This is a genomic window from Nonomuraea turkmeniaca, assembly GCF_005889735.1.
Classification (GTDB): Bacteria; Actinomycetota; Actinomycetes; order Streptosporangiales; family Streptosporangiaceae; genus Nonomuraea; species Nonomuraea turkmeniaca.
In genome coordinates this window covers 1-48,114 of sequence record NZ_VCKY01000057.1, presented here as the reverse complement: position 1 = coordinate 48,114, position 48,114 = coordinate 1, and the positions used below count along the sequence as shown (strand labels likewise).

The window sequence follows — 48,114 nt, the reverse complement described above, 5'->3', positions numbered from 1 at the left end:
GCATCCGGCCCACCTCCCAGGTCGTGGGCTACGGCTACCCCGAATACAAGGCCTGACCACAAGCCAGGCCAGTCAAGCGAACACGGGTGGTGCAGGGATCTGTCCCTGCACCACCCGTTGCCTTTTGGGCACGGCGCGAGTCGCTCGATGTGGAGCGCCGACCAGGTGATACCGCATGTTTCGGCCGTGGTGAGCGGGAACGGGAACGGCAGGCCGCCGGCGCCTTGGAAGCGACCACCTGCGCGCGGCGCCGGCGAGCCGGTTACCGCTGTCACGTGGAGGAGCCCGCCGATGACCGAACAACAGGATGTGATCGCGGTGCTGGTCACCGACCACCGCGAGGTCGAGGAGATGTTCACCCAGCTGGAGCACATGGTCGGCCGGATCGATGAGAAGGCCAAGACCCTGTCCGAGCAGGTCGTCATCGAACTGGTACGCCACTCGGTGGCCGAGGAGGCGTACCTGTACCCGGCGGTCCGCGAGCACGTACCCGGCGGTGACGCGCTGGCCGATGAGGAGATCGCCGAGCACGCCGAGGCCGAGGAGACGATGAAGCGGCTGGAAGGGCTGGAGTCGTCCGACGCGGAGTTCTGGCCCACGCTGGAGCAGCTGATGGGCCAGATCCGCCACCACCTGCGGGACGAGGAGAACGACCTGTTCCCGCGGCTGCGGCAGGCCTGTTCCGAGGCCGAGCTCCTCGAACTGGGCGGCAAGGTGACGCGGGCCAAGAAGATGGCGCCGACCCGGCCGCACCCGGCCGCGCCCGACACCCCGCCGGCCAACAAACTGCTGGCTCCCGGGACCGGGCTGGTCGACCGCGTCCGCGACGCCCTCACCGGCCGGGGACGTTCCTGATCGTTCAGCGATCTCCCGCGACCGCGGCCACTTTGTGGCGCATGTGAGACGAGACGTTCCGTCTTGACACGGGAGCGATTTGCCTCCACACTCAGACAAGACGAGACGGACCGTATCGTCTCACATGAGCGAGGAGATCGTATGACGACTGCCCGCGTTTGGTTCATCACCGGCGCGTCGAGGGGCTTGGGCAGGGCCTTCGCCGAGGCGGCGCTCGCCGCCGGAGACCGCGTCGTGGCCGCCGCGCGCGACCTCAGCCCCATCGCCGACCTGGCCGCCGCCCACCCGGACACCCTCGTACGGCTGACGCTGGACGTCTCCGACCGCGCGACCGTGCGGAACGTGGTGGACCGGGCGGTGGCGGCGTTCGGCCGGCTCGACGTCGTGGTCAACAACGCCGGCGGGCTGCTGCTCGGCATGGTGGAGGAGGCCACCGAGGAGCAGATCCGCGCCCACTTCGACGTCAACTTCTTCGGCGCGGTCTGGGTGGCCCAAGCTGTGGTGCCGTACCTGCGGGCGCAGGGGTCCGGCCACATCCTGCAGGTCACCTCGATGGGCTCCGGCGGAGGGTTCGCGTCCGTCGGGTTCTACTCGGCGGGCAAGGCCGCGCTCGACTCGGTGAGCGAGGCGCTGGCGATGGAGGTGGCGCCGTTCGGGATCAAGGTGACGATCCTGCAGATGGGCGGGTACGGCACGGACCTGTTCACACGGGGCACCACGATGACGGAGCCCCGCCCGGAGTACGAACCGCTGCGTGCCCGGCTGGCCGAGATGTGGGGCGAGGACGCGGGCCCCGACCCGAGCTTCGCGGCGCCGGTGATCATGGAGCTGGCCGGTCTGGCGGAGCCGCCGCGGCGGCTCATCGTCGGCAGCGCCTCGTACGACATCGTCCAGCAGATGGACCAGGCACGCACAGAGGAGTACCGGGCCTGGGAGCACCTCAGCCGGCAGGCGCCGGGCTGATCTGACCGCTCCGACGCGAAGAGGAAGTGGGCCCTTAATGCGCACTGCTGCCCAACTGGCACTCGCCGAGATCACCAAGCGTTACGGCACCCGCGTCGTCCTGGACCGAGTGTCACTCACCGTCAAGCCGGGCGAGCGGATCGGGGTGATCGGCGACAACGGGTCGGGCAAGTCCACACTGCTCAGGCTCATGGCGGGCGCCGAGCAGCCGGACAACGGCGAGCTCGTGGCCGTTGCGCCCGGCGGCGTCGGATACCTGCCGCAGTCGCTCGCGCTGCCGCCGCACGCGACCGTGGCCGACGCCGTCGACCTGGCGCTGGCCGACCTGCGAGAGCTCGAAGCCCGGATGCGGGCGGCCGAACGGTCGCTCGACGAGCCGGGCACGGAGGCTCGTACCGGCACGGAGGCTCGTACCGGCACGGAGGCTCGTACCGGCACGGAGGCTCGTACCGGCACGGAGGGTCGTACGGGCACGGAGGCTCGTACGAGGCTGGATGTCTACGCGGGGCTGGTGGCGGAGTTCGACGTGCGGGGCGGTTATGAGGCCGAGGCTCGTGTGGAGGTCGCGCTGCACGAGCTCGGGTTGCCCGGGCTGGATTGGAGCCGCCCGCTGGGCACGCTGTCCGGTGGCGAACGCTCCAGGCTCGCCCTCGCCGCCACGCTGGCGTCCGCTCCTGAGCTGCTGCTGCTCGACGAGCCGACCAACGACCTGGACGACCAGGCCGTGGCCTGGCTCGAACACCGCCTGCGCGCCCACCGGGGCACGGTCGTGGCGATCACGCACGATCGGGTGTTCCTGGAACGGGTGACCACCGCCATCCTGGAGGTCTCCGACGGGCAGGTGCGCCGCTACGGCGACGGGTACGCCGGATATCTCGCGGCCAAGGCCGCCGAACGCGCCGCGCAGGCGCGGGCCCACGAGGAGTGGAAGGCGGAGCTGGACCGGCATGCCACCCTGGTGGCGGCCAACGCGGGCCGGCTGGCCGGCATCCCGCGCAAGGCGGCCAAGGCGGGCATGGGCACCGGGGCGTGGCGGGCGCGCTCGCGTACGCATGGGGCCGCCGGGCGCATCCGCCAGTCCCAGCAGCGGCTGCGGTGGCTCACCGACCACCCGGCGCCGCCGCCGCCCGAGCCGCTGCGTTTCAGTGCCGCCCTCGCCGGCACGGGAGCCACCGCCGGGGCCGAGGTGGCCGCGCTCGACGGCGTGGTGGTGACGGGCCGGCTCCGTCTTGACTCCCTGGCCGTCCGCGCCGGTGAGCGGCTGCTCGTCACCGGCCCGAACGGAGCCGGCAAGTCCACGCTGATGCGGGTGCTCGCCGGGGAGCTGCGGCCGGACACCGGCGAGGTACGGCGGGCCGGCCGGGTCGGGTTCTTCCGGCAGGACGACCTGGACACGGGCGAGGCACGGCGGGCGGGCCGGGTCTTCCGGCAGGACGACCTGGACACCGGCGACGTACGCCGGGCCGGGATCCCTCAGCGGGACGGGCCGCGGGACCGGACCGTGCTGCGGGCCTACGCGCACGGACGTCCCGGCAGCCTGGACGAGCACGCGGACGCGCTGCTCGCCCTTGGCCTGTTCCGGCCCTCCGACCTGGGGCTGCGCCTGGGAGAGCTCTCCTATGGGCAGCGCCGCCGGATCGAGCTGGCGCGGCTGGTGAGCGAGCCCGTGGACCTGCTCCTGCTCGACGAGCCGACGAACCACCTGTCGCCGGTGCTCGTGGAGCAACTGGAGGAGGCGCTGGCCTGCTATGGGGGCGCGCTGGTGGTCGTGACGCACGATCGCCGCCTGCGGGCCGCGTTCACCGGCTCCCACCTGGAGCTGGACGGGGGCATGGCGGCGTAGCGGGTCGCGGTCATCGGGTGAGCCACCGGCAGCACGCGCAGCAAGCCGTCATGCCGCACACGAAGACCCCGGCAACCGTAGGCACGTTGCCGGGGTCTTCTCGCTTTCACACGTGTTCATCCTGAATGACGCCTTCATCACCCTCTTGGATGTCCGCGCACAGCGGCCGACTTGTGAGCATGAACATGCCGCACGCTGCGATGGGGTGAACTGATCTTCAACTGTCCACGTGATAGTGTGTTCGCCACTGCTCAAGCCTTCTCGACGCGGATCCACCTCCGCCGGGAAGGCTTTTTTCATGCCCGGATTCGACCAGGCAGTACTCCTGGATCTCCGTTGGGCACCCATGCGAGAACGTGAGGCTGATCATGACCATCGAGACGAACACCGCCGCGGCCGCGGGCACCTGGAACCTCGGCGACCTGACTGTCAACCGCATCGGATTCGGCGCGATGCGCCTGACGGGCAGCGCCGCCTTCGACCTCGGTACGCCGAGCGACCGCGATCGTGCGATCAGCGTGCTGCGGCGCGCGATCGAGCTCGGTGTCAACCACATCGACACCGCTGCGTTCTACTTCTCCCGCCTGCGGTCCGCCAACGAGCTGATCAACCGGGCACTCGCTCCCTACCCGGACGACCTGGTGATCGCCACCAAGGTCTGGCCGGGCAGGAACCCGTCGGGCGAATGGGTGTGGGCCACACCAGAACAGCTGCGCGGCCAGGTGGAGGAGAACCTGCGCCAGCTGGGTCGTGACCACCTGGACGTGGTGAACCTCCGCGTCCCCCCGAGCCGCAAGGCCGGCTCGATCGCCGAGCATTTCGGCGCGCTGGCCGGCCTGCGTGACGCCGGGCTCGTACGTCATCTGGGGATTTCCAACGCCACGCCCGAGCATCTGGAAGAGGCCCAGGCCATCGCGCCGGTGGTCTGCGTGCAGAACGCCTACACCATCGGCGCGCCGGCCGGGGAGCGGGCGTTCCTGCGGGCCTGCGGCGACCAGGGCATCGCCTTTGTGCCGTTCTTCGCGATCGCCGGCGCCGGGCGGGAGGGGGGAGCGAACGCGACGGAGCACGAATCCGTGCTCGCCGTGGCACGTGCTCATGGTGTGACGCCTGCGCAGGTCCGGCTGGCCTGGACGCTGCAGCAAGGACCGCATGTGCTGGCCATCCCCGGGACCGGTAATCCGGACCACCTCGTTCAGAACGTGACCGCCGGAACGCTGCGCCTGTCCGACGAGGAAATGGCACGCCTTCAGTCCCTGGACCACGCCGTTGAGTAGTCGGGCCGCCGGGGCCCCCGCATTTGGACGCAATCTGGTGTCACCGCAGGTGGCGGCGTACATCTCTGGACGGCCGTTGCCGCTCGGAGATCGCCGGGTTACGTTGACCCGGCTTCGCCGCGTGGGCATATGGGCCCGCGGCAAAACCCGCGAAAGGTGCGAAAGGTGCCTGCGATCAAGGTCAAGCGATTAATACGGAGTAAGACCCGGATGTGGGGGTGGACGTTCCGATGACCATCAGCATTGAACGGCCGGAGATCTCGGCGGCACGAGCACCACTTGCGCCGCTTGCCCGCGGTCGCCGCCGCGCGGCCGCGACTCCTCGGATCACGGGCGTCGGCACCGCCGTCACGCCCACCTCTTACACGCAGCGCGAGCTGCTCGACATCCTGAAGATCACCGATCCGAAGATTCGGTCGGTCTTCCTCAACAGCGCGATCGGCCGCCGCCACCTCACTTTGCCACCGGCCGACGACGCCGGCGTACGTACGCCGGAATTGCAGGGCGATCTCCTCGACAAGCACAAGAAGCTGGCCATCGAGATGGGGGCCGAGGCGCTGATGAGCTGCCTCGAGCGGGCCGGCGCCGACCTTTCCGACCTCAGCCACCTGTGCTGCGTGACCTCGACCGGATTCCTGACACCCGGCCTGAGCGCCCTGTTGATCCGTGAGCTGGGCATCGACCGGCACTGCAGCCGGGCCGACATCGTGGGCATGGGCTGCAACGCGGGACTCAACGCGCTGAACGTCGTCGCCGGCTGGGCCACGGCGCACCCCGGCGAACTCGCCGTCGTGTTGTGCGCCGAGGCGTGCTCGGCCGCGTACGCGCTCGACTCCACGATGCGGACCGCCGTCGTGAACAGCCTGTTCGGCGACGGAGCCGCGGCCGTCGCCCTCGTCGCCGACGACGGCGACGCGGGAGGCGGGCTGTCCCCGCAGTCGCGGCCCGCGCCGCGCGGGCCGCGCATCCTCGACTTCGCCAGCTGCATCATCACCGACGCGGCCGACGCCATGCGCTACGACTGGGACCGCGACCAGAGCAGGTTCAGCTTCTTCCTCGACCCCCAGATCCCCTATGTGGTCGGCGCGCACGCCGAACTCGTCGTCGACCGGCTCCTCGGGCGGAACGGCCTGCGCCGCAGCAGCATCGATCACTGGCTGGTGCACTCCGGTGGCAAGAAGGTCATCGACGCCGTCGTGGTCAACCTGGGACTGAGCCGTCACGACGTCCGGCACACCACGGGGGTTCTGCACGACTACGGGAACGTCTCCAGTGCCTCGTTCCTCTTCTCCTACGAGCGCCTCCTGCTGGAGAACGTCGCCAGGCCGGGCGACTACGGGGTGCTCATGACGATGGGTCCGGGGTCCACGATCGAGACGGCGCTGGTCCAGTGGTGAGCGCGGTGGGCACGGGCAACCGTTTCGTCCTGCGGGTCGACGGCGCGCGGCCCCTCTCGGCGAGCTCCGTGGAGGCGGTGGCCGCGATCTGCGACCAGGCGGAGGATCACGACGGTCCCGGCGTCGTCGAGATGCACCTCTCCGGCGCGCCCGAAGGTCGCTGGACCGGCGAGCTCACCGTCGGGCTGGTGACCAAGTGGGAACGTGTGGTGCGCCGGCTCGAGCGGCTGCCCCTGATGACGGTCGCGGTGGTCTCCGGCGACTGCGGTGGGACGGCCTTGGACGTCCTGCTGGTCGCCGACCTCCGGATCGCCGCACCCGGAACCCGCCTTCTCGTCCCGAGTGACGGGACGGCCACGTGGCCGGGCATGGCCCTCTACCGGCTCGTCCAGCAGACCGGCCCGGCCGCGGCCCGCCGGGCGGTGCTGCTCGGCGCCCCGATCGAGGCGGACCAGGCCGTGGCGCTGCACCTCCTCGACGAGATCGTCCACGATCCGGCCGGCCATGCCGCGGCCCTGGCCGGTCCGGCGGGCCCGAACGCCGACAGGGAGCTGGCGATCAGGCGGCAACTGATGTTCGAGGCGGCCTCGACGAGCTTCGAGGACGCCCTGGGCGCGCATCTGGCGGCCTGCGACCGGGCCCTGCGCGGGGGAGCGGGAGCGGTGTCGTGACGATCGCGGTCGCCGTCCCGATCGGGGAGGATCTTCATCAGGCCGCTGCGGCGGTGGCGGAAGCGGCCGAACGCGTCGAGGCGAAACTGGCCTCGTTGCCGGCTCCGGCGGCGCGCTCCACAGCGGAGCGCGCCGCCGCCGCGGCCGCGCACGACGGCGTACGAGTGCTGCGCCGCCGGTTCATGGAGGCCCACGGAACGGCGGTCTACGACCGGCTCACGGATGGCCGCACCCGCCGGCCGCGGCTCGCGGAGCTCGTGGAGGCCGCCGGGGCGGCCTTCCCCGGGCTGGTCCCCGCCGCCGATCGGCTCGCCGCCGAGCGGAGCCGGACGCAGGCCGACAAGGAAGGGCTCGAGATCGATCAGGGCATCTTCCTGCACGCCGTCCTGCGGTCGCCGGTGGCCGGCCCGCATCTGATGGACTCCATGCTCCGCCCGACCGAACGTGCCTTGGCGCTGCTGCCGGAGTTCACCCGTACGGGCGTGGTGGAGATGGAGTCGGTACGGCTCGAACGCCGCGACGGGGTGGCCCGGCTGACCATGTGCCGGGACGACTGCCTGAACGCCGAGGACGAGCGCCAGGTCGACGACATGGAGACAGCCGTCGACCTGGCGCTGCTCGATCCGGGTGTGCGGGTGGGGCTGCTGCGCGGCGGGGAGATGAGCCATCCCCGCTACCGGGGGCGGCGGGTGTTCAGCGCGGGCATCAACCTCAAGAGCCTGCACGCGGGCGAGATCTCGCTGGTCGGCTTCCTGCTGCGGCGCGAGCTCGGCTACATCAGCAAGCTCGTCAGGGGAGTGCTCGTCGACGACGGACACTGGCACTCGCCCGCGATCGAGAAACCCTGGACGGCCGCCGTCGACACCTTCGCGATCGGCGGCGGGGCCCAGCTGTTGCTGGTGTTCGACCAGGTCCTCGCCGCCTCCGACGCCTACCTCAGCCTCCCGGCGGCGCGCGAGGGCATCATCCCGGGGGCCGGCAACTTCCGGCTGGGCCGGGCCGCCGGCCCGCGGATCGCCCGTCAGGTCATCCTGCAGGGCCGCCGCATCTGGGCAAAGGAGCCCGATGCGCGGTTCCTGATCGACGAGGTCGTCGAGCCCGATCAGCTCGACGACGCCGTCGAGGCGGCCGTGCGCCGGCTCGACGGTGAGGCGGTCATCGCCAACCGGCGCATGCTGAACCTCGTGGAGGAGCCACCGGAGGAGTTCCGCCGCTACATGGCCGAGTTCGCCCTCCAGCAGTCGCTCCGGTTGTACGGCGCGGACGTCCTGGACAAGGTGGGACGCTTCGGAAGGCGACACCAGTGACGGGAAACGGCGTCCGGGTGCGCTACGAGAAGAAGGATCACGTCGGCTTCGTCACCCTGAACAGGCCCGAGGTCCTGAACGCGATGGACCTGCGGACGCACGAGGAGCTCGCCGCGGTCTGGGACGATGTCGAGGCCGACGACGAGGTGCGGGTCGCGGTCCTCACCGGGGCGGGCGACCGGGCGTTCTCGGTGGGGCAGGATCTCAAGGAGCGGGCCCGGCTGACCGAGCTGGGCGTGCCTCCGACGTCGTTCGGCAGCCGGGGCCAGCCTGGCTGGCCCCGGCTGACCGAGCGCTTCACCCTCTCCAAACCGGTGATCGCGCGGGTCCACGGGTACGCGCTCGGCGGCGGTTTCGAGCTGGCGCTGGCCTGCGACCTCATCATCGCCTCAGAACAGGCGGTCTTCGCGCTGCCGGAGGCGAGGCTCGGCCTGGTGCCGGGGGCCGGCGGGGCGTTCCGGCTGGCGCGGCAGATGCCGTTGAAGATCGCGATGGGTCACCTGCTCACGGGGCGGCGCATGGACGCGGCCACCGCGCTCCGGTTCGGCCTGGTCAACGAGGTGGTCCCGGAGGAAGGGCTGGACCGGTGCGTCGCGGAATGGACCGCCGATCTGATCAGGAGCGCGCCGTTGTCGGTGCGGGCGCTCAAGGAGAGCGTCCTGCGATCCGTTGACATGCCGCTTCCTGAGGCGTTCTCGGCCACGTATTCCTGGGAGGAACGTCGTAGGGCCAGCCACGACGCGGTGGAAGGTGTGCGGGCGTTCGCGGACAAGCGCGATCCCGTGTGGACCGGCCGCTGACCCGGCGCATAACCGTGGCCCGGTACCCGTACGGGTACCGGGCCGAGGCCGGACGGGCGGCCGCCAGGACGCCCCTCAGGGGCGGCCGGCAGGACCGAAGTCGGGGTCCATCGCGTTCCGCTCGACGAGTGAGGCGAACTCCAGCCACTTCTTCGAGCAGTCGCGGGCGAGATGAGCGACGATCTCGATGCAATGCGGAGGGACGCTGTCGATGATCTTGCTCCAGTCCTCCGTCCGCAGGGCGTGAATGTTCAGCAGACGTAAGAGGTCACGCCCGTTCTCGTTGAAGCGCAGAGCGGGATCGGCTTTCAGCCGTTCCACCACCACGGCGGGCGGAGGCGGCGAGCCGGACCCGGGGGTCGGCTGCTCGGCGATGCCGGTCCGTCGCGCAGGCCGGCCGTCGGCGTCCTGGCCGCCGGCGGCCCCCTTCGCCCGCCCCTGAGGCAGCGGATCCTCGCCGCGCCGCAGCCGCTTCCTGACATCCCGCACCGTTTCCGGCGAGATCCCCGCCGCGCGGGCGACCTGCCGCAGCGAAAGGCCGGGATCTTTGATGATGAGTTCCTGGGCCACCCGTCGTCTCTCGGTCACGTCGGCGGCGCGCACCCGCCCGTCCTTGCCGATCCGGCCGCCCCCGTCCGGGGGCTCGGCGTTGGCGCTCTTGCGAATCTCGGCGACCGTCTTGGCCGAGATTCCGGTGACCGAGGCGATCATCCGATCGGACCACTCGGGGTGGGAGGCGACCACCCGTGCGGCCGCGTGCTTGCGATCGGCCAGCGACAACGGGAGGCCATGCGCGATGTTCGACTTCACGGCCAGGACGAAGGCCTCGTCTTCCGAGCCTTCGAAGAACCTTACGGCGATCTTCCGATGGCCCAGGCGTTTCATGGCCAGGAGCCGGTGCATGCCGTCGATGACCCGCATGGTGGGACGGTGCACGATGATCGGCGGAAGCTCTGTCTCGGAGGCGATCAGGGTTTCCACGTGTTCGAGGCTCTCACCGGCGAGTCGCGGGGAGCCGCCGACCGACAGCGAGCTGATTTCCACTTCTTCTACTGCGTATAGATCGGCTCGACTCTGGGTGGACCGCAAGTCAACTCCTCAGCATCTGACTCGCATCACTCGTGGACAGGTGAGAACAGACAGCGGGGATCGGTTATGGAATGGTCACCGAGAGCGACTGAGCGCAGCGTCAAATCGCGGCCACGCAAAGTCAACCGAAATTTCATTCGGATCCGGTCGGCTCTGTTCGGAGCAGGATCCTGTCCCCCTTGGTTAGGGCCGCAATTTGACAATCGCAGATAGTCCCCGTACGTGCAGTTTTGCCGCCATGTGCCGTCGCCGGAAACCGATGCTATTAGTTTCCGGTCAGGCGTCATAGGCATAGATCCAGAATGGTCGTTTCAGGCCTAACTGCGTCGTTTCGTCCCCAGTGGTGCGTGCTGCACCCTCCGGCGGCATACTTGCCGGAGCTCGCGAGAAACGCCCGGGACATGTCCAAGTGGGGCAAACACTCAGTTGGACGGTTGCGCACCGAACGCCAGTCCGAGTCATGGCTCAGTTCATTGACCGTGCCGCAAAGGTGACGATGAAATTGTCGGGGGCTGCCAGACGGAGATGGGGGAACATGGAGATTCGGTCGGTCGATCACGTCGAGATGTTCGTCGAGGACGCGGAGCGGTCGGCGGCCTGCCTGCGCGACTGTTTCGGCTTCGCCCTCGCCGGCCGCGGCGGCCCGCGCACCGGATTACGCGGCTGCGAGTCCGTGCTGCTGCGCCAGCGCGACATCACCATCCTGGTGACCGCGGCGACCAGCGGCGATCACCGTGCCGCCGAGTTCGTGCGACTGCACGGCGACGGCGTGGCGGTGATCGGCTTCGGCGTCGACGACGCGCGGGCCTCGTTCGCCGAAGCCGTGGAGCGAGGCGCCGTCCCGGCCGCCCCGCCTGAGACGTCAGGGCCCGGGAGCGGCGGAGTCACCTTCGCTTCGGTGATCGGTTTCGGGGACGTGGAACATCGCTTCGTCTCCCGCGACAGACCGGATGCCCCCTTCGCCCCGGTGATCAACGAGGTCGGCTGCGGCCGGTCCGGCAGCGGCCTGCTTCGGGCCATCGGCCATTGCGCGGTGTGCGTCCCGGCGGGGGAGGGGGATGCGACAGTGCGGCGTTACCAGGAGACGTTCGGCTTCCGCCAGATCTTCGGCGAGCCTGTCCCCGCACCCTCCCGGGTCGTCCGGAGCGGGTCCGGGATGGTGACCTTCACCATCCGGGAGCCGGACACCGCCGGAGATCAGGGCGAGGCCGACGCGTTCGTGGACTCCTACGGCGGGGCGGGGATCCAGCAGATCATGTTCATCGGCGACGACGTCACCGCAGGTGTGCGGACGAGGACCGAGCACGGAGGGCGTGTCCTCACCTTCGGCGGCGATGACCACCATGCCCACCGTGCAACCGGGGGACGCCGGGTGGGGATGGGTCTCCGCGCGTAGCCGCGGCGTGGTCCGTCCTGGTCGCCGATCGGCACCCGCGATCGGATTCGAACCGACAATCAGCCTGGTTCAGGAGGCCGCTCCCTTTATTGCAGGTGCGAGATCGGCCGGCCTGGTCCAACGACGCCATTCCGGCTTATCGGCAGAGAAATATTCGCTGGCATAAAAGGTTATCTCGGTTTACCTCAGGGAATGGCTTCCGGTCGTTTCAGTGAATTCTTGTCGGCCTGTTTCGAGGTCTGCACCGACTCGCCGGGGCGGTTGTGAGGCAGGCTCACGATTGGCGCCTTCGCTGCGCGGAAGGCGCCAGGGCCCGGGCTGCCAGCGTCGAGTCGCGACTGTCCAGATGGTGAGACGGGTGTTGAAAATTGCAGGCCAGCGAAGAATGTCCAAGTGCCTAATTCCACGCTTGGACGCGATGGTGATTTCCGGTCCAGCGTTCGCCTGACAGGCCGCTCGGCGGTCCCATTTCGGGTCAACCATCGCTGTCAACCCCTTGATATCGCCCAATTGCTCACCTAAGTTACAGCGGTGGATCGAAGTTGGTCTGCCGGGCCACGCGATGACGGGGCGAGGTCTGCGGACAAGAAGGGGCGCTCTCTACGGTACGGGGGTAGGCTTTTGGAGACGTTAGTCCAGAAACAGTCAAACCTTAAATTAGCCGATGAAGCAGTAACGGTCCCTATCGACTTGCTTCAACATGCGGACTCCCCTCGCCTCGAGGGGGAGGATGTCGGGCACGTCCGCATGCTCGCCGATGTCGACGCCGACCTCCCGCCGATCCTCGTGCATCGCAAGACGATGCGGGTGGTCGACGGCATGCATCGTCTTCGCGCGACCATTCTGAACGGCCGCCGCGAGATCAAGGTGCGGTACATCGACGGGTCCGAGGCCGATGTGTTCGTCGCCGCGGTCCAGGCCAACATCGCACACGGGCTGCCGCTGTCCCTGTCCGACCGTGAGGCCGCGGCGGCGCGCATCCTGGCCACGCATCCGCAGTGGTCTGATCGGGCCATCGCGGAGGTCGCCGGTCTCGCCTCCACGACGGTCGCCCGGATCAGAATCCGCACGGTCGACAAGGACTCGCAGCCCGACGCCCGGATCGGCAAGGACGGCCGGGTCCGCCCGATCAACGGCGCCGCCGGACGTCGCCTCGCCAGCAGGCTGTTCACCGAGCACCCCGACGCCTCACTCCGTGAGATCGCCGAGATGGCCGGCATCTCCCCTGCGACGGCCAAGGACGTGCGTGAACGGATGCGCCGCGGAGATGATCCCGTCCCCGAGAAGCTGATGCTGGCGGAGCGTAAAAGTGAGGGGGCGGCGCGCGGCGACAAGACCGAGCTCCCTCCGGTCAGCCGGTTGCAGCGGAAGGGGCGGATGCCTGACGCGGAGCAGATCCTGCAGAAGTTGGTTCGAGATCCCTCCCTTCGGCTGAACGACAACGGACGCGGCCTGCTGCGCTGGCTCAGCACACGTTCCGTGAACACGCAGGAGTGGGAGGGCATTGAAGACGACATCCCGCCGCATTGCATACCGTTGGTCGCGGATTTGGCCATCGGCATGGCCTACGAATGGGAGCGGTTCGCGGAGGTTTTGAAGAGGAAGGCCCGCACTGAGCTTGCGTAGCGGGTCGTTGTGGCGGATCAGGTGGCGGCGAGGCACCGAGGGGCGTGGCACCGTGTTCGATGACCGTATCGCGGTCGGTGCCGCCGGCCCGCACGGGCGCCGAGCCGCCGCTGTCTATGAGTGATGTGTTGTCTGAGTGGAGAGGTGGTCGTGGTGAAGACCGGCAAGGTTCTGCGGTTCGATGACTTTCGTGGCTATGGGTTCATCGTCCCCGACGGCGGTGGCGAGGACGTCTTCGTCCACGCCAACGACCTGATCGACGAGAAGAGCGCGTTCTCGCCCGGGACGCCCGTCCAGTTCGAGGTCACCCAGGGCGATCGCGGCCTGAAGGCCTTCGCGGTGCGCGTCAGGGAGGAAGAACACCCGCTGCCCGTGGCGAAGGCCGCGGAGAACGGGCACGTGACGGCCGCGCCGGTGGAGAGCGGCGCGCCCGCGCACAAGCCGGACGAGGACGACGGCCTCTGCGACGTCCTGTCCGCGAACGAGTTCATTGAGGAGCTGACCGAGCTGCTCCTCGTGGAAGCCCCCGAGCTGACCGGTGGGCAGATCGTCCACCTGCGGCAGAGTCTTCTGGCTTTCGCGCGGAAGTACGGCTGGGCGGAAGGCTGACCGAGTGCCGGTGCCGCTCGGGGGAGTCGCCGCGGAGCCTGTCACGTCACGCACGCTTGGCGGGACAGGCCGCGGCGGCATCGGCGCCGTTCACCGTCTGATTGGCGAACTGCGTGCGGTAGAGCTCCGCGTAGAGTCCGTCGGCGGCGACGAGCTCGCCGTGCGTCCCACGTTCCAGGATCCGGCCTTTGTCGAGGACGAGGATCTGGTCGGCCTCGAGGATGGTGGACAGGCGATGGGCGATCACCAGTGAGGTACGACCGGCCAGCGCGGATTTGAGCGCGCGCTGGATCGCCGCCTCGGACTCCGAGTCCAGATGCGCCGTGGCTTCGTCGAGGACGACGATCGGTGGTGACTTGAGCAGGAGCCGGGCCAGGGCGATGCGTTGTTTCTCGCCGCCGGACAGGCGGTAGCCGTGATCGCCCACGAGGGTGTCGAGCCCGTCGGGAAGCGACGAGATCGTGTCCCAGATGCGCGCCGCCTCGCATGCTTCGATCAGCTCCGGTTCGGCGGCGTCCGGACGGGCGTACAACAGGTTGGCCCGGATCGTGTCGTGGAACAGGTGGGCGTCCTGCGTGACGACGCCGACGGCGTCGTTGAGCGAGCCCAGGGTCAGCTCCCGGACGTCGTGACCGCCGATCCGGACGGTGCCTGAGATGGGGTCGTAGAGGCGCGGGACCAAGTGGGTGATGGTGGTCTTTCCCGCGCCCGAGGGGCCGACCAGCGCGGTCAGCGTGCCGGCGGGCGCGCGGAAGCTCACCTCGCTGAGGACCGGCTGGTCATCGCCGCGCTCCGGGGTGCCGGACGTGATCGATTCCAGGGAGGCCAGCGACACCTCGTCGGCGGTGGGGTAGTGGAAGGAGACGTCGCCGAACTCGATGTCCGGCGCGGTGCCGCCGGCGGGCAGCGCGCGGGCACCGGGGCGTTCGCCGACGAGAGGCTTGAGATCCAGCACCTCGAAGACGCGGTCGAAACTGACCAGCGCGACCATGACGTTGAGCTGCATGTTCGACAGCTGGTTGATCGGGCCGTACAGCCGCATCAGCAAGGTCACCATGGCCACGAGGGTGCCGATCTGAAACGTGCCGCCGATGGTCAGAATGCCGCCCAGACCGTAGACCAGGGCGGTCGTCAGCGCGGTGAGCAGGGTGACGATGATGAAGAGCAGTCGTGCGTAGACGTTCGTCAGGATGGATACGTCGCGAACCCGGCCCGCCTTGTGCGCGAACGAACCGGCCTCCTGGTCGGCCCGGCCGTAGAGCTTGGCCAGCATGGCTCCGGACACGTTGAACCGCTCGTTCATCATCGAGCCCATGTCGGCGTTGAGCCCCATGCCTTCCCTGGTGAGCCGCTGCAGCCTCGCGCCGACCAGCTTGGCGGGAAGGAGGAAGAACGGGATCATCACCAGCGCCGCGACGGTGATCTGCCACGACAGATAGAACATCGTGCCGAGCACCAGGATCAGGGTCAGCAGAGTGGACACGGTCTGGGAGAGCAGTGTGGTGATCGCCTGCTGTGCCCCGATCACGTCCGTGTTGAGCCTGCTGACCAGCGATCCGGTCTGCGTGCGCATGAAGAACGCCAGCGACTGCCGCTGGACGTGGCCGAACACCTTGCAGCGCAGGTCGTAGACGATCCCCTGGCCGACCCGGCCGGAGAACCAGGTCTGCGTGAAGATGGCCAGCGCGTCCACCAGCGCCAGGCCGGCGATGACCGACGCGAGACCCACCACGACTCCCAGCCGTCCGGGCAGGATGCCGTTGTCGATGATCCCCTTGAGAAGGAGCGGGCCCGCCGCGGCGACGACCGCACTTGTGGCCGTGGCCAGCGTGATCGCCAGCAACGACCAGCGATAGTGCAGGGCATAGGGGATGATGCGCCGCACCGTGCCCGGCTTGACCTTCTGGCGGCTGATCGACTCGTCGATGCCGAGCCGCATCGGCCCCATGCGAGGGCCGCCCATCGTGGCCACGGATTACTCAACTCCGCTCGGTCTGGACCATCTGGCCGACCACCATTTCGGCGAAGGCCGCCACGGTGGGGAACTCCCAGAGGGCATTGGGGTCGATCTCGAAGCCCACGTGGTCCTCGACCTCGGTGAGGAGGGTGATGGCACGGACCGAGTCCAGACCGTAGGTGGCCATGGGCTCCGCCGGGTCGATCGATCCGGCGGGGAGCTCCAGTTCCTTGGCCAGCTGGGCACAGAGCCATTCTTGGAGGGCGTCCGTCGTGAGGGTGCTCATGAGACTCCTTGTCGCGGAAGAGGCTGCGGGTCCTGGTAGAGAGGGGTCAGGCTGCCCGCGCGGAACAGGTCCCGCGTCGTCGATCGGCGGACCTTGCCGCTCGTGGTCCGCGGCACGGCGCCGGGCTTGACCAGGAGCACGGTGCCGACGCGGATACCGAACTCGCGTCCCACCGTGTGCCTGATCTCGGCCGCGAGCGCGGGTAGCCGGTCCGCGGGCACACCGGCCACTTCGTGCGTGACCACGACCGTGGACTCGTCGTCGCCAGGAACGGTGCCAGGACCGCTGAACACGACGCCGGCCTTGCCCAGCTCCGGATGCTGGGCGCGCAGCTCCTGTTCGATGTCCTGGGGGTAGACGTTCCGTCCGTACACGATGATCATGTCTTTGAGCCGGCCGTGCACGTAGAGCTCGCCGTCGTCCAGCACCCCGAGATCTCCGGTGCGGAGGTAGCCGCCGTCGCCGTCCGCGGTGACCGCGGCGAAGTGCTCCGCGTTGTCGTCCCGCTGCCAGTAGCCCGGGGAGATGCTGGGGCCGCGCAGCCAGATCTCGCCCAGCCTGCCCTCGGGAAGCACCTCCCGTGACTCCGGGTCGACCACGCGGATCTCGCACGCGCTGGTGGGAGTGCCGCAGCTGACGATCTCTCGGGCCGGCCGGTCCTCGCCGGCGGGCGCCAGCCTGCCCTGCGCCAGCACGTCGAGGTCCACCCGGCGAATCACGGGTGATCTGCCCGGACGTCCTGTGACGTACACGGTCGCCTCTGCCATGCCGTACGCGGGGATCAGGGTCTCGGGGGGAAACCCGGAGACGGCGAACTTGGCGGCGAACGCGGTGAGGACCCTCGGGTCGACGGGCTCGGAGCCGCATGGGGCCACGCGCCAGCGCGACAGGTCCAGCGCGGCGGCGTCCTCGTCGCGGACCTTCCGTACGCACAGCTCGAAGGCGAAGTTGGGGGCGCAGGAGGCGTTGATCCCGTGGACGTCGATCATCCGCAGCCACTGCACCGGTCGTCTGACGAACGTGGTCGGCGTCATCAGCACGGAGCTCTCGCCGCGCAGCAGCGGCCAGAGGATCTGGGTGTTGATCCCCATGTCGTGATAGAGCGGCAGCCAGCCACCCGCACGCCCGCCCCAGCGCAAGTCCTCGCTGCCCGCGGCGGTGTTGTAGAGGATCTGGTCGTGCTGGAGGACCACCCCCTTGGGATCGCCGGTCGATCCGGAGGTGTACTGCAGCAGGGCGATCGTCGAACGGTTCAGCGGCACCGGCCGCCAGTCCTCCGGGTTGAAGAGCCCGGGCTCGTCGCCGGCCACGATGGGGATCGCGGCGCCGCCCAGGTCCGCCATCCACTCCCGCACCTCCACCAGGTCCGATGACGCGGTCATGACGAGGGCGGCGCCGGAGTCGCCCGCGATCGCGGCCAGCCGTTTGCGGTGGTGCTGATAGCTGCCGGGAAGCGGCGCGGGGATCGCGATCATTCCGGCGTACAGGCAGCCGAACAGGGCCGCGGCGAACTCCAGCCCGGTCGGGTGAAGCAGGAGCACACGCGAGCCCTGGGGGAACCGCTCGCGCAGCCACGCCGCTCGGCCGCGGGCCTCTTCGTCGAGCTGGGAGTACGACCAGCGCACCAGTCCGCCGGTGAGGTCGGAGGGATCGGCGAGGAATGCGACGGCTTCGGCTTCCGGCTGGGCCTCCACATGCTCGCGGAAAAGTGTCACCAGGTCCGGGGCGTCGATCAGGGCATGGGTCATGTGATCGTCCTTCGGCGACGAGGAGAGGTGATCGGGCACTCAACCGGAGCGGACGCCGTCGACGTCGATCAGGAGACGTTCCGGTCCGCGCAGGTTCAGGTTGCGCTTGTAGGTGAGACCGCCCGGTCGTAGCCGGGGCTGGACCAGGAGGGTGCTGAAGAGCTCGAGCGCGATGGCCACCTCGAGCCGTGCCAGGCCCGCGCCGAGGCAGAAGTGTGTGCCCGCCGAGAAGGACAGATGAGAGGCGGCGGGGGAACGGCCGATGTCGAACCTGCCTGGGTCGGGATACACCTCGGGGTCTCGGTTGGCGGCTCCCAGCAGGAACAGCACGGTGTCGCCGGGGTGCACCTCGGTGTCGCCGACGCGACCGTGCTCGCGGGCGACCCGAGTGGTCATCTGCACGGGTGCGTCGTAGCGCAGGACCTCCTCGACCACCGCCGGGGCCAGCGCAGGGTCGGCACGCAGCCGGTCGAACTGCTCAGGGTGCCGGAGCAACGCGAGGACCGCGTTGCCGATCAGGTTGACCGTGGTCTCGTGGCCCGCGTTGAGCAGGAGCACACAGGTCACCACGATGTCGTTGTCGTCGAGTCGCTGCCCGTTCTCCTCGACCTGGGTGAGGTGCGAAATGAGGTCGTCGCGCGGCGCGTTCCGGCGTTCCTTGATCAGTTTCTGGAAGTAGCCGACGAATCGGGCGCGCGCCCGCGCCGCCTCCGTCGTCACCCGCGCGGCCGTCTGGCCGAGCGGCGGATCCAGCGTCTCGGACAGCGCGGCCGACCAGTCCTGCAGGAGCCGCCGGTCCTCGAAGGGGACGCCGAGCAGTTCGCAGATGACCCGCAGGGGCAGCGGGTAGGCGAGGTCGTCGACGACTTCGAGAGTGCCGGAGTCCGCGGCGCTCTGGAAGAGGTCCGTCGCGATCTCGTGAATCCGCGGCGCCAGGCTGTCCACCTTGCGGCGCGCGAACGCGCCGACCACCAGACGCCGGTAGCGGGTGTGCTCCGGAGGGTCGAGATGGAGGAAGTTCCGCGTCCGCGGTCCGCGCGGGGTGGGGGAGAGGTTCGCCCTGTCCCGGGCCGCGCTCATGGCCGGATCACGCAGTGCCGCCGAGCACTGGGCGTGCCGTCCCAGCACGACGAGACCGGGGAGGGGCCGGTAGGGTGAGCGTTCGCGCAGCTTGTCCAGGCACGGGTAGGGATCTTCCCGGTTGCCGGGGTCGGTCAGCTCGGCGATCTCCTCGGGCACCGGAGGGCGGTCCGCCTGCACCGGTCCTCCGCCGGCGGGTTCGCGTCGCACCAGCATTCCCTCCCCTTGAGGTTGACGGTTGCCGACCGTACCTGTGGCGGCGAAGGTTTTTAAAGATGCGCGCGAAACCCGGCTTTTTCGCCGGGCAAAGAGGCGGCTGCCATTCAACTACAGCGCTGCCGCAGTTGAACACCCGGGCGTTATCCGCGTGGACGGGACGGATGCCTGGTTGACGCCCTGTGCGGCTACTGGTGAGGATGGCGCACGGACATGATTTAACGCACCCCCTGAGCGAGCCGTATTATTAATTTTTCCTGGGCGAGGAACGGCCCGTGCCAATTTTGTCGGCGTTTTCCAAGAAGAGGGCTGAGGGCCGATGACCGTCGCAAATGCCGTGCCATGGGAATTGACGTCCGCTCAGCTGGGTGTCTGGTACGCCCAGCATGTCGCACCCGACGACAGGGTCTACAACATCGCCGAATACCTGGAGATCGACGGTGATGTGGATCTGCCCCTGTTCGTGCGCGCCCTTCGGCACGCGCTGTCGGGCGTCGATGCCTATCGACTCCGGTTCTGCCTGATGGATGGGGAGCCGCGGCAGTATGTCGACGCCACCGCCGACGTTCCCGTGCAGGTCATCGACGTCAGCGACCAGGCCGACCCGCGGGCGGCGGCGGAGCGATGGATGCGCGCCGAAACGGGCCGCCCCGTCGATCTGACGGGCGGCCCTTTGTTCGCGTGCGCGGTGATCACTCTGAGCGAGGGCCGGGTGTTGTGGTATCACCGCGCGCATCACCTGATCATTGACGGTCACGGTGGTGCGCTGGTCGCCTCCCGCGTGGCCGACACGTATGCCGCGCTGCTGGCGGGCCGCGAGCCCGAAGCGGATGAGCCGGAGCCGTCCTCGGTGCTCGTCGAGGCGGAACGCGCCTACCGCGACTCGCCGGACTTCACGCGGGACCGGGAGTTCTGGTTCGGGGCGCTGGCCGGCTTGGAGGAGCGGCCCGAGCGCGGCAGGTGGCCCGCCGGGACGCCGACCCGTGACACCGGTCATCTGGACCTCGACGGCGCCGCCCGGCTCAGGGCCGCGGCGCGGCGCCTGAAGACCAGCTTCGCCGGACTCGTCATCGCGGCCGCCGCCGTCTATCAGCACCGGATGACTGGAGCACGGGAGGTCGTCCTGGGCGTCCCCGTCCTCGGCCGGCACGGGCGCCGGGAATTACGCATCCCCGGTATGACGGCGAATGTCATGCCGATACGGGTGGAGATCGCGCCCGGGATGTCGATCGCGGAGGTCGTCCAGCGGACCGCCAGGGCCATCGGGCACGGCCTGCGGCACCAGCGTTACCGCTACGAGCGGCTGGGGCGGGAGCTGGGGCCCGTCGGTGACACCGCGCTGTGCGACCTGAACGTCAACGTCCTGGGCTACCGCTACCCGGTGCGGTTCGGCACGGCCACCGCGACAGTGCACAACCTTTCCCACGGGCCGACGGAGAACCAGCAGATCAATGTCTACGATCGGTCGGCCGATGCCGGGGTCCAGATAGACGTCGACGTCAACCGCGACCGGCACGAGCCGCGCACGTCGGGCGACATCCTGCGGCGCTTCCTGCGGGTTCTGGACTGGATGGCGGCAGCGGGGCCGGAGGACCAGATCGGCCGGGTCCGCCTCTTCGGCGAGGAGGAGCGGCCGGCTCTCCGCGGTCCGGAGCGGCAGCTGCCGGCCCTGACGGCTGCCGATCTGTTCCACGCCCAGGCCGACCGGACGCCGGACGCGCCGGCCCTGATCTCTGACGAGGAACTGGTCACGTACGCGGAACTGGACGCGCGGGCCAACCGGCTGGCGCGTTACCTGACCGGGCTGGGCGTGGATCGTGAGTCCGTGGTCGCGGTCGTCATGAACCGCGGTGTGGAGCTCGCCACGACCCTGCTGGCCGTCGTGAAGGCCGGGGCCGCGTACCTGCCGATCGACCCCAGGCAGCCGCTGGAGCGGATCTCGTACATGCTGGCCGACAGCGGCGCGGTGGCGCTGCTCAGCGTCGACGACGTCCTTGACGACCTGCCCCTGCGGGGTGTGCTCCCGATCGCGCTCGACTCCCCCGTGGTCCGGGCCACGATCGAGGCGCAGCCCGCGGAACGGCCGTCGCGGCCGCCCGAGCTCACGGGACTGGCATATGTGATCTTCACTTCCGGGTCGAGCGGCCGGCCGAAGGGCGTGGCCCTCACACATTCCTGGGTGGCCGGGCTGGTCGCCACGCAGGCCGAGCGGCTCGGGGCCGGTCCGGGCAGCCGGGTGCTGCAGTTCGCCTCGATCGGGTTCGACGCGGCGACCTGGGAGATGTTGATGGCGCTGGGCACCGGGGCGGCGCTCGTCGTTGCCCCGGCTGATGAGCTGCTGCCCGGACGCGGCCTGGCCGGTGTCGTGGCGCGGCACGACGTGACGCACGCGACCCTCCCTCCCGCCGTCCTGGCCGCCCTCGATCCCGCGGACGTCGCGTCGGTGCGGACCGTGGTCTCGGCGGGGGAGGCGCTGACGCCGGACCTGGTGGACCGGTGGGCGCGGGAGCGCGACTTGATCAACGCCTATGGCCCGACCGAGACGACCGTCTGCGCCACCATGTCCGGCCCGCTGCGCCCCGGTGACACGCCCGGCATCGGGACGGCCAACATCAACACCCGCGTCTTCGTCCTCGACGACTGCCTCGAGCCGGTGCCCGCCGGAGTGCCGGGCGAGCTGTACGTCGCCGGCCCGAGCCTGGCACGGGGGTACATCGGCAACCCCGCGCTGACCGGCGAACGGTTCGTCGCGAGTCCCCACGGCACCGGCGAGCGGATGTACCGGACGGGCGATCGGGTCCGGTGGACGCCGGAGGCCGGGCTGGTCTACGTGGGGCGGGCGGACGGGCAGCTGAAGATCCGTGGCTTCCGGATCGAGCCCGGCGAGATCGAGGCGGCGCTGAGTGCCCATACCGGCGTCGCGCAAGCCGTCGTCGTCGCCCGTGAAGCCGAATCGGGAGATCGGCAACTCGTGGCGTACGTGGTCGCGGCCGGCGAGGTCGCGCCCGACCGTGACCTGTCCGGCCGGCTGCGTACCTTTCTGGCCGAGCGTCTGCCTGAGCACATGGTGCCGGCGGCGATCGTGGTGCTGCCGGAGTTCCCGCTGACGCACAGCGGCAAGATCGATCGGCGGGCGCTGCCGGCTCCCGAGCGGACCGCCGGGACGGGCCGGACGGCGACGCCGGGAGAGGAGATCCTCTGCGGGATCTTCGCCGACGTGCTGGGCATCGACGCGGTCGGACCCGATGACGGCTTCTTCGAGCTCGGCGGCCACTCGCTCCTGGCCACACGGTTGATCGCGCGGATCCGCGCGGTGCTCGGCGCCCACCTGGAGATGCGGGACCTGTTCAACGCCCCTACTCCTGCCGGGCTGGCGGCGCACCTGCTGTCGCCCGGGACCGCGACCGCCCGCGTCCGGCCCGCGCTCGTGGCGGGGGAACGCCCGGAGCGGGTGCCCCTGTCCTTCGCGCAACAGCGACTCTGGTTCCTGGAACGGCTCGAGGGCCGTGGCACGACCTACAACGCGCCCATCGTGCTGCGCCTCACCGGGAGACTCGACCGCGGGGCGCTGGCCCTCGCGTTCCGGGACGTGCTCGACCGGCATGAGGCGCTGAGGACCATGTTCCCGTTCGAGGACGGGCAGCCGTACCAACACGTCCGCGACGTCGCGGAGATGGACTGGGAACCACGGCTGGAGCCGCTCGAACCAGAGAAACTGGACGAAGCCGTGGCGGCGGCCGGCGCGTACGCGTTCGACCTCCAGGCCGAGCCGCCCATCCGATCCTGGCTGTTCGCGCTCAGCGCCGACGAGCACGTGCTGGTCGTGGTGCTCCATCACATCACCGGAGACGGGTGGTCGATGGGCCCGCTGGCGCGGGACCTCTCGGAGGCGTACGCGGCCCGGGCCCGGGGAGGCACACCTGCTTGGGAGCCGCTCGCCGTCCAGTACGCCGACTACACCTTGTGGCAGCGCGAACTGCTCGGCGCCGCGGACGATCCGACGGGCCTGATGGCCACCCAGGTCGCCTACTGGCGGGATGCGCTGGCCGGTGCTCCCGAGGAGCTCAGTCTCCCCTTCGACCGTCCGCGCCGCGCGGTCGCCGGCCATCGGGGCCACGAGGTCGCCTTCGACGTGCCCGCCGGTCTGCACGAGCGGATCATCCGGCTGGCGCGGGCCGAGGGCGCGACCCCGTTCATGGTGCTGCAGGCCGCGCTCGCCGTGACCCTGTCCAGGCTCGGCGCCGGCACCGACATCCCCATCGGCTCCACCGTTGCCGGCCGCACCGACGAGGCGCTGGACGACCTGGTGGGGTGCTTCATCAACACCCTGGTGATCCGCACCGACCTGACCGGCGACCCCCGGTTCGCGGACCTCCTCGCCCGGGTCAGGGACGTCACGCTGGGCGCCGTCGCCAACCAGGATGTCCCGTTCGAGCGCCTGGTGGAGGAGCTCGCTCCGACCCGGTCGATGTCCCGCAACCCGCTGTTCCAGGTCCTGCTCAGCATGCCGAACGCCGACGCGCGGCTCGAACTGCCCGGGCTCGCCGTCGAACTGGTGCCGATGCCGCGGCCGGGGGCGAAGTTCGACCTCGACGTCATCGTGAGCGAGACCTTCGACGAGGAGGCCTGTCCGGCGGGGCTGACCGGCTCGGTCACCGCCTCCGCGGACCTGTTCGATCCAGGCTCGGTCCGCAGGCTCACCGATCGCTGGTTGCGGGTGCTGCGGGCGGTGACCGAGTCGGCGGAGATCCGGCTGAGCGAAGTGGATCTCATGGACGGCGGCGAGCGCGCCCGGGTCCTGGTCGAGTGGAACGACACCGCGACGCAGCCGCCGGGCGCGACGGTGGCCGAACTGTTCTGGGCGCAGGCAGGCCGGACGCCGGACGCCGTGGCGGTGGTCAGCGGAGGAACGCCCGTATCGTACGCGGAGCTGCGGACGAGGGCCGACGGGGTGGCGCGGCACCTGCTGGCATCGGGGATCGGGCCGGAGTCTGTGGTGGGGCTCTGCCTGCCGTCCGGCCCCGAGATGATCGCGGCCATCCTGGGCGTCTGGCGCGCCGGTGCGGCCTACCTGCCGATCGACGCCAAGCAGCCGGTAGAGCGGACGGCGTACATGCTGGCCGACAGCCGGGTGGCGCTGCTCATCGCCTCAGGCGACCTCGTGGACGGCCTCTCGGCCGCACGGGTGCCGATCGTCTCGGTGGACGACCTGTCCGCACCGGTCGCCTCAGGTGCGGGGACCGCGCCACATCTCGCCGGGCTGGCGTACGTCATCTACACCTCCGGCTCGACGGGGCGGCCCAAGGGCGTCGCCGTGACACATGGCGGCCTGGCCAATTACGTGGCGTCGGTGCCGGATCGCCTCGGCTTCGGCGGGGCGGGGGCCCGATACGCGCTGCTTCAGCCGCAGGTGACCGACCTGGGGAACACGATGGTGTTCGGCTCGCTGGCCACCGGCGGGGAGCTGCACATCCTGGACTCCGACACCGTGCTCGACCCGGTGGCGGTCTCCGCCTACCTCGCCGAACACCGGATCGATCACCTCAAGGCCGTCCCCTCGCACCTGGCGGCGCTCTCGGCCGAGGCCGGGCCCGACGGCGTGCTGCCGGCCCGCTCGCTGGTGCTGGGCGGTGAGGCGGCCGCGCCGGACTGGGTCCGTGAGCTGCTGGAGTCGGCCGGGGACCGGGAGGTGCACAACCACTACGGTCCCACCGAGACCACCATCGGAGTGACGACCACCCGGCTGGTCGCCGCCGACGCCGAGGCCGGGCGGGTCCCGATCGGCACGCCCATCGGCGGCGCGCGGGTCTACGTCCTCGACGAATACCTGCAGCCGGTGCCCGCGGGGGTGACCGGTGAGCTCTACGTGGCGGGCGCCCCCTTGGCCCGCGGGTACGTGAACCGGCCCGCCCTCACCGGCGAGCGATTCGTGGCGTGCCCGTTCGGCTCCGGCGAGCGCATGTACCGGACCGGAGACCGGGCCAGGTGGGGCGCCGACGGACGGCTGCTGTTCGCGGGCAGGGCGGACGACCAGGTGAAGATCCGGGGGTTCCGGATCGAGCCCGCCGAGGTCGACGCCGCCCTCGCCGCGCATCCCGAAGTGGGCCGGTCAGCCGTCGTCGTCCGGCGGGACGCGCCTGGCGGCCGGCCGGACGAGCCCGGGGAGCCGCGGCTGGTCGCGTACGTCGTCCCCGGCACGCCGGCCGGCGCGGACGGGCTCGCCGAACGCGTGCGGGAGGACCTGGCGCGCCGGCTCCCCGACCACATGATCCCCTCCGCGATCGTCGTTCTCGCCGAACTGCCGCTGACCGGGAACGGAAAGCTCGACCGCAAGGCCCTGCCGGCGCCCGACCACGCCGCCGGCGCGGGCCGGGGCAGCCGCGGACCGGCGAGCGCGCAGGAGGAGATCATCTGCGCGGCGTTCGCCCGGGTGCTCGGGCTGGACGCCGTCGGGCCGGAGGAGAACTTCTTCGCGCTCGGCGGGAACTCGCTGATGGCGGTGAGCCTGGTGGCGGATCTGCGGGCGCGCGGGGTGCCGGTCCCGGTGCGCGCGCTGTTCATGACCCCGACGCCGGCGGGACTGGCCGCGGTCACCGGGCCGGAGCAGGTGGCGGTGCCGGAGAACCGGATCCCCGAGGGCGCGACCGAGATCACCCCCGACATGCTGCCGCTCGTGGAACTCGACGAGGCCGAGATCGCGCGGGTCGTGGCCCACGTCCCCGGTGGCGCCGCCAACGTCGCGGACGTGTACCCGCTGTCGCCCCTGCAGGAGGGCATGCTCTTCCATTCCCTGACACGGGCCGAGGGCGGCACCGATGTCTATCAGAGGTTCACGGTGCTGGAGTTCGACTCGCAGGAGCGGTTGGACGGGTTCCTCGGCGCGTTGCAGTGGGTGGTGGACCGTCACGACATCTACCGCACCGCGTTCGTCTCGGATGGGCTGCGCGAGCCGGTCCAAGTGGTCTGGCGCCGGGCCGAGGTGCCGATCGAGCAGGTCGTCCACGACCCGGGCCTGGACGCGGTGGAGCAGTTGGCGGCCTCGGGCGGATCGTGGCTGGCCCTGGACCGCGCGCCGCTGCTGAGCATCCACGTCCTCGCCGAGCCGGGCCGCGAGCGGCGGCTCGCCCTGCTGCGCTTCCACCACATGGTGTGGGATCACACGACGGTCGGGGTGCTGCTGGAGGAGGTTCGCGCATTCCTGTCGGGGCAGGGCCACCGGCTTCCTGAGCCGCGGCCGTTCCGGAACATGGTGGCGCAGGCCCGTCTGGGCACGGCTCGCGAAGAGCACGAGCGATACTTCGCCGACCTGCTGGGCGACGTCACGGAGCCGACCGCCCCGTTCGGACTGCTGGACGTGCACGGCGACGGCAGCGCGGTGGCACGCGTGGAAGAGCCGGTCGACGGCCCGCTGGCCGGGCGGATCCGCGACGTGGCCCGGACGCTCGGAGTGAGTCCGGCCGAGGTCTTTCATCTCGCGTGGGCAAGGGTGCTCGCGGCGGTGTCGGGGCGCGACGACGTCGTGTTCGGCACGGTGCTGATCGGCCGGATGAACGCCGGCGCCGGCGCGGACCGGGTGCCTGGCCTGTTCCTCAACACCCTGCCCATGCGGGTACGCGTCGGCGCGGACAGCGTGGCCGAAGCGCTGGCGGGCCTGCGCAGTCAGCTGGCCGAGCTGCTCGAGCACGAGCACGCGCCCCTGACGCTGGCCCAGAAGGCGAGCGCCGTGCCCGCGGGCGGCCCGCTGTTCACCTCGATCATCAACTACCTGCAGGGCCTGCCCGCCCAGAAGACCAACGTCATTCTCGACGGTGTCAAGGTGCTCTCCACCATGGAGCGCACGAACTATCCGGTGACGCTGATCATCCAGGACACCGGGTCCGAGTTCGTGGTGATCGTCAACGCGCTGACCCAGGCCGACCCCGCCAGGGTGTACACGCTGCTGCGCACCTGCCTGGACAACCTGACCGCCGCCTTGGCCGACACCCCGGACAGCCCGTTCACCACCGTGGACGTGCTCGACGCGGCCGGGCGCCGCCGGATCCTCGAGGAGTGGAACCGTACGGACCTGGCGCCGGAAGCTCCGACGGTGCCTGAGCTGTTCGCCGCACAGGCGGCGCGCACACCCACCGCCGTCGCCCTGGTCTGCGGAGACGTCGAGATCAGCTACCAGGAGCTGGAAGAACGCGCCAATCGTCTGGCCCACTATCTGCGCGGGATCGGCGTCGGACCCGAATCCGTGGTGGCGTTGTGCCTGCCGCGTGGCAGGGAGATGGTGACCGCGATCCTCGGCGTGTGGAAGGCCGGCGCGGCCTACCTCCCGCTGGATCCCGCCTATCCCGCGGCCCGAATCTCCTACATGCTCGCCGACAGCCGCGCCATGGTGCTGGTCGGCGCCGCCGACGTGCTGCACGACCTCCCGGAGACGGAGCTGGTCCGCACGGTCACGATGGACGCGGCGATGTCGGAGACGCAGCCCGCGACGGCTCCGGAGATCGCGGCGGAGCCCGGCCGGCTGGCATACGTGATCTACACGTCCGGGTCCACCGGGCGGCCGAAGGGCGTCGCCATCACGCACGCGAACCTGGCCAGCTACGTGGCCCACGTGCCGCGGCGGGTGGGCTTCGGCGGCGGTGGCGGACGCTACGCGTTGTTGCAGCCGGTCGTGACCGACCTCGGGAACACCGTGGTGTTCGCCAGCCTGGCCACCGGCGGCGAGTTGCACGTGCTGGACGCCGGGGATGTGGTCGACCCCATCGCGGTCGCCGGATACCTGGCCCGGCATCGGATCGACTACGTGAAGATGGTCCCCGCCCATCTGGCGGCGCTGGGCGCCGCGGGCGACCTGAAGTGGCTGCTCCCGGGGAGCGCCCTGGTGCTGGGCGGCGAGGCGGCCGCGCCCGGCTGGGTCGGGCGGCTGCTCGGGGCGGCCGGAGACCTGCCGGTGTTCAATCACTACGGTCCGACGGAGACCACCATCGGGGTCGTGACGGGACGGCTCGACGCCGAGGCCGTCGCCGGCGGGACGGTGCCGATCGGCACGCCCGTGGGCAACACGGCGGTGTACGTGCTCGACGACGCGCTGCGGCCGGTGCCGGCCGGCGCGCCGGGTGAGCTGTACGTGGCCGGGGCACAGGTGGCCCGCGGCTACGTGGGGCGTCCCGGCCTGACGGCGGAGCGTTTCCTGGCCTGCCCGTTCGAGCGCGGGGTGCGGATGTATCGCACCGGGGACCGCGCGCGCTGGGACGGCGGCGGACGCCTGGAGTTTCTCGGGCGGGCCGACGAGCAGGTCAAGATCCGCGGGTTCCGGGTGGAGCCCGGAGAGGTCCAGGCGGTGCTCGCGGGCCATCCCGCCGTGGCGCAGGCCGCGGTGATCGTCAGGGAGGACACGCCGGGCGACAAGCGCCTGGTCGCCTATCTCGTCCCAGCCGATCAGGGCGCTGACGGGGCCGCGCTGACCGAGGTGATCCGGCGGTTCGCCGGGGGGAACCTGCCGCCGCACCTGGTGCCGGCCGCGTTCGTGACCCTCGACGCCTTGCCGTTGACCGGGAACGGGAAACTCGACCGCGGCGCCTTGCCGGAGCCGGACCGCGCCGCGGCCGCCGGCACCGGTCCCCGACCGGCCGACAAGCGGGAGGAGGCGCTGTGCGGCGCGTTCGCCGAGATCCTCGGTCTGCCCGCGGTCGGCGTCGAGGACAACTTCTTCGACCTCGGCGGGCATTCACTGCTCGCGATCCGTCTGGCCAGCCGGGTGCGGGTCATGCTGGGCGTGGAGCTGCCGATCCAGGAACTGTTCGACAGGCCCACGCCCGCCGCCCTCGCGGCCTGGCTCGCCGACCGCGCCGAGCGGGAGAGCGTGGCCAGACCCCGGTTGCGGCCGATGCGGTCACCCCAGGCATCCCGCTGACTCCGGGGCGGTGCCCGCGGCGGACGGCTATCCGAACTTCGGCGCGGGGAACTGCTCGTTGCACTTCTGGAAGGCCGTCGCCAGCTGCTCCTGAGTGACCCCCGGATCCTGGTCGAGGACGACGTCGATGCTCCCCGGCGCCGGGTCCTTGGCCTTGACCCCCTGCTTGCGCAGGCACTCCGCCGTGTTCAGGGCCCACGTCTCCTGTTCGGGGGACAGCTTTCCCTCCACGTGGGTGGCCGGCGCGAACCGCGCGCAAACCGCCTCGGCCGCCCGATACTTCACGTCGGTGGGGTTGAAAGTGCGGTTGATCTCGGGAGCCGGCTCGTTGGGGTCGGGGACGGGGATGTCGAAGTTATATTTCTTCATGCACGCGGAATATTGCTGGATCTTTTTGAGGTCCTCCTGCGACATCGCCGGCGGACCCTCTTCGCTGGCTCCGCCGCCGCATCCGGTCAGTGTGATCGTCGCAGCGGCGAATACCGCGGCCACCAGTCCGAATTTCTTCATGTCATCAGCATGACCGCCCCGGGGTTTCCGCACGGTGAGCGCTGATGTTAACCAACCCCTTATGCGCGCGATATCGCCGGACGGGCATTCCCTCGCACGCACGACAAAAGGCCCTCGGCCGCGACACCGTGTCGCGGCCGAGGGCCTCCTTCTCGAGTGCGCTGGAACCGCGTCAATCGCCCTGCGGGGCCGTCCACAGCAGGCCGTCCTCGGACGGCACGAGCCCGCCGGTGAAGATCGGCGCGTCGGCGCCGGCGTCCCCGCCGAGCAGTGCCCGGGTCTGTTCCTGCGACCCCTGCTGCATCGCCTGGCTGACGACCGACGACTTGAACAGCGGCGTCATGCTGCGCTCGTTGTCGCGGACGAGTTCGTCGACCGCGTCGGCGAACTCCGCGGATCGTTTCTTCAGCCGCAGGGCGGCCGACTCGGCGTCGCGCAGGTCGAACTCCGCGGACGATATTCCGGCGACCAGCTCGACGAACGACTCCAGCTCGTCATGGGTGCTCTTGGTGACCTTCTTCGCCGACCAGAAGTAGGAGCTCTCGTCGACGTGCATGTCGTAGAAGGACATCAGGAACTCGTAGAAGACGCTGTACTCGCGGCGGTACCGGGTCTCGAACTCGGTGAACGCCGCCTCCTCCGCCACCGTGCCGGCCAGCACGCTGTTGATGGACCGGGCGGCGAGCAGGGCGCTGTAGGTGGCCAGGTGCACGCCCGAGGAGAAGACCGGGTCGACGAAGCACGCGGCGTCGCCGATGAGCACCATCCCCGGCTTCCAGAACCTGGTGTTGTTGTACGAGTAGTCCTTGCGTACCCGCAGCTTGCCGTACTCGCCGGTGGTGACCCGGGTCGCGTTCGACAGGTAGTCCTTGATCAGCGGGCACTCGTCGATGAGCTTCATCAGGGCGGTCTCGGGATCGCCCTGGACCTTCTCGGCGTCCTCCCGCCGCACGACCGCGCCCACGCTGGTGAGCGTGTCGCTCAGCGGGATGTACCAGAACCATCCGCTCCCGAACGCGGCCGACAGGATGTTGCCCGAGTTGGGGGCCGGGAGCCGCTTGCCGCCCTCGAAGTAGCCGAACAGCGCGAGGCTGCGGAAGAACTCGGAGTATTCGCGGGTGCCGCCGACCTGCTTGTACAGGCGGCTGGTGTTGCCCGAGGCGTCGACGACATACCGGGCGAGCACCTGGCGCTCGTTTCCCGCGGCGTCGGCATGGGTGACGCCGCGTACTGCGCCGCCGTCCTCGACGACCCCGGTGACCGTGCACTGCTCGCGAACTTCCACACCCTTGCGGCGGGCGTTGTCGAGCAGAATCTTGTCGAACTTCATCCGCTCGACCTGATAGGCGTACGACGTGCTGCCGGCCGTTTTCTGGGAGATCGAGAACGAGAACGTCCAAGGCTCGGGCTTGACCCCCCACCGGAACGACCCGCCGCGCTTCACCGTGAATCCGGCCTTGGCCAGCTCCTCGTCCGCGCCGGTGAGATGGCAGATGCCGTGCACCGTCGACGGTAACAGCGACTCGCCGATCTGGTAGCGCGGGAACGACTCCTTCTCCAGGATCAGGACGCGATGGCCCCGCATCGCCACGAGCGTCGCCAGGGTCGAGCCGCCGGGCCCGCCTCCCACGACGACGACGTCGAATTCCTCGTGATTGCCGGTACTCATTCCCAGCCGCCTTTCGAATCACTCGCAGACGAAAAACAATGCACTGCGGCTCCCGCTGTCCGCCGCCTTGTGGCTCAATATTCGCGGAGGTTTCGCAGATGCCAGTCGTTGCGCCCGTGCCGCCCATTCCCGCCCATCAATTATTGGTCTTTCTGCTGCAAATCGCGACGCTGCTCATGCTCGCGTTCCTGCTCGGCCGGCTCGCCAAACGCCTCGGGATGCCCGTCATCGTCGGCGAGTTGTGCGCGGGCGTGTTGCTCGGGCCTTCGATCCTGCAGCAGATCGCGCCCGGAGTCAGCGATTGGCTCCTGCCCCGGGACGCCGGGCAGTTCCACCTGCTCGACGCGGTGGGGCAGGTGGGCGTGCTGCTGCTGGTCGCGCTCACCGGCGCGCACATGGACCTGTCCCTGGTGCGGCGGCGTGGCTCGGCGGCGGTCCGGATCAGCGTCGCCGGGATCGCCGTCCCGCTGGCCCTGGGCGTGGGCCTCGGCCTGCTGCTGCCCGGCTCGCTGCTCCCCGGCACGGCCGACCGGGGCACCTTCGCCCTGTTCATGGGCGTCGCCATGGGGGTCAGTGCCATTCCGGTCATCGCCAAGACCCTGATGGACCTGCGGCTCCTGCACCGCAACATCGGGCAGCTCATCCTGTGCGCGGTCGTGGTCGACGACATCATCGGCTGGATGCTGCTCTCGGTGGTCGCGGCGATGGCGACGAGCGGGGTCCACGCCGGCGACATCGCGTTGTCGATCGGCAGGCTGGCGGTCGTTCTCGCCGCGACGGCGCTGCTGCGACCCGTCGTCGCGGTCCTGCTGCGGGCCGCCGCGCGGGCCGAGGGCGGCGGGCCGACCGTCGCCGTCGTCGTGCTGCTGGCCCTGCTGGCCTCGGCCGCCACCCATGCGCTCGGCCTGGAGGCGGTGTTCGGCGCCTTCATGGCCGGAATCGTGATCAGCCGTAGCGGCGCGCTGGACCGCGTGGCGCTCGCCCCGCTCCAGACCTTCGTGGCCGCGGTGCTCGCCCCCGTCTACTTCGCCACGGCCGGACTCCGGATGGACCTGACCGCGCTCGCCGATCCGGTCGTGCTGCTCACCGGGCTCGGCGTGCTCGCCATCGCCATCCTCGGCAAGTTCGCCGGGGCGTACGCGGGGGCGCGGCTCAGCAGGCTCAGCCACTGGGAGGGGCTCGCGCTCGGCGCGGGGATGAACGCCCGCGGCGTCATCGAGGTGATCATCGCGATGGTGGGACTGCGGCTCGGCGTGCTCGGGCCCGAGATGTTCACGATCATCATCCTGGTGGCGATCGTCACCTCGCTGATGGCGCCCCCGATCCTGCGGTTCGCGATGTCCAAGGTCGAGCACACCGCCGAGGAGCGGTTACGGGGACAGACCTTCGGGCTGGCCGGCGACGCCCCCCGGCCGCTCCAGGAGTGACGACGGCATGCCGAAGCGGTGTTCAAGTGCGGAACCGCCGCACTCGAACACCGCTGAGCGGCGCGCCTCAGCCGTGGGACATCGCCACCAGGACCCGGCGGGTCCCCTCGAACGGGCGCCGGCCGTGTGCGACCAGCACGTTGTCGATGAGCAGCACGTCGCCGGTCCGCCAGTCGACGTCGACGGCGCACTCCAGCCCCCGGTTGAGGATCTGCTCGACGTAGGCGTCCGGGATCGCGGTGCCGTCGGCGAACGTCACGTACTGCGGGAACTCCTCCGGGGAGAGGATTTCGTACAGGTCGGCCGAGGTCTGGTCGCCGAGCCCGGCCGGATGCCACTGGTCCGCCTGGTTGAACCAGACCTCGGTCCCGGTGACCGGATGCCTGACGGTCGCGGCGCGCAGCTGGATGACCCGCAGGCCGTCCGGACCCCACTCCCACTCGGCCTGCGAATCCTTGAGAAACTCCTCGACCGCCGCACGGTCGCCGGTCTCGAAGGTGTCCTGCCAGCTCTTTCCGAAGCCGTAGCCGTCGTGAAGGTTCTGCACGTAGCGGATGCCGCCGGAGAACGCCTCGCGGACCTCCGCGTCGAGCGAGCTGAGCCACAGCTCACCGTCCAGCACCGGGGTCGCGCCGCCCTGCTCCGCCGCCTTCTCGCAGTAGAAGGCGAGCCGTGCCGGCCAGCGGTGCGCGTAGCTGAGCTCGTTGTGCATGGAGATGGTGTACTGCTGCGGGTATTCGGTCGACGTGTAGAGGTTGCCGCGCACCTTGGTCCGCGGCGAGTTGCCGTGCACGTACGGCAGCCGGCTCGGCACCAGCCGGTCGAGCACCGGCTCGATGGCCTCGGGACTGACGCGGAAGTCCCGGAAGACGAGCGCCATGCGTTCGGTGAGCAGGTCGGTCAGCTTGTCGGGGCCGAGCTCGTCGAGCCAGCCCACGAGGTCTGGCGTGCCGGCCGTGTCACTGGTGATCTCGTAGGGCCGCCAGGTGTCCCGGCCTGCCTCGACGGTTTCCATCGCGTCCTCCATTGGTTAGGCCGACGGCCCGGAAGGGGCCGCCGGCCTAGAAGAATGTCGCGGGTGCAGTCGCTGTCACTTTTCTTTCATGGCTTCGATCAGGCTCTTGGGCCGCATGTCGGTCCATGACTTCTCGATGTATTCGAGGCACTCGTCCCGCGATGCTTCGCCGAATACGGTCTTCCAGCCGTCCGGCACATCGATGAAGACGGGCCAGAGCGAATGCTGATTTTCATCGTTGACCAGAACCAGATAGCTTGCGTCGGGATCCTCGAACGGGTTTGGCACCGGACTGCCCTCACTTGTTCGGCGATAAAGAGATGTCATAGACAGACGGCAACCGAGGTGCTAATAGCACCGCAGCATCGGAGCGAATCCACCTTGGCACAGCGGCTATGGCCTATCAAGCCTTCCGATCCGCCGCCGGCGCGCGCCGGCCGCGGCCGCGGCTCAACCGTGTGAACGCTCCACTTGAACACCTCCGCCGCGTCGGCGTTGACGTGCCGCCGCGCTTTGTGGTGCTTTTGTGAAACACGCATGTGGCGGGCATATCGAGCATGCCCCGGCGCGGTCCGCGGACCAACTCGAACGACCGGTACAGCAGTAATGCGGCAGGGTAATTCCGAATGGGAGAGATCAGATGCCCGACACCCAGGATCGCGTTTTTCTCCGCTCTAATGCGATCGTCGAACCGCTGGTCGACAGATTTTACGCCTGGATGCACATCGTTTCACCGGCGCAGGCCTCCATGAACCTGGCGAACGTGCAGGTGCCCCTGCTGGAGTCGTATCTCCAGTCCCCGCAGGTGCACGTCAACGCCAGCAACAACCCAGCTCTGCGCGGCGGCTACTTCGTCAATGTCGAGGAGTCCCGTGCCGACGAGATCCGCGAGCTGCTGGACGGCATCAAGCGCGACCGCGCGGCCATGCTGGCCTTCGCCACCGCCGTGGCCGAGGCGGACGACCTGCTGCGCCAGAACGCGACGGGGTTCGACCTGACGCCGCTGTACCCGAAGTTGCCGGCGGCGCTGAACGGGCTGGTGGAGCTGGCCTACGACACCAGCAACCAGGCCTCGGTGCACTTCATCGAGCCGCTGCTCTACCACAGCCCGATGTTCGAAAAGGGACGCCAGTCGGTCCAGCTGTCACTGGAGGACGGCGTGGAGCGGCCGTTCATCCTCAGCACCCCGAGGCTGCCGAAGCCCGACGTGCTGGAGCTGCCGATCCCCTTCGACCACCCGGGCCTGGACGAGCTGTTCAAGGCGCGGATCAAGGGCACGACAGCGGCCCGGCTGCGCGAGGCGCTCGGGCTGGACGGCGCCCAGGCGGCGCTGCTGGACCGGCTGCTCGCCCCGGAGCCCAGCCTCTCGCCGGACCGGCACATCGACAGCGGCGGGCGGATCCGCTACTTCGGGCACGCGTGCCTGGTGCTGCAGACCCCCGAGGCCGCCGTCGTGGTGGATCCGTTCATCAGCGCGGACAACCGGCACGGCGACCGCTACACCCTCGACGACCTGCCCGACCACATCGACCTGGTGCTGATAACGCACGGGCACCAGGACCACATCGTGCTGGAGACCCTGCTGCAGCTTCGCGCGCGCACCGGCGCGGTCGTCGTGCCCCGCTCCTCGCGAGGCAACATCTGCGACCCGTCGATCGGCCTCTACCTCAGGTCCATGGGCTTCAACGTGATCGACGTGGACGACTTCGACGAGATTCCGCTGCCGGGCGACAACCGGGTCATCGCGACTCCGTTCCTCGGCGAGCACTCCGACTTGGACATCCGCTCCAAGTCGACGTACGTGGTGAAGCTGGCCGGCAAGTCGGTGTTCGTCGGCGCGGACTCCTCCGGCATCGACCCGGTGCTGTACAAGTACATCCGCGGACACCTGGGTGACGTCGACATCGCCTTCCTGGGCATGGAGTGCGACGGCGCCCCGCTCACGTGGCTCTACCAGGGTCTGCTGACCCGGCCGGTGACCAAGAAGATGAGCGATTCGCGCAAGCTCTCCGGGTCGAACGCCGAGCAGGCCGCGGCGATCATGACCGAGCTCGGCTCCGGCGAGGCCTACGTGTACGCCATGGGCGAGGAGAGCTGGCAGGGGCACGTCATGGCGACCACGTACACACCGGACACGTACCAGATCAAACAGATCGAAGAGTTCCTCACGTGGTGCAAGGAGCACGACATCGCGGCCGAGCACCTGTTCAACAAGCGCGAGTGGCGCTGGTAGGCGCGAGGGATGCCGTACCTGCAGACGAACGGGATCCGGCTGGCTTATCAGCGGTCGGGTCGGGGGAAGACCGTCCTGCTCATCATGGGCTCCGGAGCCTCCAGCCATCAGTGGGACATGTACCAGACGCCGGCGCTGAAGGAGGCCGGCTATGAGACGGTGACCTTCGACAACCGCGGCATCCCGCCGTCGGACGCTCCGCCGGGCAAGTACACGCTGGCGGACATGGTGGCCGACACCAAAGGGCTGATCGAGGCCCTGGACCTGGCGCCGTGCCGGCTCCTCGGCACCTCACTGGGTGCCATGGTCGCGCAGGAGCTGGCGAGCAGCGACCCGCACCTGGTGCACGCGGCGGTGCTCATGGCCACCAGGGCCCGATCGGACGCGTTCCGCCGGGCCCAGTCGGACCGGGACCGGGTCCTGCGGGAGAGCGGCCTCCGGCTGCCGCCGAAGTTCCGGGCTGTCGATTCGGTCCTGCGCATGCTCTCCCCCCGGACGCTCAACGACGACGACGCGGTGGCCTCCTGGCTGGAGATCTTCGAGCTGAGCGGCAGCGGCGCTCCCATCGGCGCCGGGCAGGAATGGATCGACACGGACCAGGATCGCCGAGCGGAGCTGGCCAAGATCGCCGTCCCTTGCCGGGTCATCGCCTTCCAGGACGATGTGGTCACCCCGCCGCACCTGGGCGCGGAAGTCGCGGACGTCATTCCGGACTGCGATCTCGTGGAGATCCCCGGCTGCGGGCACCTCGGACATCTGGAGCGCCCCGACACGGTCAATCAGGCGATCGTGGAGTTCTTCGACAAGGTATGACGTGGCTGCGCATCCAGTCGCGTTCGTTAATCCCTCGCCGACCCAGGTCGGCGGGGGATTACGCGTCTCTGGCCACTGGCGCACACATGCCCTTATCGCCACGAATGCCGCCATAAATCGGGTGATAAGGCGGGGGTTAAGAGTTGTGGTCACCGTGGGGAAACCGGTCGCCAGCCAAGCTGATCACCATGAAGTCGTTTCGCAATCGTTCGGCGGGAGGCCGATGATGCTGGATTCCGAGATTGAGGCACCCGTGGGGCGGGAGTCGTCAGATACTCCCGCCGGCACTCCCCGGAGGCGTCGCCGCCGGGGCCGGGTGCTGCTCGGCGCGACTGCTGTCCTGGCGGTCGCCGTGGCCGGCGGGGTGTACGTCCTGCAGAACGGTCAGAGCAAGCCGCCACCGGCCCCCCCGGCGTTGCCGACCGCCCCGGTGATCCGCACCGACATGGTCAACGTCCGGAACATGGACGGCACCCTGGGCTATGACGGCAGCTACACAGTGCTGGCCGGGGGCTCCGGGCGGATCACCTGGGTGCCGGACGCCGGCGATGTGATCACGCGGGGCGAGCGGGTGTACGAGGTGAACGGCCACCGTGTCCCGCTGTTCTACGGGTCGGCGCCGCTCTGGCGGGACCTGCGCCAGGGCGTCACCAAGGGCCGCGACGTCCTGGAACTGGAGCGGAACCTGAAAGCGCTCGGCTACGCCAAGGGCCTCGACATGACCGTGGACCGCACGTTCACCTGGACGACCGCGCGGGCCATCAGGAAGTGGCAGGCCGACATGAACGTCACCAGGACCGGCGTCATGAAGATGGACGACGTGGTGATGCAGTCGGGCGCGATCCGGGTGACCGACGTCAAGGCCGTACCCGGCGCGAACGCCGGCGGCACCGTCCTGACCGCCAGCGGGACCGAGCGCATTGTCACGGTGGCCCTGCCGGTCAGCGAGCAGACCATCGCCAGGAAGGGCGGCAAGGTGCGGATCGTGCTGCCCGGGGGCAAGACCGCGACCGGTCGCGTCTCCTCGGTCGGCAAGGTGGCGACCGCCGGCACCACCACCGCTCAGTCGCAGACCGGACAGGGCACCGAGACCGCGACCATCCCGGTCTACATCTCTCTCGACAAGAAGCGCAGCGCGGGCGGCCTGGACACCGCCCCGGTCACCGTCGGGTTCGCCGGCACCGCGCACAAGGACGTGCTGGCCGTGCCGGTCAACGCGCTGCTGGCCGCCGCCGACGGAAGCTATTCGGTGAACGTGGTGAACGCGGCGGGGGCGGTCAGTTCGGTGCCGGTCAAGCTGGGCATCTTCGACGGCGACAACGTCGAGGTGACCGGCGACCTGACCGAGGGCATGAAGGTCCAGGTGCCCCGATCATGACCCTCAGGAGTGTCAACGCCCCGGCCGAGCCCCCGGTCGTCGCGGTGGAGAACGCCACCAAGGTCTACGCCGGCGCGGTCCCCGCGTTGCGCCAGGTGTCGCTGGCCATCGAGCCCGGCGAGCTGGTGGCGATCGTAGGACCATCCGGGTCGGGCAAATCCACCCTGCTGCATCTGATGGGGACGCTGGACAAGCCCACCACGGGCCGCGTACTCATCCGGGGCCACGATGCGGCCAAGCTGCCGGACCGGCGGCTGGCCGCGGTGCGGGCCAGCTGGATCGGTTTCGTCTTCCAGCAGTTCTTCCTCACCCCTCACCTGACGGCCCTGGACAATGTCGCGACAGGGCTGCTGTATCACGGGGTCTCGCCGCGGCAGCGCCGCAGGCACGCCCGGGCCGCGCTGGAGCGGGTGGGCCTCGGGCACCGCCTGCATCACCGGCCGCACGAGATGTCGGGGGGCGAGAAGCAGCGGGTGGCGATCGCCCGCGCGGTGGTGGGCAACCAGCCGCTGCTGCTGGCCGACGAGCCGACCGGCAACCTGGACTCGGTCGCCGGCGCCGGCGTGCTCGAACTGCTCCACGAGCTGAACCGGGACGGCACCGCGGTCGTGGTCATCACCCACGACATGGAGGTGGCCGCGGCACTGCCGCGGCGGATGGAGATCCGGGACGGCCGGATCCACGCCGACTCCGGAGCCCTGGCGGCGAAATGAGTCCATGCTCCCGGACTCCTCGGCCACATCAATCGTGTCCCCGCAGAGGAAAAGGACAGCTGGCATGATCCCTCTTCCGGAACCGGCCCGGCTTCGCTCCGGTGATCTGGCAGTGGTCGGCGTGGACGGGCTGCGCGGCCGGCCGCTGCGGGCGGTACTGTCCGCGCTGGGCATCGCCATCGGCGTCGCCGCGATGGTCGGGCTGGTCGGCATCAGCACCATCAGCCAGGCGGGACTGCTGGCGGAGATCCAGAAACTGGGCACCAACCTGCTCACCGTCGCGCCCGGGACGACGCTGCTCGGCAAGGACTCGCGCCTGCCCAGCACGGCGGAAGGCATGGTCGCCCGGATCCCCGGGGTGACGGGGGTGTCGGCGGTCGGCTCGGTGCCGAACGCCTCCGTCCGTCGCACCGACAAGGTGCCGGCGGCCACGACCAACGGCATCTCGGTGCAGGCCGCCCGGACCAACCTGCTGGGCGCGTTGAGCGGCACCGTACGCTCCGGCACGTTCCTCAACGCCGCCACCAGCCGTTACCCGGTCGTGGTGCTCGGCTCCATCACCGCCACCCGGCTGGGCATCGACCGCGCCGGCGGGCACGTCTACATCGCCGGCCGGTGGTTCCAGGTCATCGGCGTTCTCAACAGGCTGCCGCTCGCCCCCGAGATCGATCGCTCCGCCCTGATCGGCTGGTCGTACGCCGCCCAGCTCGGTTTCGACGGGTACGCCACCACGCTGTACGAGCGATCCACCAACGAGACCGTGCTTTCGGTGCGCGCCGTGCTGAGTGGAACCGTCAATCCGGAACATCCCGAGGAGGTGCAGGTCAGCCGGCCATCAGACGCGCTCACCGCGGAGGCCGCGGCCAACACCGCGTTCAACGCGCTGTTCTTCGGGCTGGGGGCGGTCGCGCTGCTGGCCGGCGGCGTCGGGATCGCCAACATCATGGTGATCTCAGTGCTGGAACGCCGCCAGGAGATCGGGCTGCGACGCGCCCTCGGCGCCACGCGCGGGCAGATCCGGCTGCAGTTCCTCACCGAGTCGGTCGTCCTGTCAGTGCTCGGCGGAGCCGCCGGCGTGCTCATCGGGCTGGTCGTCTGCTTCGGCTTCGCCACCTACCGGGGATGGCCGCTCGCACTGCCCGTACAGGCCATCAGCGGCGGTGTGCTGGCGACCGTGGCGATCGGCGTCATCGCGGGCCTCTACCCCGCCCGCCGCGCCGCTCGGCTCACCCCCACCGAAGCCCTCGCCACCGTCTGATCAGACGATCATCGAGTAGACGTCCGGGGTGGCCCTGAACGCGGGCGCGGGTTCGGGCCACCCCGGCGCCATGTAGGAGAACGGTTAACGATGGCGCTCACCCCGGCGGAACCTTCCGGCGGCCACCATGAGAGTGTGAAGACACCTGAGGCAGCGGTCGTACAGCTCGATTCGGTACGCAAGGAATTCGGCGGCATCACCGCGCTGGACGGGGTGAGCCTGGAGATTCGGCCCGGTGAGGCCGTCGCGGTGATGGGCCCCTCGGGCAGCGGGAAGTCGACGCTGCTCAACATGATCGCGGGCCTGGACCGGCCGTCCTCCGGCTCGGTGGTGGTGAACGGCGAGAACATCACCAGGATGGGCGAGGCGGCGCTGGCCCGGTTCCGCCGCCACCACATCGGGATGGTCTTTCAGTTCTTCAACCTGCTCGACGATCTGCCGGCGCTGGAGAACGTGGCGCTGGCCGGCCGGCTGGTCGGCGTCCCGGCGCGCAAGGCGCGGGCCCGGGCCACGGAGCTGCTGGATGAGCTCGGCCTGGCCGACCGGCGTGACGCGTACCCGGCGGTGCTGAGCGGCGGCGAACGGCAGCGGGTGGGCGTGGCCAGGGCCTTGATGAACCGGCCGGCGCTGCTCCTGGCCGACGAGCCGACCGGCGCCTTGGACAGCAGGACCGGCGAGCAGGTCATCGACCTGCTGCTCGACCTTAACCGGATGGGACAGACGCTGTTGCTGGTCACCCACGACCAGCATCTGGCCACCCGGTGCGCCACCCGGTTGGTCGACTTCATGGACGGCCGGGTCGTACGGGAGGCCGCACTGGAAAGGCACGAGCCGTGGATCGCCCGCTGAGCGCGGTCTGGGCGGCCGCGCAGGGCGGCGTGCGGCGGCGGAAGTTGCAGACGGTCGGCATCGCCGTCGTGGTCGCGCTGTCCACGGCCACACTCGTGTTCGGGCTCGGCCTGCTCGCCGCCTCGAACTCCATGTTCGACGACGCCTTCGAAGAGGCCCGCGGAGCGCACGCGACGGTCTTCTTCGACTCCACCAAGACGACCACCGGCGAGGTCGCGGCGACCGCGCAGGCGGCCGGCGTCACCGCCGCCGCGGGGCCGTTCCAGACGGCGGCGCTCACGGAGGCGCTCGTGTCCGGCGAGATGCCGATCAGAGGCGGTGACCTCGTGGTGGCCGGTCGGGCCGGCTCCGGCGGCCCGATGGACCGGCTGACCGTCACCTCGGGGCGGTGGGTCCGCGCACCCGGTGAGATCGTGCTCCGGGGCAGTGCCTTCGGCCCGGTGAGACTGGGCGCCACCTTGACCTCGCCGGGGCACCCGCCGCTCACCATCGTGGGCTTCGCCACCTCGATCACGGACGGGGCGAACGGCTGGGTGACGCCCGGCCAGATCGGCGCCCTCCGGCCGACGGGGCTGCAGATGCTGTACAGGTTCGCCCGCGCCGCCGACTCGCCCCAGGTTCGGCAGAGCCTGTCGGCGGCGACCGCCGGGTTGCCGGTGCTGTCCTATGACTCCTACCTGACCGCCGAGCAGGAGTTCGAGCGGGAGTTCAACGAGCTGATCCCGTTCATCACCGTCTTCGGGGTGTTCGCGATGGCCTTGTCGGTGTTCATCATCGGCAACGTGGTCAGCGGTGCGGTGATCGCGGGATTCCGGCACATCGGCGTCATGAAGGCGCTCGGCTTCACACCGGCACAAGTGTCAGCCGTGTACATCGTGATGAGCGTCGTTCCAGCGCTGCTCGGGTGCGCGGCGGGCCTGGCCGCCGGCCACCTGCTCGCCACCGGCGTCGCCGAGAGCATGGCCGCCGGCTTCGAACTGCCGTCAGTCGGGGGACCCAGTCTCCTGCTGGACGCGGTGGGGGGCGGAGGTGTCATCGCCCTGGTGGTGCTGGCCGCCTTGGTGCCCGCCCTGCGGGCCGGCCGGTTACCGGCGGCACGGGCGATCAGCGCCGGGACCGTGTCCGGCCGGGGCCGCGGCCGGCGGGTGCAGAGGTGGCTGGCCCGCACCGGGCTGCCCGCTCCGGTCGCCCTGGGATTGAGCCTGCCCGTCGGCCGGCCCGCCAGGACGGTGCTCACGTTCGCCGGACTCTGCGTGGGTGTGACCGCGGTGACCATGGGGTTCGGCCTGTACCGGAGTGTCATGGAGAACGCCACCGCGGACCCCGAGGGACACACCTCCGTCAGCGTGCGCGTCGACCCGGCCGCCGACGGGCGGGCGCGCCTGTCCGAGCAGCAGGTCTTCGCGCTGCTGCGCGCCCAGCCGGGCACCGCCCACGTGATGTCGTACGACAACCAGCCCGTGACGATCCCCGGGCTGCCCTCAGGGTTCCAGATCGAGACATTCACCGGGGATTACGGCCCGTTCCTCGGCGACAACCTCGTCCGCGGACGCTGGTTCACCCGCCCCGGCGAGCTGGTGCCGTCGGAAGCCTTCCTCCGGCTCCATCACCTGGACGTCGGCGACACCGTCTCCCTGCAGCTGAACGGCGACCAGACCACGGTACGGATCGTGGGCTCGTTCGCGCATCAAGACCCCGGCAGACTCATGCTCGATGCCGCGAGCGTGAGCGGCCCTCCCCGCCCTATCGAGCGGAGGCCCATCTCGGTGATCGTGACACCGGGGACCGACCCGGCGGAGTACGCGGATCGCCTCAACGCCGCGGCCGCCTCGGATGGCGTCGTCGCCGGGGTCACCGTGCCGGAGACCGGACACGTCGCGGACGAGATGAGCATGTTCCTGTTGTTCTTGCTGATCATAACGACGACGGCGGCGTTCGGGGTGCTGAACAGCGTGGTGCTCAGCGCCCGGGAGCGCAGCCGGGACCTCGGCGTGCTCAAAGCCATCGGCATGAGCCCACGGCAGGTCATCCTCATGATGGTGACGTCGATGGCCGCTCTCGGCGTCCTCGGCGCCGTGATCGGGGTGCCGCTCGGGGTGCTGACCCATCACGGCGTCGCGGTGCTCGCCGGCGAGTTGCTCGGCAGCGGGACGCCCGCAGCCTGGATCTACGTCTACAGTTGGCCGCTGCTGGCGGTGCCGGCGGGCGCCGGATTGTTGATCGCCGTCCTCGGCGCCTGGCTGCCCGCCGGCTGGGCCGCCGCCACCCACACCGCCGGCGTGCTCCGCAGCGAGTAAGACTCGCCGATATATCACTGCGCGGCCGTATGTGAACAGGCATGCGGCCGCGGATTGTATTCAACTGCGGCTATTTCGCGGTTGAACAGCAACCGCTCACCCGATACCACCGCCGACCTTGTTCCGTGGCCGGAGATGCGTTGGAATGACGTGGTCGATCGGGCCGAAGCGTGGGCGCATTAAACAAGCGCGTCCGGCGACTCTTCTGCGTGGCGTTCGATGCCAAAGGAGCACATTGATGATCCCGTTGTCGTTCGCACAGCGCCGGTTGTGGTTCATGGCTCAGCTGGAGGAATCGAGCCTCACCTACAGCGGTGTCATCGCCCTGAAGCTCCGCGGTCCTTTGGACGTGGCGGCATTGGAAGCGGCATTTCGGGATGTCCTGACGCGGCACGAAGCGCTGCGCACCGTTTTCCCGGCCGTCAACGGCGAGCCCTACCAGCAGATCCTCGATCCTGAGGAGCTCGACTGGGAGTTGGCAGTGCGCCAGGCCGGGCCCGAGGAAGTCGCCGATGCGGTAATGCAGGCCCGGCAGCACGCGTTCGACCTTTCCACGGACGTGCCGATCCGCGCGTGGCTGTTCCAGATCGCGGCGGACGAGCACGTATTGATACTCGTCCTGCACCACATTGCCAGCGACGCGTGGTCCCATAGACCCCTTGGGCGGGATTTGTCAATGGCTTATGCGGCGCGGACCCGCGGGGCCGCTCCGGTGTGGGAGCCGCTGCCGGTGCAATATGCCGACTATGCCTTGTGGCAGCGGGAATTGCTGGGGGAAGAGTCCGACCCGGAGAGTCTCCTGTCCGTGCAGGTGGATTACTGGCGGCAAAAGCTCGCGGGAATTCCGGAAGAATTGGCGTTGCCGGTGGATCGGTCGCGTCCGGTGGAGGCGAGCCGTCGCGGGCATCGGGTGCCGGTGCGGGTGCCGGCTGAGGTGCATGAGCGGTTGGTGGGGTTGGCTCGGGCGGAGGGTGTGACTCCGTTCATGGTCCTGCAGGCTGCGTTGGCGGTGTTGTTGTCGCGGTTGGGGGCTGGTGTTGACATTCCGATGGGTGCGCCGGTGGCGGGGCGTACGGATGAGGCGCTGGATGATCTGGTCGGGTTCTTCGTCAATACGTTGGTGATCCGTACGGATCTGTCGGGGGATCCGGAGTTCCGGCAGGTGCTGGCCCGGGTCCGCCAGACAAGCCTGGAGGCCCTGTCACGGCAGGACGTGCCGTTCGAGCGGCTGGTGGAGGAGCTCGCCCCGGAACGATCGATGGCCCGTCACCCGCTGTTCCAGGTGATGCTCACCGTGCAGAACATCGAGCAGACAACGCTGGAGCTCCCGGGCGTGCAGGTCGAGGTCGACACGACGTCGACCGACGTGTCGGGCGCGTCGGTGGCGCGTTACGACCTGCATCTGACGATTGGAGAGGCGTTCGACGATCAGGGTCGTCCGGCGGGATTGCACGGGTGGATGAGCGGGGCGGTGGACCTGTTCGACGCCGGGTCGGTCGAGGCGATGGCCGAGCGGTGGGTGCGGGTGTTGGAGCAGGTGACGGCTGCTGCGGATGTTCGGTTGCATGCGGTGGAGGTGGTTGACGCTCATGAGCGTGAGCTGGTGGTCAGTCGGTGGAATGACACGGCGGCGGTGGTCGGTGCTGGGGTGGTGGAGTCGTTCGAGCGTCAGGTGGTCGTGACGCCGGATGCGGTTGCGGTGGTGGCTGGTGGTGTCGAGGTCTCTTATGCGGAGTTGGATGCTGCTGCTAATCGGTTGGCGGGTTATCTGCGTGGTGCTGGGGTGGGGGCGGAGTCGGTAGTTGGGTTGTGTCTGCCGTCCGGGGTGCAGATGATCACGGCGATTTTGGGTGTGTGGAAGGCGGGGGCTGCTTATCTGCCGATTGATGGGCGGTTGCCGGGTGAGCGGATCGCGTTCATGTTGGCCGATAGTGGGGCGCTGCTGGTGCTGGCCGACCGGGACATGGCCGGTCTGTTCGCAGGCGACGCGGGTGGCGTGCTGGCGGGGTCGTCGGTCGGGGTGCGGGTGGTGGTGCTGGATGAGCAGCTGGCGGCGGACTATCCCGGCACCTCGCTGGATGCGGTGGTGGATCCGGCTGGGGTGGCGTATGTGATTTACACGTCCGGGTCGACCGGGACGCCGAAGGGCGTGGCGGTCACGCACGGGTCGCTGGCCAACTACGTCGGTTCGGTGTCGGGTCGGTTGGGCTGGTCTGGGGCTGGGACGCGGTATGGGCTTCTGCAGCCGCAGGTGACCGACCTGGGCAACACGGTGGTGTTCATCAGCCTGGCCACCGGTGGTGTGCTGCATGTGCTGGATCCGGAAGCGGTGACCGATCCGGAGGCGGTGGCCGGCTATCTGGCCGAGCATCGCATCGATCATGTCAAGGCGGTCCCCTCGCACCTGGCCGCCCTCACCGCCGCGGCCGGGGTGGAGCGGATCCTGCCCGTCCGGTCGTTGGTGCTGGGTGGCGAGGCCGCGCCGGCGGCGTGGGTGGCTGATCTGGTGGTGGCGGCTGGGGATCGGCGGGTGTTCAACCATTACGGGCCGACCGAGGCGACTATCGGTATTGCCACCACCGAACTGTCGGCCGACACGCTGGCCGGTGGTGTGGTGCCGGTGGGCACGCCGATCGCTAACACCCGCTTGTATGTGCTGGATGAGGCGTTGAATCCGGTTCCGGCCGGGGTGGTGGGCGAGCTGTATGCCGCCGGGGCGTCGCTGGCCCGGGGGTATGTGGGTCGTCCCGGTCTGACGGGTGAGCGGTTCGTGGCGTGTCCGTTCGGGGGTTCGGGTGAGCGCATGTATCGGACCGGGGACCTGGCGAAGTGGACCGCCGATGGGCAGGTGGTGTTCGCCGGTCGTGCGGATGAGCAGGTGAAGATCCGTGGGTTCCGGGTCGAGCCGGGTGAGGTCGAGGCCGCGCTGCTGGCCCATCCCGAGGTCGCCCAGGCGGTGGTCGTCGCGCGTGAGGATGTTCCGGGGGACAAGCGTCTGGTCGGCTATGTGGTGTCGGCCAACGGTGGCATCGACTCCGGCGCGATCCGCGACTACCTGGCTGGGCAGGTGCCGGACTACATGGTGCCCTCAGCCGTCGTGACGCTGCCCGAATTACCGCTGACGGCCAACGGCAAACTCGATCGTAAGGCGTTGCCGGCGCCGGAGCAGGGTGCGGGCGTGAGCCGTGGGCCGGCCAGCGAGACCGAGACGGTCTTGTGTGAGGTGTTCGCGCAGGTGCTCGGCCTGGACTCGGTGGGGGTGGAGGACAGCTTCTTCGATCTGGGTGGGCATTCGCTGCTGGCGATCCGGTTGTTGTCGCGTATCCGTGCCCGGCTGGGTGCGGAGGTGAAGATCCGGATGTTGTTCGAGTCGCCGACGGTGGCGGGGTTGGCGGCACGCCTGGCCGGTCCGGAACAGGAGCAGGTCCGCTTGGCGTTGCGGGCGGTTGGGCGGCCGGAGCGGGTGCCGTTGTCGTTCGCGCAGCGCCGGTTGTGGTTCTTGGGCCAGTTGGAGGGGCCGAGTCCTACGTACAACATTCCGTTGGCGGTGCGGTTGACGGGTGAGTTGGATGTTGCGGTCTTGGGTGAGGCGTTGCGGGATGTGATTGGTCGTCATGAGTCGCTGCGGACGGTCTTTCCGGCGGTGGAGGGTGAGCCGTACCAGCGGATCCTCGGCCCGCGGGAGTTGGACTGGCAGCTGCAGGTGTGTCAGGTCCGGGCAGATGAGCTGGCCGAGGCGGTCAAGGAGGCCTCGCGGTATGCGTTCGACCTTTCGGTGGAGGTGCCGGTTCGGGCGTGGCTGTTTGAGTCGGTGGGTTCGGATGAGCGTGTGTTGGTGGTGGTGATTCATCACATTGCCACCGATGGCTGGTCTCATGCTCCGTTTGGCCGGGATGTGTCGGCGGCGTATGCGGCTCGTGTGCGGGGTGCGGCTCCGGTGTGGGAGCCGTTGGGGGTGCAGTACGCCGATTACGCGTTGTGGCAGCGGGAGTTGCTGGGGGAGGAGTCCGATTCGGGGAGTCTGCTGTCGGCGCAGGTGGAGTACTGGCGGCAGGCGTTGGCTGGTGCGCCGGAGGAGTTGGCGCTGCCGATGGATCGGCCGCGGCCGGCGGTGGCCAGTCATCGTGGGCATCGGGTGCCGTTGCGGGTGCCGGGCGAGGTGCACGAGCGGCTGGCGGAGCTGGCTCGCGTGGAGGGTGCGACGCCGTTCATGGTGCTTCAGGCTGCGCTCGCCGTGACTCTGTCGCGGCTGGGGGCCGGGACCGACGTTCCTATCGGTGCGGTGGTCGCGGGGCGTACCGATGAGGCGCTGAATGATCTGGTCGGGTTCTTCGTCAACAGCCTGGTGATCCGTACTGACCTGTCCGGGGATCCTGGCTTCCGGCAGGTGCTCGCCCGGGTCCGCGAAGCGAGCCTGGGGGCGCTGGCCAACCAGGACGTGCCGTTCGAGCGGCTGGTGGAGGAGTTGGCGCCGGAGCGGTCGATGGCTCGGCACCCGTTGTTCCAGGTGTCACTGAACGTGCAGAACACCGAGCACGGCGTCCTGGAGCTTCCCGGCGTGCACACGGAGCCGCTGGACGGCGTCGCGGACGTGGTGCGGTTCGACCTCGAAGTGCACCTGCGGGAGACGTTCGACGAGCAGGGGCGCCCGGTCGGGATGCACGGGTCGATGAACATGTCGCTGGACCTGTTCGACGTCTCGTCAATCGAAGTGATGGCCCGGCGGTTCGAGCGGGTGCTGGAAGGCGTGACCGGGGATCCGGATGTCGCTTTGCATGCGGTGGATGTGCTGGAGCCGCAGGAGCGCGAGTTGGTGGTTCGTGGGTGGAATGAGCCGTTTTTGGGTGGGGTGGATGGGACGGTTGTGGGGTTGTTTGAGGAGCGGGTGGCGGTGGCTCCGGGTGCGGTGGCGGTGGTGTGTGAGGGGG

The 48,114-nt window shown here is 69.6% G+C and carries 30 protein-coding genes; 21 read left to right on the top strand and 9 right to left on the bottom strand.

Features of this window, described 5'->3' with window-relative positions; genetic code table 11:
• Positions 1 to 291 precede the first annotated feature (291 nt).
• The 8 genes from ETD86_RS18790 (at position 292) to dpgD (ending at position 9,113) form a co-directional block, all read left to right on the top strand.
• A complete protein-coding gene (locus ETD86_RS18790; protein WP_138667456.1) occupies positions 292 to 855 on the top strand; it encodes a hemerythrin domain-containing protein in 564 nt (187 codons plus the stop codon).
• Between the two features lie 141 nt (positions 856 to 996).
• Positions 997 to 1,818 carry an SDR family NAD(P)-dependent oxidoreductase gene (locus ETD86_RS18785; protein WP_138667455.1) on the top strand — a complete coding sequence of 274 codons (822 nt, stop codon included), beginning with the start codon at positions 997 to 999 and terminating at the stop codon, positions 1,816 to 1,818.
• 37 nt (positions 1,819 to 1,855) lie between these two features.
• On the top strand, positions 1,856 to 3,661 hold the full coding sequence (locus ETD86_RS18780; RefSeq protein WP_138667454.1) for an ABC-F family ATP-binding cassette domain-containing protein: 1,806 nt from the start codon (positions 1,856 to 1,858) through the stop codon (positions 3,659 to 3,661).
• Positions 3,662 to 4,029: 368 nt separating this feature from the next.
• On the top strand, positions 4,030 to 4,938 hold the full coding sequence (locus tag ETD86_RS18775; RefSeq protein ID WP_138667453.1) for an oxidoreductase: 909 nt from the start codon (positions 4,030 to 4,032) through the stop codon (positions 4,936 to 4,938).
• A gap of 230 nt (positions 4,939 to 5,168) precedes the next feature.
• Positions 5,169 to 6,335: a 3,5-dihydroxyphenylacetyl-CoA synthase DpgA gene (dpgA, locus tag ETD86_RS18770; protein WP_138667452.1), complete on the top strand. Its 1,167-nt coding sequence runs from the start codon at positions 5,169 to 5,171 to the stop codon at positions 6,333 to 6,335.
• 5 nt (positions 6,336 to 6,340) lie between these two features.
• A complete protein-coding gene (gene dpgB / locus ETD86_RS18765) occupies positions 6,341 to 7,006 on the top strand; it encodes an enoyl-CoA-hydratase DpgB (RefSeq protein WP_138667451.1) in 666 nt (221 codons plus the stop codon).
• Entirely contained in the window at positions 7,003 to 8,313 is a 1,311-nt protein-coding gene (gene dpgC / locus ETD86_RS18760; RefSeq protein ID WP_246147991.1) for a (3,5-dihydroxyphenyl)acetyl-CoA 1,2-dioxygenase DpgC, read from the top strand. The genes dpgB and dpgC overlap by 4 nt, the downstream gene beginning before the upstream one ends.
• Positions 8,310 to 9,113: an enoyl-CoA-hydratase DpgD gene (gene dpgD / locus ETD86_RS18755; RefSeq protein WP_138667450.1), complete on the top strand. Its 804-nt coding sequence runs from the start codon at positions 8,310 to 8,312 to the stop codon at positions 9,111 to 9,113. Before dpgC ends, dpgD begins: the two co-directional genes overlap by 4 nt.
• A 75-nt stretch (positions 9,114 to 9,188) precedes the next feature.
• Here dpgD and ETD86_RS18750 read toward each other — a convergent pair whose 3' ends face one another.
• Positions 9,189 to 10,157 (bottom strand): ParB/RepB/Spo0J family partition protein, encoded by a 969-nt coding sequence (locus tag ETD86_RS18750; RefSeq protein ID WP_246147990.1) that lies wholly within the window; start codon positions 10,155 to 10,157, stop codon positions 9,189 to 9,191.
• A gap of 580 nt (positions 10,158 to 10,737) precedes the next feature.
• Between ETD86_RS18750 and ETD86_RS18745 the strand changes: the two genes are divergently transcribed.
• The 3 genes from ETD86_RS18745 (at position 10,738) to ETD86_RS18735 (ending at position 13,833) form a co-directional block, all read left to right on the top strand.
• Positions 10,738 to 11,598 carry a VOC family protein gene (locus tag ETD86_RS18745; RefSeq protein ID WP_138667448.1) on the top strand — a complete coding sequence of 287 codons (861 nt, stop codon included), beginning with the start codon at positions 10,738 to 10,740 and terminating at the stop codon, positions 11,596 to 11,598.
• 621 nt (positions 11,599 to 12,219) lie between these two features.
• Entirely contained in the window at positions 12,220 to 13,224 is a 1,005-nt protein-coding gene (locus ETD86_RS18740) for a ParB/RepB/Spo0J family partition protein (protein WP_138667447.1), read from the top strand.
• A gap of 153 nt (positions 13,225 to 13,377) precedes the next feature.
• Positions 13,378 to 13,833, top strand: coding sequence for a cold-shock protein (locus ETD86_RS18735; protein WP_138667446.1), 456 nt, complete (start codon positions 13,378 to 13,380; stop codon positions 13,831 to 13,833).
• Positions 13,834 to 13,879: 46 nt separating this feature from the next.
• On the opposite strand, the gene ETD86_RS18730 is transcribed toward ETD86_RS18735, so the two are convergent.
• Genes ETD86_RS18730 through ETD86_RS18715 form a run of 4 tightly spaced genes read right to left on the bottom strand, consistent with a single transcriptional unit; the run spans position 13,880 to position 19,114 of the window.
• The gene (locus ETD86_RS18730) at positions 13,880 to 15,796 is read right to left on the bottom strand and encodes an ABC transporter ATP-binding protein (RefSeq protein WP_138667458.1); all 1,917 of its coding nucleotides are present in this window, start codon (positions 15,794 to 15,796) and stop codon (positions 13,880 to 13,882) included.
• 16 nt (positions 15,797 to 15,812) lie between these two features.
• Complete coding sequence (locus ETD86_RS18725; RefSeq protein WP_138667445.1) at positions 15,813 to 16,076, bottom strand: acyl carrier protein; 264 nt, start codon at positions 16,074 to 16,076, stop codon at positions 15,813 to 15,815.
• The gene (locus tag ETD86_RS18720; protein ID WP_138667444.1) at positions 16,073 to 17,824 is read right to left on the bottom strand and encodes a fatty acyl-AMP ligase; all 1,752 of its coding nucleotides are present in this window, start codon (positions 17,822 to 17,824) and stop codon (positions 16,073 to 16,075) included. The genes ETD86_RS18725 and ETD86_RS18720 overlap by 4 nt, the downstream gene beginning before the upstream one ends.
• 39 nt (positions 17,825 to 17,863) lie before the next feature.
• The gene (locus ETD86_RS18715; RefSeq protein WP_211370142.1) at positions 17,864 to 19,114 is read right to left on the bottom strand and encodes a cytochrome P450; all 1,251 of its coding nucleotides are present in this window, start codon (positions 19,112 to 19,114) and stop codon (positions 17,864 to 17,866) included.
• Positions 19,115 to 19,439: 325 nt separating this feature from the next.
• On the opposite strand from ETD86_RS18715, the gene ETD86_RS18710 reads away from it, so the two are divergent.
• Positions 19,440 to 29,024 (top strand): non-ribosomal peptide synthetase, encoded by a 9,585-nt coding sequence (locus ETD86_RS18710; RefSeq protein WP_138667443.1) that lies wholly within the window; start codon positions 19,440 to 19,442, stop codon positions 29,022 to 29,024.
• Positions 29,025 to 29,051: 27 nt separating this feature from the next.
• On the opposite strand, the gene ETD86_RS18705 is transcribed toward ETD86_RS18710, so the two are convergent.
• Positions 29,052 to 29,534 carry a hypothetical protein gene (locus ETD86_RS18705; protein ID WP_138667442.1) on the bottom strand — a complete coding sequence of 161 codons (483 nt, stop codon included), beginning with the start codon at positions 29,532 to 29,534 and terminating at the stop codon, positions 29,052 to 29,054.
• A 172-nt stretch (positions 29,535 to 29,706) separates the two neighbouring features.
• Positions 29,707 to 31,203, bottom strand: coding sequence for a tryptophan 7-halogenase (locus tag ETD86_RS18700; RefSeq protein WP_138667441.1), 1,497 nt, complete (start codon positions 31,201 to 31,203; stop codon positions 29,707 to 29,709).
• A gap of 143 nt (positions 31,204 to 31,346) precedes the next feature.
• On the opposite strand from ETD86_RS18700, the gene ETD86_RS18695 reads away from it, so the two are divergent.
• Positions 31,347 to 32,630, top strand: a complete 1,284-nt coding sequence (locus tag ETD86_RS18695) for a cation:proton antiporter (RefSeq protein ID WP_246147989.1) — start codon at positions 31,347 to 31,349, stop codon at positions 32,628 to 32,630.
• Positions 32,631 to 32,697: 67 nt separating this feature from the next.
• Here ETD86_RS18695 and ETD86_RS18690 read toward each other — a convergent pair whose 3' ends face one another.
• Both ETD86_RS18690 and ETD86_RS18685 read right to left on the bottom strand, forming a co-directional pair.
• A complete protein-coding gene (locus ETD86_RS18690; RefSeq protein WP_138667439.1) occupies positions 32,698 to 33,645 on the bottom strand; it encodes a TauD/TfdA family dioxygenase in 948 nt (315 codons plus the stop codon).
• Between the two features lie 75 nt (positions 33,646 to 33,720).
• Positions 33,721 to 33,933, bottom strand: a complete 213-nt coding sequence (locus tag ETD86_RS18685; protein WP_281286930.1) for an MbtH family protein — start codon at positions 33,931 to 33,933, stop codon at positions 33,721 to 33,723.
• Positions 33,934 to 34,285: 352 nt separating this feature from the next.
• On the opposite strand from ETD86_RS18685, the gene ETD86_RS18680 reads away from it, so the two are divergent.
• The 8 genes from ETD86_RS18680 to ETD86_RS18645 form a co-directional block, all read left to right on the top strand.
• Positions 34,286 to 35,878 carry an MBL fold metallo-hydrolase gene (locus ETD86_RS18680; RefSeq protein WP_138667437.1) on the top strand — a complete coding sequence of 531 codons (1,593 nt, stop codon included), beginning with the start codon at positions 34,286 to 34,288 and terminating at the stop codon, positions 35,876 to 35,878.
• Positions 35,879 to 35,887: 9 nt separating this feature from the next.
• Positions 35,888 to 36,691: an alpha/beta fold hydrolase gene (locus tag ETD86_RS18675; RefSeq protein ID WP_138667436.1), complete on the top strand. Its 804-nt coding sequence runs from the start codon at positions 35,888 to 35,890 to the stop codon at positions 36,689 to 36,691.
• Between the two features lie 223 nt (positions 36,692 to 36,914).
• The gene (locus tag ETD86_RS18670; protein WP_138667435.1) at positions 36,915 to 38,069 is read left to right on the top strand and encodes a peptidoglycan-binding protein; all 1,155 of its coding nucleotides are present in this window, start codon (positions 36,915 to 36,917) and stop codon (positions 38,067 to 38,069) included.
• A complete protein-coding gene (locus tag ETD86_RS18665) occupies positions 38,066 to 38,782 on the top strand; it encodes an ABC transporter ATP-binding protein (RefSeq protein WP_138667434.1) in 717 nt (238 codons plus the stop codon). The genes ETD86_RS18670 and ETD86_RS18665 overlap by 4 nt, the downstream gene beginning before the upstream one ends.
• Positions 38,783 to 38,846: 64 nt before the next feature.
• A complete protein-coding gene (locus tag ETD86_RS18660; protein ID WP_138667433.1) occupies positions 38,847 to 40,040 on the top strand; it encodes an ABC transporter permease in 1,194 nt (397 codons plus the stop codon).
• A 135-nt stretch (positions 40,041 to 40,175) separates the two neighbouring features.
• Positions 40,176 to 40,889 (top strand): ABC transporter ATP-binding protein, encoded by a 714-nt coding sequence (locus ETD86_RS18655; RefSeq protein ID WP_246147987.1) that lies wholly within the window; start codon positions 40,176 to 40,178, stop codon positions 40,887 to 40,889.
• Positions 40,874 to 43,186: an FtsX-like permease family protein gene (locus tag ETD86_RS18650; RefSeq protein ID WP_138667431.1), complete on the top strand. Its 2,313-nt coding sequence runs from the start codon at positions 40,874 to 40,876 to the stop codon at positions 43,184 to 43,186. The genes ETD86_RS18655 and ETD86_RS18650 overlap by 16 nt, the downstream gene beginning before the upstream one ends.
• A 238-nt stretch (positions 43,187 to 43,424) precedes the next feature.
• On the top strand, positions 43,425 to 48,114 hold a 4,690-nt coding region (locus ETD86_RS18645), incomplete at its 3' end, for a non-ribosomal peptide synthetase (RefSeq protein WP_170223144.1).

Bases quoted from the DNA above. Each gene is read 5' to 3' on its own strand.
- ETD86_RS18790 (WP_138667456.1), top strand. From the start codon at position 292: ATGACCGAACAACAGGATGTGATCGCGGTGCTGGTCACCGACCACCGC.
- ETD86_RS18785 (WP_138667455.1), top strand. From the start codon at position 997: ATGACGACTGCCCGCGTTTGGTTCATCACCGGCGCGTCGAGGGGCTTG.
- ETD86_RS18780 (WP_138667454.1), top strand. From the start codon at position 1,856: ATGCGCACTGCTGCCCAACTGGCACTCGCCGAGATCACCAAGCGTTAC.
- ETD86_RS18775 (WP_138667453.1), top strand. From the start codon at position 4,030: ATGACCATCGAGACGAACACCGCCGCGGCCGCGGGCACCTGGAACCTC.
- dpgA (WP_138667452.1), top strand. From the start codon at position 5,169: ATGACCATCAGCATTGAACGGCCGGAGATCTCGGCGGCACGAGCACCA.
- ETD86_RS18745 (WP_138667448.1), top strand. From the start codon at position 10,738: ATGGAGATTCGGTCGGTCGATCACGTCGAGATGTTCGTCGAGGACGCG.
- ETD86_RS18730 (WP_138667458.1), bottom strand. From the start codon at position 15,796: ATGGGCGGCCCTCGCATGGGGCCGATGCGGCTCGGCATCGACGAGTCG.
- ETD86_RS18725 (WP_138667445.1), bottom strand. From the start codon at position 16,076: ATGAGCACCCTCACGACGGACGCCCTCCAAGAATGGCTCTGTGCCCAG.
- ETD86_RS18720 (WP_138667444.1), bottom strand. From the start codon at position 17,824: ATGACCCATGCCCTGATCGACGCCCCGGACCTGGTGACACTTTTCCGC.
- ETD86_RS18710 (WP_138667443.1), top strand. From the start codon at position 19,440: ATGACCGTCGCAAATGCCGTGCCATGGGAATTGACGTCCGCTCAGCTG.
- ETD86_RS18705 (WP_138667442.1), bottom strand. From the start codon at position 29,534: ATGAAGAAATTCGGACTGGTGGCCGCGGTATTCGCCGCTGCGACGATC.
- ETD86_RS18700 (WP_138667441.1), bottom strand. From the start codon at position 31,203: ATGAGTACCGGCAATCACGAGGAATTCGACGTCGTCGTCGTGGGAGGC.
- ETD86_RS18690 (WP_138667439.1), bottom strand. From the start codon at position 33,645: ATGGAAACCGTCGAGGCAGGCCGGGACACCTGGCGGCCCTACGAGATC.
- ETD86_RS18680 (WP_138667437.1), top strand. From the start codon at position 34,286: ATGCCCGACACCCAGGATCGCGTTTTTCTCCGCTCTAATGCGATCGTC.
- ETD86_RS18675 (WP_138667436.1), top strand. From the start codon at position 35,888: ATGCCGTACCTGCAGACGAACGGGATCCGGCTGGCTTATCAGCGGTCG.
- ETD86_RS18670 (WP_138667435.1), top strand. From the start codon at position 36,915: ATGATGCTGGATTCCGAGATTGAGGCACCCGTGGGGCGGGAGTCGTCA.
- ETD86_RS18665 (WP_138667434.1), top strand. From the start codon at position 38,066: ATGACCCTCAGGAGTGTCAACGCCCCGGCCGAGCCCCCGGTCGTCGCG.
- ETD86_RS18660 (WP_138667433.1), top strand. From the start codon at position 38,847: ATGATCCCTCTTCCGGAACCGGCCCGGCTTCGCTCCGGTGATCTGGCA.